Origin of the sequence: Pseudomonas sp. D2002 (genome assembly GCF_013385735.1) — a bacterium.
In the GTDB taxonomy this organism is placed as follows: domain Bacteria; phylum Pseudomonadota; class Gammaproteobacteria; order Pseudomonadales; family Pseudomonadaceae; genus Aquipseudomonas.
Genome location: NZ_JACAPL010000007.1, coordinates 1 through 57,671 on the forward strand (window position 1 = coordinate 1; position 57,671 = coordinate 57,671).

The 57,671-nt window shown below is 59.7% G+C and carries 44 protein-coding genes (1 of these 44 running past the window's edge); 32 read left to right on the top strand and 12 right to left on the bottom strand.

Features of this window, described 5'->3' with window-relative positions; translation table 11 throughout:
* Positions 1-147: 147 nt before the first annotated feature.
* Positions 148-13,782 (top strand): filamentous hemagglutinin N-terminal domain-containing protein, encoded by a 13,635-nt coding sequence (locus tag HX783_RS15760; protein WP_177017472.1) that lies wholly within the window; start codon positions 148-150, stop codon positions 13,780-13,782.
* Between the two features lie 41 nt (positions 13,783-13,823).
* Entirely contained in the window at positions 13,824-14,039 is a 216-nt protein-coding gene (locus HX783_RS15765) for a hypothetical protein (RefSeq protein ID WP_177017473.1), read from the top strand.
* A gap of 68 nt (positions 14,040-14,107) precedes the next feature.
* On the opposite strand, the gene HX783_RS15770 is transcribed toward HX783_RS15765, so the two are convergent.
* A complete protein-coding gene (locus tag HX783_RS15770) occupies positions 14,108-14,473 on the bottom strand; it encodes a hypothetical protein (protein WP_177017474.1) in 366 nt (121 codons plus the stop codon).
* A 122-nt stretch (positions 14,474-14,595) separates the two neighbouring features.
* Between HX783_RS15770 and HX783_RS29980 the strand changes: the two genes are divergently transcribed.
* From HX783_RS29980 to HX783_RS29990, 9 genes are all read left to right on the top strand, one after another.
* Positions 14,596-15,603, top strand: coding sequence for a hypothetical protein (locus HX783_RS29980; protein ID WP_256347184.1), 1,008 nt, complete (start codon positions 14,596-14,598; stop codon positions 15,601-15,603).
* 308 nt (positions 15,604-15,911) lie between these two features.
* Positions 15,912-16,586 (top strand): hypothetical protein, encoded by a 675-nt coding sequence (locus tag HX783_RS15780; protein WP_177017580.1) that lies wholly within the window; start codon positions 15,912-15,914, stop codon positions 16,584-16,586.
* 377 nt (positions 16,587-16,963) lie between these two features.
* The gene (locus HX783_RS15785) at positions 16,964-17,311 is read left to right on the top strand and encodes a DUF3969 family protein (RefSeq protein WP_177017475.1); all 348 of its coding nucleotides are present in this window, start codon (positions 16,964-16,966) and stop codon (positions 17,309-17,311) included.
* 590 nt (positions 17,312-17,901) lie between these two features.
* Positions 17,902-18,030: a hypothetical protein gene (locus HX783_RS29985; RefSeq protein ID WP_256347186.1), complete on the top strand. Its 129-nt coding sequence runs from the start codon at positions 17,902-17,904 to the stop codon at positions 18,028-18,030.
* Between the two features lie 611 nt (positions 18,031-18,641).
* On the top strand, positions 18,642-18,800 hold the full coding sequence (locus HX783_RS15795; RefSeq protein WP_177017476.1) for a hypothetical protein: 159 nt from the start codon (positions 18,642-18,644) through the stop codon (positions 18,798-18,800).
* An 8-nt stretch (positions 18,801-18,808) separates the two neighbouring features.
* The gene (locus tag HX783_RS15800; protein WP_177017477.1) at positions 18,809-19,252 is read left to right on the top strand and encodes a hypothetical protein; all 444 of its coding nucleotides are present in this window, start codon (positions 18,809-18,811) and stop codon (positions 19,250-19,252) included.
* A 546-nt stretch (positions 19,253-19,798) separates the two neighbouring features.
* Entirely contained in the window at positions 19,799-20,473 is a 675-nt protein-coding gene (locus HX783_RS15805; RefSeq protein ID WP_177017581.1) for a hypothetical protein, read from the top strand.
* Positions 20,474-20,694: 221 nt separating this feature from the next.
* Complete coding sequence (locus tag HX783_RS15810) at positions 20,695-20,907, top strand: hypothetical protein (RefSeq protein ID WP_177017478.1); 213 nt, start codon at positions 20,695-20,697, stop codon at positions 20,905-20,907.
* A 36-nt stretch (positions 20,908-20,943) separates the two neighbouring features.
* Complete coding sequence (locus HX783_RS29990; RefSeq protein ID WP_256347188.1) at positions 20,944-21,129, top strand: hypothetical protein; 186 nt, start codon at positions 20,944-20,946, stop codon at positions 21,127-21,129.
* A gap of 350 nt (positions 21,130-21,479) precedes the next feature.
* On the opposite strand, the gene HX783_RS15820 is transcribed toward HX783_RS29990, so the two are convergent.
* From HX783_RS15820 to HX783_RS15830, 3 genes are read right to left on the bottom strand one after another with little or no spacing between them, the layout of a single operon-like run.
* Positions 21,480-21,923: a type II 3-dehydroquinate dehydratase gene (locus HX783_RS15820; RefSeq protein ID WP_159958318.1), complete on the bottom strand. Its 444-nt coding sequence runs from the start codon at positions 21,921-21,923 to the stop codon at positions 21,480-21,482.
* A 15-nt stretch (positions 21,924-21,938) separates the two neighbouring features.
* Positions 21,939-22,919, bottom strand: coding sequence for an NAD(P)H-quinone oxidoreductase (locus tag HX783_RS15825; RefSeq protein ID WP_177017479.1), 981 nt, complete (start codon positions 22,917-22,919; stop codon positions 21,939-21,941).
* The gene (locus tag HX783_RS15830; RefSeq protein WP_159958314.1) at positions 22,916-23,338 is read right to left on the bottom strand and encodes a RidA family protein; all 423 of its coding nucleotides are present in this window, start codon (positions 23,336-23,338) and stop codon (positions 22,916-22,918) included. Before HX783_RS15830 ends, HX783_RS15825 begins: the two co-directional genes overlap by 4 nt.
* 183 nt (positions 23,339-23,521) lie before the next feature.
* On the opposite strand from HX783_RS15830, the gene HX783_RS15835 reads away from it, so the two are divergent.
* From HX783_RS15835 to argE, 7 genes are all read left to right on the top strand, one after another.
* Positions 23,522-24,496 carry a LysR family transcriptional regulator gene (locus HX783_RS15835; RefSeq protein ID WP_159958312.1) on the top strand — a complete coding sequence of 325 codons (975 nt, stop codon included), beginning with the start codon at positions 23,522-23,524 and terminating at the stop codon, positions 24,494-24,496.
* Between the two features lie 350 nt (positions 24,497-24,846).
* On the top strand, positions 24,847-26,364 hold the full coding sequence (locus HX783_RS15840) for an amino acid ABC transporter permease/ATP-binding protein (protein ID WP_177017480.1): 1,518 nt from the start codon (positions 24,847-24,849) through the stop codon (positions 26,362-26,364).
* Between the two features lie 27 nt (positions 26,365-26,391).
* Entirely contained in the window at positions 26,392-27,264 is an 873-nt protein-coding gene (locus tag HX783_RS15845; RefSeq protein ID WP_159958308.1) for a phytanoyl-CoA dioxygenase family protein, read from the top strand.
* 28 nt (positions 27,265-27,292) lie between these two features.
* Complete coding sequence (locus HX783_RS15850) at positions 27,293-28,123, top strand: ABC transporter substrate-binding protein (protein ID WP_159958306.1); 831 nt, start codon at positions 27,293-27,295, stop codon at positions 28,121-28,123.
* Between the two features lie 53 nt (positions 28,124-28,176).
* Complete coding sequence (locus tag HX783_RS15855; protein ID WP_159958304.1) at positions 28,177-28,908, top strand: class II aldolase and adducin N-terminal domain-containing protein; 732 nt, start codon at positions 28,177-28,179, stop codon at positions 28,906-28,908.
* Between the two features lie 9 nt (positions 28,909-28,917).
* Positions 28,918-29,595 carry a DUF1028 domain-containing protein gene (locus HX783_RS15860; RefSeq protein WP_177017481.1) on the top strand — a complete coding sequence of 226 codons (678 nt, stop codon included), beginning with the start codon at positions 28,918-28,920 and terminating at the stop codon, positions 29,593-29,595.
* Positions 29,592-30,743: an acetylornithine deacetylase gene (argE, locus tag HX783_RS15865; protein WP_177017482.1), complete on the top strand. Its 1,152-nt coding sequence runs from the start codon at positions 29,592-29,594 to the stop codon at positions 30,741-30,743. The genes HX783_RS15860 and argE overlap by 4 nt, the downstream gene beginning before the upstream one ends.
* Positions 30,744-30,885: 142 nt before the next feature.
* Here argE and HX783_RS15870 read toward each other — a convergent pair whose 3' ends face one another.
* Positions 30,886-32,124 (bottom strand): acyl-CoA dehydrogenase family protein, encoded by a 1,239-nt coding sequence (locus tag HX783_RS15870; RefSeq protein WP_159958298.1) that lies wholly within the window; start codon positions 32,122-32,124, stop codon positions 30,886-30,888.
* 272 nt (positions 32,125-32,396) lie between these two features.
* Here HX783_RS15870 and HX783_RS15875 point away from each other — a divergent pair, with 272 nt between their 5' ends.
* The 3 genes from HX783_RS15875 (at position 32,397) to HX783_RS15885 (ending at position 34,134) form a co-directional block, all read left to right on the top strand.
* Positions 32,397-33,320 carry an ABC transporter substrate-binding protein gene (locus HX783_RS15875; protein ID WP_177017483.1) on the top strand — a complete coding sequence of 308 codons (924 nt, stop codon included), beginning with the start codon at positions 32,397-32,399 and terminating at the stop codon, positions 33,318-33,320.
* A 138-nt stretch (positions 33,321-33,458) separates the two neighbouring features.
* Entirely contained in the window at positions 33,459-33,758 is a 300-nt protein-coding gene (locus HX783_RS15880; RefSeq protein WP_177017484.1) for a type II toxin-antitoxin system RelE/ParE family toxin, read from the top strand.
* Between the two features lie 4 nt (positions 33,759-33,762).
* Positions 33,763-34,134 (top strand): addiction module antidote protein, encoded by a 372-nt coding sequence (locus HX783_RS15885; protein WP_177017485.1) that lies wholly within the window; start codon positions 33,763-33,765, stop codon positions 34,132-34,134.
* A gap of 112 nt (positions 34,135-34,246) precedes the next feature.
* On the opposite strand, the gene gudD is transcribed toward HX783_RS15885, so the two are convergent.
* Positions 34,247-35,572, bottom strand: a complete 1,326-nt coding sequence (gene gudD, locus HX783_RS15890; protein ID WP_177017486.1) for a glucarate dehydratase — start codon at positions 35,570-35,572, stop codon at positions 34,247-34,249.
* Between the two features lie 19 nt (positions 35,573-35,591).
* Positions 35,592-36,953 (bottom strand): MFS transporter, encoded by a 1,362-nt coding sequence (locus tag HX783_RS15895; RefSeq protein ID WP_177017487.1) that lies wholly within the window; start codon positions 36,951-36,953, stop codon positions 35,592-35,594.
* 348 nt (positions 36,954-37,301) lie between these two features.
* On the opposite strand from HX783_RS15895, the gene HX783_RS15900 reads away from it, so the two are divergent.
* The 5 genes from HX783_RS15900 (at position 37,302) to HX783_RS15920 (ending at position 41,280) form a co-directional block, all read left to right on the top strand.
* Positions 37,302-38,012: a FadR/GntR family transcriptional regulator gene (locus HX783_RS15900; RefSeq protein WP_177017488.1), complete on the top strand. Its 711-nt coding sequence runs from the start codon at positions 37,302-37,304 to the stop codon at positions 38,010-38,012.
* A gap of 24 nt (positions 38,013-38,036) precedes the next feature.
* Positions 38,037-38,732 (top strand): tRNA (adenine(22)-N(1))-methyltransferase TrmK, encoded by a 696-nt coding sequence (locus tag HX783_RS15905; protein WP_177017489.1) that lies wholly within the window; start codon positions 38,037-38,039, stop codon positions 38,730-38,732.
* Between the two features lie 102 nt (positions 38,733-38,834).
* A complete protein-coding gene (locus tag HX783_RS15910; protein WP_177017490.1) occupies positions 38,835-40,058 on the top strand; it encodes a DUF1444 family protein in 1,224 nt (407 codons plus the stop codon).
* 299 nt (positions 40,059-40,357) lie between these two features.
* Entirely contained in the window at positions 40,358-40,897 is a 540-nt protein-coding gene (locus tag HX783_RS15915; protein WP_177017582.1) for an ATP phosphoribosyltransferase regulatory subunit, read from the top strand.
* Between the two features lie 92 nt (positions 40,898-40,989).
* Entirely contained in the window at positions 40,990-41,280 is a 291-nt protein-coding gene (locus tag HX783_RS15920; protein ID WP_159958280.1) for a DUF3144 domain-containing protein, read from the top strand.
* Here the strand turns inward: HX783_RS15920 and HX783_RS15925 are convergent.
* Both HX783_RS15925 and HX783_RS15930 read right to left on the bottom strand, forming a co-directional pair.
* A complete protein-coding gene (locus HX783_RS15925) occupies positions 41,259-41,810 on the bottom strand; it encodes an RNA 2'-phosphotransferase (protein WP_218175279.1) in 552 nt (183 codons plus the stop codon). The genes HX783_RS15920 and HX783_RS15925 overlap by 22 nt on opposite strands.
* A 64-nt stretch (positions 41,811-41,874) precedes the next feature.
* On the bottom strand, positions 41,875-43,290 hold the full coding sequence (locus HX783_RS15930) for a hypothetical protein (protein ID WP_177017492.1): 1,416 nt from the start codon (positions 43,288-43,290) through the stop codon (positions 41,875-41,877).
* 1,537 nt (positions 43,291-44,827) lie between these two features.
* Between HX783_RS15930 and HX783_RS30320 the strand changes: the two genes are divergently transcribed.
* The 3 genes from HX783_RS30320 to HX783_RS15945 all read left to right on the top strand — a co-directional run bounded on the left by HX783_RS30320 (position 44,828) and on the right by HX783_RS15945 (position 48,116).
* Positions 44,828-45,520 carry a methyl-accepting chemotaxis protein gene (locus HX783_RS30320; protein ID WP_371317691.1) on the top strand — a complete coding sequence of 231 codons (693 nt, stop codon included), beginning with the start codon at positions 44,828-44,830 and terminating at the stop codon, positions 45,518-45,520.
* Positions 45,521-45,681: 161 nt separating this feature from the next.
* Positions 45,682-47,421 carry an OPT family oligopeptide transporter gene (locus HX783_RS15940; protein WP_177017494.1) on the top strand — a complete coding sequence of 580 codons (1,740 nt, stop codon included), beginning with the start codon at positions 45,682-45,684 and terminating at the stop codon, positions 47,419-47,421.
* Between the two features lie 68 nt (positions 47,422-47,489).
* Complete coding sequence (locus HX783_RS15945; RefSeq protein ID WP_177017495.1) at positions 47,490-48,116, top strand: glutathione S-transferase family protein; 627 nt, start codon at positions 47,490-47,492, stop codon at positions 48,114-48,116.
* 120 nt (positions 48,117-48,236) lie between these two features.
* Here HX783_RS15945 and HX783_RS15950 read toward each other — a convergent pair whose 3' ends face one another.
* The 3 genes from HX783_RS15950 to HX783_RS15960 form a co-directional block, all read right to left on the bottom strand.
* Positions 48,237-49,487 carry a hypothetical protein gene (locus tag HX783_RS15950; RefSeq protein WP_177017496.1) on the bottom strand — a complete coding sequence of 417 codons (1,251 nt, stop codon included), beginning with the start codon at positions 49,485-49,487 and terminating at the stop codon, positions 48,237-48,239.
* Positions 49,488-49,602: 115 nt separating this feature from the next.
* Positions 49,603-49,953, bottom strand: coding sequence for a hypothetical protein (locus tag HX783_RS15955; RefSeq protein WP_159958268.1), 351 nt, complete (start codon positions 49,951-49,953; stop codon positions 49,603-49,605).
* 174 nt (positions 49,954-50,127) lie between these two features.
* Positions 50,128-50,754: a LysE family translocator gene (locus HX783_RS15960; RefSeq protein WP_177017497.1), complete on the bottom strand. Its 627-nt coding sequence runs from the start codon at positions 50,752-50,754 to the stop codon at positions 50,128-50,130.
* A gap of 152 nt (positions 50,755-50,906) precedes the next feature.
* Between HX783_RS15960 and HX783_RS15965 the strand changes: the two genes are divergently transcribed.
* From HX783_RS15965 to HX783_RS15975, 3 genes are all read left to right on the top strand, one after another.
* On the top strand, positions 50,907-56,618 hold the full coding sequence (locus HX783_RS15965) for a membrane-targeted effector domain-containing toxin (protein ID WP_177017498.1): 5,712 nt from the start codon (positions 50,907-50,909) through the stop codon (positions 56,616-56,618).
* A 146-nt stretch (positions 56,619-56,764) separates the two neighbouring features.
* A complete protein-coding gene (locus HX783_RS15970; RefSeq protein WP_177017499.1) occupies positions 56,765-57,505 on the top strand; it encodes a BPL-N domain-containing protein in 741 nt (246 codons plus the stop codon).
* 114 nt (positions 57,506-57,619) lie between these two features.
* Positions 57,620-57,671 carry the beginning of a hypothetical protein gene (locus tag HX783_RS15975; RefSeq protein ID WP_177017500.1) on the top strand. The gene runs 182 nt beyond the window's last position, so only the first 52 of its 234 coding nucleotides appear in the window; its start codon is at positions 57,620-57,622; the stop codon falls past the right edge of the window.

Genomic DNA, 57,671 nt, shown 5'->3' on the forward strand with positions numbered 1-57,671 from the left:
GCCCGCGGCCAGAACGTCGCCGCCACGGTGACCTTCGCCCACTCTTTGGAACGACCGGCTGCGATCACGGAACGTGAAGCGCCGATCTATTTCCGTCTGGATTTCTTTCTTTAAATTATTTGCCGCCTTCGGGCACCGGGACATGACATGGACGTTCGCCAGTTCGCCTTCCTCGCGCGACAGCCTTCTGCTGCCGTAAAAAGCCGTTCCCACTTCCTGGGGCTGCCTAAACGTGGGTTAGCGTTGATTCTGGCCAACGCCATGTTCTGGCAGCCATTGCTGGCCCAGGCCGACGGCATCGTGGTGAGCGCACCGGGCACGGGCCTGGCGCAAGCGGGCAATGGCGTGCCCATCGTCAACATCGCCGCGCCGAACGCCAACGGGCTGTCGCACAACCAATTCCATGACTACAACGTCGGTGCCAACGGCGTCATTCTCAACAACTCGACCAATCGGACCGAATCCACGCAACTGGGCGGGATTATTCTCGGCAACCCGAATTTTCGCGGCACCGCCGCCAATATCATCCTCAATGAAGTCAATGGCGGCAGCCCCAGCCAACTGCGCGGCTACACCGAAGTGGCGGGGCAGTCGGCGCATGTAATCGTCGCCAACCCGTACGGCATCAGCTGCAACGGCTGCGGCTTTATCAATACGCCGCAAGCCACGCTCACCACCGGTAAAGCGGTGATCGAAAACGGCCAGATCAGCCGCTATCAAGTCGATAAAGGCAGCGTCGCCATCGAAGGCGCTGGCCTGAACGCGAGCAACGTCGATCAGTTCGAAATCATCACCCGCGCCACCACCATCAACGCGCAGATCCAGGCGAAAAAACTCACCATCGTCGCCGGTCGCAACGACGTCGACGCCCGCACCTTGAACGCCACGGCACGCGCAGCGGACGGCAGCCAGGCGCCGGATTTGGCGATTGATTCGTCGGCGCTCGGCGGCATGTATGTGGGCGCGGTCAAGCTGGTGGGCACCGAGGCTGGTGTGGGTGTGCGGCTGTCGGGTGACATGGTCGCTGGCGGCGATATTCAGATTGATGCCGCTGGCAATGTGGTGATGGGCCAGACCTCGGCCGGTACGGCCGTTAACGTCAAGGCGCAGAGTGTCGAGGCCAAAGGCGCGGTCTATGCCGGTACGGATTTGGCGATCAAAACCCAAGGCGCACTGACCAACCAGCAAACCCTCGCCGCTAAAGACAGCATCACCCTGGACGCCGGTGGCCGGCTGACCAACAACGGCATCATCGAAGCCGGCGTCAACGCCGATAACAGCCGCAACACCCAAGGCGACGTACGCCTGACCGCGCAGTCCCTCGACAACACCGGCAAGACCGTGATCGCCAGCCGCGACCTCAGCGTCACCACCGGCGAACTCGCCAACCAAGGCGGTACGTTGAGCGCCCAACGCGCTGCACAACTGAACGCCACGCAGATCGACAACCAAAACCAAGGCCGCATCCTCAGCGCCGGTAGCCTCGGCATCAACGCCGACCAACTGCTCAACAGCCAAGGCGGCCTGGTCACCAGCACCGGCAACCTGACCGCAGGTATCGGCCAACTGATCAACCGCAACGGCGAGCTGTCGAGCCAGGCGCAGGTCACGCTGCAACTGGCGGCCTTGGATAACGTTGCCGGTCTAGTGTCGGCGGGACAGTCACTGACCCTCAATGCCACAGGCCAGGTGAATAACCAGCACGGCACTGTGCGCGGCGATGTGCGCCTGGACTTGAAAGCCGGCCACGTCGACAACAGCGAAGGCGGGCGCATCAGCGGCGGGCAGGTGCTCAATGCCAATGTCGCAAGCCTTGATCAGCACAATGACGGGCGCCTGTTCGGCCAAGGCGATGTCAGCCTCTACCTCAATCGCGGGCACCTGAATAACAGCGGCGGCGTGATCAATGCGCCAGGGCGCTTGCTACTGAGCAACCTCAACAGCGTCGATAACCAGGGCGGCGAAATCTCCAGCAGCCAGGCCTTTACCCTGGCTGCCGACACCCTGAACAACCGCAACGCCAAACTTCTGAGCGAGCAGGCGCTGACCCTGCGCATCGCCCAGGCGCTCGACAATACCCAAGGCCTGGTCTCGTCCAAAGCCCTGGATATGCATGCCGGCAGCCTGAACAACAATGGCGGCACACTCAGCGCCGGTGACGGCCTGCTCGCACAGGTCGACGCGGCGCTGGATAACCGCAACGGCAAAGTGTTGGCGCGCACGGCGTCGGTCAGCAGCGGTTCATTGGACAATCGCCAAGGCCTGCTGCAAGGCGACACCACCCTCAACCTCAACAGCCTGGGCCTGCTCGATAACCGCCAGGGCACACTGTTCGCCGGCCAAGCGTTTGACCTCACCGCCGGTAGCCTGGACAACAGCGGCGGCAAGCTGACCAGCGACGGCCGCCTGACTGCGCTGATCAGCGCGCAATTGCTCAACCAAACCGGCCTGTTAAGTGCGGTGGGCCAGCTGCAAATCAGCGCCGCCAGCCTCGACAACAGCGCCAAGGGCAACCTCTACAGCCAGGCGGGCGTGAGCCTCGACCTGAACCACGGCCACCTGAACAACCAGGGCGGCTTGATCCATGCGCCGGGTGCGTTGCTGCTGAGCAACCTCAACAGTGTGGATAACAGCGGTGGCGAAATCTCCAGCGCCCAGGCGCTGGCCTTCAACGCCGACAGCCTCGATAACCGCGGCGGCAAATTGCTCAGCGAGCAAGGGCTGTTGGTGCGCATCGCCAAGGCGTTGGATAACACCAAGGGCCTGGTCGCGGCCACAGGGTTGGACCTGCGCGCCAACAGCCTGGTCAACGCCGAAGGTTCGCTGAAAGTACGTGATGACCTGAAGGTATTCGTCGACACCGCGCTGGACAATCGCCAGGGCGAAATCATCGGCGCGACCACCACCCTGAGCAGCCTGACGCTGGACAACAGCCAGGGCCTGCTGCAAGGCGACACCTTGCTCAGCGTCACCAGCAACGGCATCGCGATCAACCATGGCGGGCGTTTCGTCAGCGGCCAACAGCTGAACCTGAGCATCGGCCAGTTTGATAACAGCGGCGGCAGCGTCGCGTCGGCGGGGGCGATGCAGGCCAATGCCGACCTGTTTGACAACAGCCACGGCGGGCGCCTGCTGGCCAACGGTGCGATGCAACTGACCCTGGGTCACCTGAACAATCAACAAGGCACCGTACGCGGCGATGGCAACCTCACATTGCAAGCCACCACGCTGAATAACGACGCCGGCCGTATCAGCAGCGGCGCGGCGCAGCACGTGACCACCACCGGTGCACTCAGCAACGTCAGCGGTGAACTGCTCAGCGCCATGGCGCTGACCCTCAACAGCGCCAGCCTCGACAACCGTGGCGGCAAACTCATCGGCGACGGCGCCGTGCAAGTCACTACCGGCTCGCTGAATAACCAGTACAGCGGGCGCCTGACCAGTGCCGAGCGCCTCGACCTCACGGCAGGGCAGGTGGATAACCGGTTCGACGGCCAAATCGCCAGCAACCAGGCCCTCACCGCCAGCGTCACCGGCCTTGACCAGCGCGGCGGCGGTAAGCTCTACAGCCTCAGCGACCTGAGCCTGAACATGAATCAGGGCCACCTCAATAACGCCGGTGGCCTGATCCATGCGCCGGGTCACTTGCTGCTTAACAACCTGTCGACGGTCGCCAACAGGAACGGCGAAATCTCCAGCGAAAACGCCTTCACGCTGGCCGCGACGAGCCTGGATAACAGCGACGGCAAACTGCTCAGCGATCAAGCGCTGACCCTCAAGCTCGACCAGGCGCTGACCAACGTCAAAGGCCTGATTACTGCCGCTGCGCTCAACGTTCAGGCGGCTCGGTTGAACAACCTCGACGGCCAAGTCATGGGCGACGACAGCCTTGATCTGACCACTTCAGGCGCCTTGTTCAACAGCGGCGGCACCTTGGGCAGCGGCCAGCGTTTGAATGTGACCTCGGCCAGCCTCGATAACAGCCAATCCGGCAGCCTGGTGAGTGACGGCAGCCTGACGGTGAGGGTCGACGGCCTGTTGGATAACCAAGCCAAAGGCGGCGTGCTCGCCAAAGGCGCCATGGATATCCAGGCCGGCAGCGTGGACAACCGTGCAGGCCGCCTCTCGGGGCAAAACCTGCTGACCCTGCGCAGCAACAGCCTGGACAACCGTGGCGGCGCGGTGCGTGCCAATCAGGACCTGAACCTGCACGTCGGCCAGTTGGATAACCGAGCCGGCGTGCTCAACAGCAAGCAGGCGCTGGGGCTCACCGGGCAATCCCTGAACAACCAGAACGGCGGCTTGGTCAGCGCCATCGGCCCGGTGCGCCTGAACGTCGAGAATGTTGAAAACGCCAAGGGGCGTATTGCCAGTCAGGATGATCTGGAGGCCACCGTCGGCGTTCTCAACCAGCAGGGCGGTCAACTGGTCGCCCAGGGCAACCTGACGCTCAACGCCGACAGCGTGGATAACCGCGACGGCGGCGTCCTCGGCGCGACAAAAGCGCTGAAACTCGCGATCAACCGTGTCGATAACCGCGCCGGGGAAATCTCCAGCCAGCAGAACATCGACCTCCACGGCCAGCGCCTCGATAACAGCGGCGGCAAGCTGTTGGCCGGGACGGCGCTGGAACTGGCGATGGATGAAGTGATCAACCAGGCCAAAGGCTTGGTCTTCGCCCAGGACGCGCGTTTGAGCGGCGCCCGTTTGGATAACACGGACGGCACCGTCGGTGCCAAGCGTTCGCTGACGCTGCAGTTGTCGGCGAGGCTGGACAACATGGGCGGCAAACTCAGCAGCGAAGGGTCGCTGGACCTGGCTGCCCAGCGCATCGATAACACTGGCGGCAGCCTCTCCAGCGCCGGCCCGCTGAGGATCGCCAGCGCGACAGAGTTGCTTAACCAAAACGGTACCGTGGAGAGCGCGCAAAACCTCACGCTGACCAGCGCCAGCCTGGATAACTCCGGCGGCCGGATCAAAAGCCAGGGCGCCGCAACCCTCACCACCGGCGCGTTTACAAACGGTGTCGAGGGCTACGTCACCAGTGCCGACAGCCTCGACCTGACGGCCGCCCAAGTCACCAACAGCGGGCATATCCGCAGCGTTGGCCGCTTGAACGCCAGCCTCACCGGCCTCACCCAGCTGGGCGGTGCCGAGCTGTTGAGCACCACCCAACTGAACCTCGACCTGCACAATGGCGAGCTGGTCAACGCGGGCGTGATTAACGCGCCGATCCTGGTGCTGAACAACCTCGCCAACATCGACAACCAGCACGGCGAAATCTCCAGCCAGAACGCCTTCACCCTGGCGGCAAAAAACCTCGACAACAGCAACGGCAAACTCATCAGCAACCAAGGGCTGACCTTGCGCGTTGAGCAACTGCTGGCCAACGTCAAAGGCCATATCAACGCCGTTGGCCTGGACGCCCGCAGCACCCGTTTGAACAATACCGACGGCATGCTCAGTGGCCGTGGCGATGTCGCGATCAGCGCCACCGAGCTTATGGATAACCAGCGCGGCAGCGTGGTTGCTGACGGTGACTTGCTGCTGACCGGCGCCGCCCTGGACAACCGCAGTGGCGAGATCGCCGGCAAGGCGCAGGTGACTGCCACCATCAACCAGCTCGACAACCAGAATGGCAAGCTGATCAGCACCGCAGGCCTGCACCTCAGCGGCGCCCACCTGGATAACCGCAACGGTCTGGTAGGCGCGACAAAAGCGCTGAAACTCGACGTGGGTAGCATCGACAACCGCACGGGCGCGTTGAGCGGCAACGCAGACGTCAGCATCACCGGCCAGCAGTTGAACAACAGTGACAAAGGCTCGGTGTTTGCTGACGGTAGCCTGACCCTGGCGGTGGACCAGGTGATCAACCGCGCCCTCGGTGAGTTGAACGGCCAGCGCCTGACCCTCACCGGCACGTCACTGGACAACACCGGCGGCAAGCTGCTCAGCCAACAACCGTTGATGCTGGAGCTGGCGGGCGACCTGGACAATAGCCAAGGCGCGTTGAGCAGCGAGGACGCGCTGAGCGTCAAGGCGCGCAGCCTCATCAACAACCAGGGCAGCCTTTCCAGCGCCCAAGGGTTGAGCGTCGCCGTCACCGGTGGCCTGGATAACCAGAACGGCAAGTTGGTCACCGATGGCAACCTGACGCTGCACAGCGCGAGCCTCGGCAACCAGCAAGGCGTCATCAGCGGCAAGGGCGCGGCGCTGGTCAGTACCGGCGTGCTGAACAACCAGGGCGGCCACCTCAACAGCAGCGACACCTTGACGTTGACCACCGCGCAGTTGAATAACGGTGGCAGCATCGGCGGCGAGAAGGGCGTGACCGCCAGCGTCACTGGCCTGGAACAGCAAGGCGGCAAGCTGTTCAGCAACGCCGGCTTGAGCCTGGACCTGAACAATGGCGCGCTGAACAACAGCGGCGGCTTCCTCAATGCCAAAGGCCCGCTGCAGCTCACTCACCTCAACACCGTCAGCAACCAGAACGGCGAAATCTCCAGCGGCCAGGCCTTCACTCTGGCTGCGCAAAGCCTGGATAACAGCAACGGCAAGCTGCTGAGCAACCAAGGCCTGACCCTGCGCATCAACCAAGCGCTGGCCAACCTCAACGGCATGATTGGCGCTGCCAGCCTAGACGCCCGCGCCGCCGCCCTGGATAACCGTGGCGGCACGGTAAACAGCCGCGGCGACCTGCTGCTGAGCAGCGACGGCCAGTTGAATAACCAGGACAAGGGCCTGATCAATAGCCTCGGCACCTTGAACCTCAACGCTGCCAGCCTGAACACCGGCAACGGTGGTGAAGTTTCGGCCAAAGGTGCGATGGCTGTTAGCGTCAATGCGCTGGCTGCGGCAGGCGGGCGGATCGTCGGCGAGCAGGGCGTGACCCTCGACCTGAACAACAATGATTTGGATAACCGCAACGGCCTGCTGCTCGCCAACGGCCCACTGACCCTTAAAAACCTGCGCGACCTCAACAACAGCGGCGGCGAAATCTCCAGCCTGCAAGGCTTCTCGGTGACGGCGCGCAGCCTCGATAACAGCGCGGGCAAGTTGATCAGCAGCCAGACGCTGAGCGTCAACGCGGACACGTTGGTGAATACCACCAAGGGTTTGTTGAGCGGCTGGCAAGGCCTGAGCGTCAGCGGCGGCAACCTCGACAACCGCGACCACGGCACACTCTCCAGCCGCAGCGGCGCGATTGATGTGCGCCTGAGCGGCGCGCTGCAAAACAACACGGCGGGCGCACTGGTCAGCCACGGGCGTTTGGACGTGAATGCGGCCAGCCTGGATAACCGTGACGAAGGCGTGCTGTCCAGCGGCACCGGGCAAAAGTTGGCAGTGACCGGCGCGTTGGTGAATGGCGCGGGTGGTTTGATCGAAAGCGGCGCCGAACTGGAGGTGCAAGCGGCCACCCTGGCCAACCAAGCCAAGATGACCGCCCAACAAGCGTTTACCTTCACCGGCACCGACTTGAGCAACAACGGCGGCAGCCTGATCACCAACGGGCGCATGACCCTCGACTTGCTCGGCAACCTCAACAACAGCGGCGGCAAGCTGGCCAGCGCCGGGCCGCTGCTGCTGAAGCGGGCGAACCAGGTCTACAACAACGCCGATGGCCAGATCATCAGCCAAAGCCTGCTGACCCTGCTCACCGGTGGTTTGGACAACAGCGAGCGCGGCACCCTCGCTGGTAAAGAGCGGGTGGTCATCACCAGCACCGGCAGCGTGCAAAACCAAACCGACGGCTTGATCTACAGCCAGGACGCCGACGTGCAGTTGAATGCTGCAGGCCTGAACAACGCCCAGGGCAAGGTGCAGGGCCAGACCGGCCTGGGCTTGAGCGTCGGCGGTGATATCAATAACCAGAGCGGCAAATTGGTCAGCGCCCAGGGCCTGAACCTGCTTGCCAACCGCATCGACAACCAGAACGGGCGCATCGCCGCGCAAACGGGCGATGCAGTGGTCAACGCCAACTATTTCGCCAACGCCAACGGCGGCTTGTACGCCAAGGGCCTGGTGCGGGTCGGCGGGCAAACGCTGGACAACAGCAGCGGCCAGATCGGTGCTGGCGTGATCGACCTGGGGCTCAGCGGCGCGTTGCGCAACCAGGCCGGGGTGATCGAAAGCGACACCACGCTGAACCTGTTGGCCGCTGATGTGGACAACGTCGGTGGCCAACTACGCGCCCTCGGCAGCAACGGCAAAACCACGGTTCAGGTGGCTGGGCAGATCGACAACCGCAATGGCCGGCTGGAGACCTCCAACAGCGACTTCACCCTGACCGGCAGCTTGCAAAACCAGGGCGGCAGTGTGTTGCATGGCGGCACCGGCACCTTTGATATCGCCACTGCCAACCTCACCCGTGCCGGTGGCAATGTGGTGACGCGCGGCGGCTTGACCCTGACGGCGGACACCTGGACCAACAGCAGTGTGATCCAGGCAGGCCGTTTGACGGTGAACGTCAACACCCTGAACCAGACCGCAGACGGGCAGCTGCTGGCGTCGCAGAGCCTGGTCGGCAGCGGCGGCAACTGGAACAACGATGGCTTGATTGCCAGTGACGGCAGCGTGGCCGTGCACTTGGCCGGCGGTTATGAAGGCAACGGTCGAATCACCAGTGTCGGTACGCTGGACCTTACCGCCGCGCAAATGACCCTCAAGGAAGCCGGCAGCCTGGCAGGCGGCGGCGCCACTCACGTGGGTGTCGGCGGCCAACTGACCAACCGCGGACGCCTCACCGCCGGCAGCGGCCTGCGAATCGATGCGGGGAGCGTCGTCAACACCGGGTCGCTGGGCGCGGCGCAAAACCTGGACCTGACGGCGCAAAGCCTGCTCAACGATCATGTGGCGGGCGATATCGGTGCGCGCGGCCTCGTGTTCAGTGGCCAGGACGCCACGTTCAATGTGGGCAGCCTGACCAACAACTATTCGGATTTCTACAGCCTGGGCAACCTGACGGTGGCCGGTGTTGCCGGCGGGACAGCCGCACAGAGCGTGCGCAACGTTTCTGCCAGCATCGAAAGCCGGGGCGACCTCAGGCTGTCGGCCAATGACGTGGTCAACGAGCGTGAGAAATTCCAGCTCAACCAGAAGCTGACGTCGGTGGGCGTCGGCATTCGCTGCACGCAACATTGCAGCGGCGGCTGGAGTGACAGAAGGCCTGCGGTGACCCTGAGTCGCACGGTTGAAAGTGTGGTCGAGGAAACCTCACCTTCGGCCACCCTCAGCGCCGGGCGCAACATGGTGATTACCGGCCAAAACTTCACCAACCGCTACAGCGTGGTGTCGGCGGCCAATGACCTGTCGATCACCAGCGAGAACATCCAGAACCTGGCAGCCATCGGTGGCTCCGGCACCCGCAGCAAGGAATACAGCGCCGTTACCAAAGTCTCCAAGGGCCAGTACAACCAGATGGTCGCGGCGGTGCAGGCGTATAACAACGCGCACCCTCAAGGCTCGCCGGTGGATGAGGCGGCGTTTGCCGCGTTGATGACTCGGTTCAGCCCGTCGCTGTTTTCGGGGATCAATGCGCCCATACCGGTCGAAGGCGGCACGCAAGTAGTCGCCCCGGCGATTATCCAGGCCGGCGGCAACGCTCAACTCACCGCCAGTAAAAACATCAACAACATCACCGTGCTCAAAACGGCGCTGGCGGTGGGTGACCGCTCGTTGAATACCGGTGTGGGCGCCAACAAAACCCAAGTGGTGGTGCTGAATGCACAGCTGCCGCCTGACCTTGCCCAACGCCAAGTCAACCCATTAACCCTGCCAGGCTTCGGCTTGCCAAGCGGGCAGAACGGCTTGTTCCGCTTGAGTGGCGACGGCGGCACCAGCGGCCAGGCTGCCGCTAACCCAGGCGGGCCTCAGGCGTGGGCGCTGGGCAGCGCCAGTATCGACCCGGCCAAGCGTGAACAGGCGCTGGCCGAAAACCAGGGGCGTACGATCCAGGTGGCGGGGGCTGCCCAAGTCATCGCCAGTACCCATCAAATCACCTTGACTGCGCGTGAGGCTGGCGCAATCAACGCCGTCGCCAGCGCGATCAAGATTGACGCTGTCGGCAACGCTGACGGGCAGCCCTTACAACCCGGCCGCACTGGTGGCGGCGACATCACCCGTGTAGCGGGCATAGATGCGCGCAACCCGGCGCAGGGTTCCGAGCCTGCGGTGGACCTGTCGGGTCTGTCGGCAGCCGACCGTGCCGCCCGGGCTGTGCATACCGCTGGCGATGACCTCGCTGCGGGCGGCGTTCGCCCCGACGTGAGTGATCGCGGCACCCACGTGGCTGCCATTGCGCCGCAAACGGCCGTGGGCCAACCCACGCCGTTGGCCAGCCAAACCTTCAGCCGGGTCCAGGGCCTGCCAGACAGCCGTGCGTCTTCGCAACCGCACAAGTACCTGATCGAGACCAACCCGGTACTCACCAACCTCACCCAATTCATGAGCTCGGACTACCTGCTGCAAGGCCTGGGCTACAACCCCGATGAGAGCTGGAAACGCCTGGGCGATGGCCTCTACGAACAGCGCCTGGTTCAGCAGGCGGTGCAAGCGCGTACCGGTCAACGCTTTATCGACGGCCAGAACACCGACGAAAAGCTGTTCAAGTACCTGATGGACAACGCGATCAGCAGCAAACAGCAGCTGAACCTGTCGATGGGCGTAAGCCTCACCTCGCAACAGGTTGCCGCCTTGACCCACGACATCGTGTGGTTGGAAGAGCACGAAGTGAACGGTGAAAAAGTCCTGGTGCCGGTGCTGTACCTGGCCCAGGCCGACAACCGCCTGGCTCCGAACGGTGCCTTGATCGCCGGTAATGACCTGAACCTGATCGCCGGCGAAAACCTGGTCAACGCCGGCACCCTGCGCGCCAACAACAACCTGTCGGCCAAGGCCGCCAACGACCTGACCAACAGCGGGCTGATTGAAGCGGGCAATCGCCTGGACCTGCTGGCCGGTAACAATATCGTCAACAAAGCCGGCGGCATCATTGCCGGGCGCGACGTGACGATGACCGCGATCAATGGCGATGTGATCAACGAACGCAGCGTGACCGGGTGGGACGACAGCGGGCGAGGGTATTCGCAGCATCGGGACTATGTGGACAGTGCGGCTCGGGTGGAGGCGGCTAATGACCTGAGTATCCAGGCTGGTCAAAACGTCACCAGCCAAGGCGGCTTTCTGCAAAGCGGTCGTGACACGACGATTGCGGCCGGGCGCGACGTGAACCTTGTCTCTGCCGAGGGCCGCAATGCCACCGATATGGGTAAGCGTCTGCAATCGAGCAACACCACGCAGTACGGCTCAAGCGTCGATGCAGGTCGCGATATCAACGTCTCGGCGGGGCGCGACCTCACCGCTATCGCCAGCCAGATCGATGCAAAGCGCGACATCAGCATGAGCGCTGGCGGCGACATGACGCTGGCATCGGCTGCGGATGAGGAGCACTCCTCCAGCAAATCCAAAAAGGAAAAGCGTCAGGAAGATCATGTCAGCCAGGTCTCGACGACGCTGAGTGCCGGTGGGGATGTCTCGCTCGGTGCGGGTAAGGACCTGGCGATGATTGCCAGCCGTATCAGTGCGGGTGATGAAGCGTATCTGGTGGCGGGCGGCAACCTGGGGTTGTTATCGGCGGAAGACAGCGATTATTCGCTGTATGACATGAAGAAGAAGGGCAGTTGGGGCAGTAAGAAAACCCAGCGCGATGAAGTGACCAAAGTCACCAACATCGGTAGCGAAATCAAAACCGGTGGTGACCTCACGCTTAAGAGTGGCGGTGACCAGGTGTACCAAGTCGCCAAACTTGAAAGCGGCCAGGACATTACGCTGGACAGTGGCGGTTCAATCGACTTTGAAGCGAAAAAGGATCTTCATCAGGAAAGTCACGAGAAGTCCAATAACAACGCGTTCTGGCTCTCCTCTAAAGGCAAGGGCAATACTGACGAGACGTTGCATCAAACCCAAATGGCTGCTGCTGGAAATATTGCGATCAAAGCAGTGGATGGGCTGAAGATTGACGTAACTCAGGTCAATCAGCAAACCGTCAGCCAGTCTATTGATGCGATGGTTAAGGCTGATCCGCAGTTGGCTTGGATCAAGGATGCAGAAAAACGTGGTGATGTGGATTGGCATCAGGTCAAAGAAATCCACGACAGCTTCAAGTACAGCAACTCTGGGCTTGGTCCTGCTTCGCAGATCATTATTGCGATTGTGATGGCTGCGGTTGTCGGGCCACTAGCGGCAGGCGCGATGGGGACCGCTACGGAAGGGGCGGTGATTGCAGGGACGATTACCTCAGAAACCGCCGCGGGTATATCGGCGGCCGCAGGGGCTGTTGCCGCCGGAGCTGCGACAAATGCGACGGTTAGCCTCATCAATAACAAAGGCAATCTTGGTGCAGTGCTCAAAGATGTCACTTCCTCGAATGCCATGAAGGGGTACGTTATTTCAGGTGTGACCGCGGGACTGACAGCAGGTCTTTTCGATGGTTGGACGGGGACACAGACCAATCCGGCGACGGGCGCTGTTATCACTTCACCTTCGCTCAGCACTTGGACGGGGGTAGGGCAGTTTGCGGCTAATCAGGCCTTGCAAAACACCACCTCGACTTTATTGAGTAAAGCGTTGGGACAAGGCGGAGATATTGGTGATGCGCTAAAAGGCGCGTTATTTAATACATTGGCCGCTGCGAGCTTTAATGCCGTTGGGGATTTTACCAAGGGCAAGCTAACGGACGGTTACCCGCCGAAAGTACTTGTTCATGCGATGGTGGGGGGGCTGCTGTCTCAAGCCACGGGCGGGGACTTTAAAACCGGTGCGTTGGCGGCGGGGATCAATGAAGCTGCAGTTGTTCACTTAGACTCCCTGGTTCGCGGGGATAAAAATCTGCTGTCTATGAGCTCTCAGATTGTGGGCGTACTTGCAGCTGCTTCGCAGAGAGATGCGGATGCGAAGTCGATAGAGAAGGGCGGCTGGGTGGCAAAAAATGCCACGCAATATAATTATCAAGGGCATATTGATGACTATCTTGAAAAGCACGCTTCGTGCGCAGACAACCCAGGTAGTGTAGGCTGCGCAACGATACTGAGTATGTCAGGAGGAAGTTCTATAAGAGATGGTAATGTTGTGACAAATCAGGACGCCACCGGGAAAGTTGTTAGTTATACCTTGTTGGACGGCGATACCGGCAAACCCTTTATGATCATGGAGCCTGCGGAATATCAGGTATATTCGAAGGCGCCAGTGTCCGTGCAGGAAGCATATAAAAATACACCTCAGTGGGGGCTGGATCTTGGGTCTGCAATGATTAATATTCATGAGGGTAATAACCTTAAAGCATTAGAAACGCTTCCCTCATTTGTGGGCAGTCCCGAGCAGTGGAGCTCTTTAGGCGCCGCGCTTGGTAAAGTAACCTATGATGTTAGTGGCGGCGGGCACGTTTGGTTTCCCATGTCGGCAGGTGCTGCCGGAGTCAACTTCAGCGGGTCTTTCAATCGTACCGGTGATTTTAATTTGAATCCCTACAATACTGAGTATGTAGTGGGCAGTGCCATCGACGCGGGTGTTAGTCTAGGTGTTAACTTGCACCGAGGTGACAGCGGTGATCCTACTGCTATTAATATTGGGCTGGGTAAGTACTACGGGATGCAGATCAACTTCCAGGATGGAAACTTTAATGGTTTGACTCTTGGTTTTGGTGGTGGGCTTTCTACTCCAGTAACGTATACAATGCCGCTAAAGGATTATTTGAAAAGTTTTGGTGGTCCGCCGGTTAAACATTAAGGTTTTAGGTGTGAATTGTGTTTTTTATTGGAGATTTTTCTATGATGGCGTTAATGGGATTGTTTGTTATGGTGCTGGGGGTGTCCGGCATGATCTGGGGGGATCGGGTTCTGTTCAGAAAGAGAACTGGCCTCATTGCGCTGTTTTCATTTCCCCAAAGTTGGGCGAGGATTTTGAAGTGGCCTATTGGCGCCGGGATCTTTTTTATGGGACTGATGACACTGGTGCTCGGGTTGTATGGTTGGGGGGTGTCGTAACAAGGGATCCGGCCACGACTGGTTATATGTGGGTCTGATTTTTAATAATGGTCTGAATCGAATGGCACTTACTTAAACTTCTTCGGGTGTCCATTTCTCTTGACCTCGGCCCTTGCCGCTGAACGCGTTTGCATCAGCATCGGGTAAGGCTTGGGGCTTTGTTTCATTGCGCAATACTCAATCCGTCTTGGCCGGTTTTCGAGACGTTTCCCGGTGATCAACGCGAGTAAATCCTGCACCCTATCGCCTTGTTCGTCAGCGCCGTACTGCCACATCGCAAGGAATAATTGAAGGGTATGTTTAAAGCTAAGCTCGCGTAGCGAAAAAACAGCTAATAGCATTGATTTGGCCATGATCATCCGAATCAAATTATGCGCCAGCAGATGCACCCATAGCTTTTTTACAGCTATGTCAGGCGCCTTGTAGCTCATCATTTCAAGCCTCAACGATGTCTTGAGATTACGCAGATCCAGCTCAAGATACTAACGGTCTTTGTACAGTGAGTTGAGCCCCGCTTTGGATACTTGGCAATGCGAGCCGCGCGATTCTGGGGGCAATGGGTGCTGCAGGCGGATTCGGCGGCGCAATTCTAACGGCACCTGCCTGCGTGACCGCCGTGGGTTGTGCTGCACCTGCACTTTCTGGTTTGGGCGGCGCGCTCTCTTTCCACGATGGTATGCAGGCAACGGGCGCACTGCTAACGCGTTATGAATACACGCAGGGGAGCAAAGTACTCGCCTCGTTCAGTATGAATACCTATCCAGGCGACGTTAATCCCCTCCGTGATTATGGGACGGCGGCAGCGCGGGCGGCGATAGAAATTGCGCTGTTCAAGGGTGCCGCCAAGTTGGCTGAAGGTAAATCTCTTCTGCTGGTGGGGGAAAAGGCGGGCGCGAAAGAGGCAGGGGAAGCCGTTGCTACAAAGGATCCAAGGACCACTTACAGTGGTAATCTCCCGGCAGGCTACGATAAGGGCCCAATTTCCGTTGATGGTAAGGTTGTAGAGGGTGCTACGGATTTTAATGTCGGTCCAAAAGGACCAGGGCAGGTTATCCCTGATGCAATCAGCCCACCCAAGTTCAGCCGGGTTGAAGACCTGTTTGGGCAGACATTTGAAAGTATCCCGCTGTCGCACCTTCCCAATTGGAAAACCGGTTCGCTTGTAAATGATGGGGTGTTGGGCGAGCAACTGGCCCTTCAAACCCTCAACGGAAAAACCGGCCTCAATTTCAAGCCATTGCAGAACGGTAGCAACCACGGCTGTGATGGCTGCGCGGTGGCGATCAATGGCGATACGATTACCGTGGTGGTGATGGATGCGAAGTCTTCGGTGAATGGCGTGAATAAGGCCGGTACGCCGCATGGGGACCCGAGGACGCGGTTGGAGGGGTGGCTGGGTAATAAATCAATTGCCGACTCTGATCCTGCTTTACGCGATGCTTTGCAAGCGGCGTTGGATTCAGGAAAAGCCAAGGTTCAAGGTGTCACAGTCAAAGTCGGTGTTCCCGCCCCCGGTAAAACAGGTGTAGCAGAATTTAAGGTGGAACCATGGACCAAGAAGTAATTCAGTGCGAGCGCTCGGGCGTAAACCCGAAATGGCCCTCCTACAAAAGTGTGCTGGGGCGCATAGCCAAGGGGCCACACGTCTCAGATGAATACGAGTTGAATGGCATCCGTGAATATGTTGAGCGCGGCGATGCATTTGCGAAGCCATCAATGCCTGTACCGAATAGTGACAACGTTACGCGTAGTAGCTCCGAATGGATGGCCGTCACACGAGCCCACAAGGTATTGGCAACCGCACCAGATAATCCGCAATGGCTTCTGGAATTAGCCCATTGGCTGCGCTATTACCAAGTAGGAATTTGGCAGTTGTTCTTCTGGGCGGGCCAGTTCGACATTATTGCCAAAGCGGCAGGCAATGATCGCCGCCGCCAAAACTACAGCATCCAAACCGCCACCAATATGATGGCCGCCATGGCGATCCTAGGCTGGAAGGATGCCGTCATACATCAGGGCTATCTCACCCATGCGGCTCTCAACCGTGGGCATCAATTAGTGATTGAGTACGAAGAGCAACACCGCCGCGCCCAAGCCTTTATGCTGCGTGTGTTTGCCGATTGGGTGGGCGATGTCTCGCATCAATGGCCTACTTATGCTTACGACGAACCCATCTACGAAGCCTTGTTCGCCAAGTGGCGCACTCCCAGCCCCGACGACCTGATGCCCTGCCTGTTGGCCGCGTGTGACCGCCACACTTGGCAAACCGGCAAAGAGAGCCAGAAGAATGCCTATGACTTCAATCAGGACTGGCACTTGGAGCGCGTGCCGGTGGAAATTCTCTATATCCTGCGCCTGCGCCAGTGGGAAGGTTTAGCCAATCCGCAGAAGATTGATCATCCGCTGCTGGCCGCGCCCTTTGATCAATTGCCGCCCGAGCAGCCAGTGCCTGAGTTGGACGAGTTGATGCAAGGTGTGCTCAAACGCGCGAGGGAAGACTGGCCACAGTACGATGAAGTGTTGTCGTTGCCAGCATTGAGGAGTTGAATGGTGCAAAAGCAACAGTTAGCGGGCTTGGTACGAATACGACTGCTGTTGATATATTTGCTGTAGTAAAGCGGGGTCAGACCACCATTTTAAGATGAAGAGGTGAGGGGCATAGTTGAGGCTTGATTGAATTTTGTTCATAAGGGTGGTCTGACCGCTATTTTTACGAGCGGAAGGCAAGTATCGCATGGCGGTACGGCTGATGGGTCGAGTGCATTTGATTCTCAACGATGACCCAAACATGATCTATGAAACTTTTGTATAAGTGAATGAAAAGCTCAATCCGATCTTCTGGCTGGTCTGATCCCTATTTTTCCTTAGAGTGAAAGTGGGAAGGTTTTCAATATGAAAGCCAGAACAAATGGGAGTAACTATTGATGCACAGTCCAGCGCTGGTGGTAGAGTTGTATGAGCCTGAAGAAGCCTGTCGGTTCTTGGCCGTTGTCGCTATAGGCTTGCTGACGGCAGTGGGTAATGAGGTGAAGACGCTTGCTGAGGCTGAGCGCTTGTTGTTCACTCCTAGAACCGTCAGGATCCTGAGCGATAAAGGTCTCTCCCCAGCGTTGTGTGAGCTCATAATGGAGTGCTGCGAGTTGGACGATATTCTAGATTTGTTGCCCTTAAAGTTTGATGCTGAATTGAGAAAAATGATAAATCGCTTTTCTGAATATTTAAAATTTTCGGTTGCGCAAGATCCCTATTCGACGCACTCACGATTGAAATGATGTGGCGCTAGCAGGGGAGTGGGCCGCGCCACGGTTTTCTATTTCTTAGTTTTTAATAGTGGTTTCCCGCCCCCCGTTTCGCTGGGTATTAGGTTGTATAGGCGTTTTCGAGCCCCGACGTTGAAGCGTAGAAACTGTGCAGCGTGGGCGCTCCAAGAAAAGTAAGGTCAGCCCATGATTATCGTAGTTGGCCAAGGATGCAAAGTCATATCTTACGGACATCCAGAATTTGACCGGCAGGCAGTTCACGCCTAAATAGTTAGAACTTTTGAAAGCTGATCTGCGAGAGAATAATTATTCACGTTTATCTAAAGAAGAGGTGAAACTGAACAGGGCGGAGTTTGATAGTAAGTTGCCAAGTCTGCGAGTAGAGTGGGAAAAAATACGGGCGCGAGCTGGCCAAAAGAAACGTACATTGATAAATATGGAAATCAGGCTACTAGAAATTACGATGCTCATCATGTTATAGAGAATAAATTTGGTGGTAAGGCAGAGTGGTGGAATATTACACCTGCGATGAGAGGCGTGGAGCACCAAGGTGGTATTCAGAGGGCTCAAGGGCCAGCGGAAAAAATATTTGGTAAGTGATTATGAAAAATAAAGAAGAGTTAAAAGCGTTGGTTGAAGCTGTAACGTCCTCAACAGAATACGAGGGCAATTACGGCTATCGCATAACAGGCACGAGTGCGACGTTAAGCAATGTTGATGAATCAGATTGACAGCACGCCCCGGCTGACTATCTGGAGTTTATTGCTGAGTTTGGTTTCGGGGAATTAGATACGGCATTTCATCTCGATGATGGCCCGGAGAAGTACTCAACTGTATGTGGTCGAGAAGTTGAGGGCTATGAGGGCTTTTATGTGTTCGGTGGGAATTCGAGTGATGTGCTATATGCTTTCGACGCAAAAAATAATTGGCAGATCGTAGAGATTAGCTCTGAGTTGGATGGGGTTGATGTTTTAGCGTCAAGTTTTTCTGATTTTATCTTGGAGCGGTTGAAACACGTCAAGTCGTTAGTTGAAAGGCGTGCGGCGGGCTGATTGTTAGCGTTGCATTTATAGGGTGGTAAAAGCAAATACTAACGCTCGAAATACACCCAGGTTCATTACCGATTCTGCCGGTAATACTATTGATTTGGATTATATCAAGGGACTCAGGGAAACGAATGCGACGTCACTGTAACTCGTGGTGGTGGTTTATTACTGCCTTTCCTGATGATGCTCCGTCTCATAGAAGCCAAAAAAATGTGGTGGTATAAATTGCAGCTCAAATCTTCAGGTTCTATCTAGACAAGTAAATAGAACTAAGTCTGACGAGTAGGTGAGCCTAAATGAATAATTCCATTCGAAACATTGATGAATTGCCTTCAGTTGAGCGTGTTAAACATGTGGCTCAGGGGTTGGCTTTGTTGGACGCCATCATCATGCCCGAGTGGGAGTATAGATATTTCTCATTCAACTGTAATTGGGACGGTGAAGGGAAGAAATGATGGGCTCCATGAGAGACGGTTCGGGGGCTGAGTATTTTTTGCACTTTACCAGTGCAGGTGTTGCAGGGAAGGTGATATGTGGTTCTCCTCTATCTGATGTGTCTGAGTGTTTGAACACCATGCCTGCGGTGTTTCAGCGATTTAAAGTTGAGCCAGCGTTCTCTACGGATAATGCAAGTTTGTTTTTTTGGCGAGATATCAATCAATCATCCTGGTGCGCTTCGCCGGATGGGCTGAAAGAGTATCCGTTGCTAGGTTTTTTTGTGGGAGGCATTGCAGCTTATAAAAGTTTAGTTGAGGGATATCACGGGAAAACTGTTGATTCAGTCGTACTTGAAGAGGTGTTTGCATCGCTCAATGTTGCCGCGAGCCAGTTAATGATGCTTAATCCTGATATAGAGCTGAGTGACTTGACCGATGACTTCCAAGAAATTTTAGGCCGTGCACTCTAATCTTGTATTGTCTGTGGGTTGTTTTAGTAATAAACAGAGTTAGAGCAAAAGGAATTAAATGGGATCATACCATCGTTTTAAGATGAAGAGGTGGGGTGTAGTTGAGGCTTGATTGAACTTTGCTCATAAGAGAGGTTTGACCCATATTTACACAAGGCGTGACCGTCAAAGTCGGTGTTTCTGCCCCCGGTAAACAGGTGTAGCAGAATTTAAGGTGGAACCATGGTCCAAGAAATAATTCAGTGCGAGCGCTGGGGCGTAAACCCGAAATGGCCTTCTTACAAAAGTGTGCTGGGGCGCATAGCCAAGGGGCCACATGTCTCGGATGAATATGAGATAGCCGGTATTCGCGAGTACGTTACTCGCGAGGATGCTTCGCCGAAGCGTTCAATGATGGTTCCAAACAGAAACAATGCAACAGATGCTCGTGCAGAATGGATGTCGGTGACAAGGGCTCACAAAGTACTTGCCACTGCAACGGGAAACCCGCGATGGCTTTCCGAATTGGCACACTGGATGCGTTACTACCAAGTAGGCATTTGGCAGTTGTTTTTTTGGGCGGGGCAGTTTGACGTTTTGGCTAAAGCTGTAGGTAATGACAGACGCCAACAAAACTACAGCATCCAAACCGCTTCCAACATGATGGCCGCCATGGCGATTCTGGGCTGGAAGGAAGCTGTCATCCACCAAGGCTATTTGACCCATGCGGCGCTCAACCGTGGTCATCAACTGGTCATCGAGTATGAAGAGGAGCACCGCCGCGCCCAAGCCTTTATGCTGCGTGTGTTTGCCGATTGGGTGGGCGATGTCTCGCATCAATGGCCTGCTTATGCTTACGACGAACCCATCTACGAAGCCTTGTTCGCCAAGTGGCGCACTCCCAGTCCCGACGACTTGATGCCCTGCCTGTTGGCCGCGTGTGACCGACACACTTGGCAAACCGGCAAAGAGAGCCAGAAGAACTCCTACGACTTCAATCAGGACTGGCACTTGGAGCGTGTGCCGGTGGAAATTCTCTATATCCTGCGCCTGCGCCAGTGGGAAGGTTTAGCCAATCCGCAGAAGATTGATCATCCGCTGCTGGCCGCGCCCTTTGACCAATTGCCGCCCGAGCAACCAGTGCCTGAGTTGGACGAGTTGATGCAAGGTGTGCTCAAACGCGCGAGGGAAGACTGGCCAAAGTACGATGAAGTGTTGTCGTTGCCAGCATTGAGGAGTTGAATGGTGCAAAAGCAACAGCTAGCGGGCTTGGTACGAATACGACTGCTGTTGATATATTTGCTGTAGTAAAGCGGGGTCAGACCACCATTTTAAGATGAAGAGGTGAGGGGCATAGTTGAGGCTTGATTGAACTTTGCTCATAAGAATGATCTGGCCCCATTTATTTTTATATGCGATTGAGAACAGTGACCTAACCCCTATTTAATAATGGATAGTTTTCGATGATGGCGTTCATGGGATTGTTTGTAATGGTGCTGGGGGTGTTGGGCATGATTTGGGGCGAGCGGGTCCTGTTCAAAAAGAGAGATGGCCTCAGTGCTTTATTTTCGTTTCCCCAAAATTGGGCAAGGTTTTTGAAGTGGCCGATTGGCGCTGGAATTTTTTGTATGGGATTAATGACCATGGTGCTGGGGCTGCGTGGACGTGTCGTGTAGAGACGGGTTGCAATAGAAAGAGACAAGGAACAATGCATGTTTGAAAGGTATGAAACATTGCTGGCAGCTATTTCCTCTGAAGACTATTGGTCAGATGAAGGCATTGATATTGCCGCCACTCACGTCTCTCAATTTGACAGTTCAGACTGGCACGCGCTTGAGTCTGTACTTTTACAGAAGTCTGAAGTGTGGGGGAGGCCGGTGTGCCGAATCTTTGAGTGATTCGAATGGTGATCGAGCCTTGTGTATTTTATTGAAGCTGCTCAAAGCAGAAGAGGAATCGGTCGTTATTCATGCGATTGAGTCGATCGAATCGCTTATTTTGGCAGGCTATGTTTTTGACCCGCAGCCGATAGTGATTGCTTTAAGTGAAAGGGTTGGGGCCTCTACACGAACGTTGGAATTAATGGCGACGACATTAGTCAGGAAGTGCGGGCATCCAGGAGGCGCACGTTGAATCGGTCAGCCAGTTTGCGATGCGGGTGCTGGGGGCTTGCAGATGCACCGCGGTGATCCCTTCGCAGCCTCGCTGAAGCTCGACAGCTCCCACAGTTGATCTGCGGTGAGGCGGCTCATTGGGTTTTCAACAGCGTGGCCACCGCCGTGAGTGCCAGCTCATAACCCAGCGCCCCCAGCCCCGCGATAACTCCCGTTGCCGCCTTGGACACGTAGGAGTGATGCCGAAAACTCTCGCGCTTCCAGATGTTGCTCATGTGCGCCTCGATGATCGGGCCGTCGAAGGCCAGCAGCGCGTCGAGGATCGGCACTGAGCTGTAGGTGAGCCCGGCGGCGTTGATCACGACAGCGTCGGCGTTCAAACGGGCCTCTTGAATCCAGTCCACCAGCACGCCTTCGTGGTTGCTCTGGCGAAAGTCCAGGCTCAGGCCCAGCTCGGCGGCGTGACGTTGGCAGCGTGCTTCGATGCTGGCGAAGCTTTCGCTGCCGTAGGTGCCGTTTTTGTCGAGGCCGTAAAGGTTGGCGTTGGGGCCATTGAGGAAAAAAACGCGGTGGGACATGGCTTGCGCTCCAGGTTATTGCGCGACGGTCAGCACGACTTTGCCGACGTTGGCGTTGGCCTCCAGCAGCCGGTGGGCCTCGGCGGCTTGAAGCAGGGGCAACTGCGTGTGGATCTGCGGGCGCACCAGGCCAGACGCCAGCCAGGGTAAAAACCGTGAGCGAATACACACCGCCAAACGGGCTTTTTCGGCGTGGCTTTTGGGACGCAAGGTGGAGGAGGTGAGGCTGAGGTTTTTGCGCATCAAGACCTGTAAATCCAGTTCGATTTTTGCGCCTTGAAGGAAGGACAAACTCACATGCCGCCCACCCATCGCCATCGCCGCAAGGTTGCGCGCGACATAAGGGCCGCCGACGTTATCCAGCACCACGTCCACGCCGCGCCCTTCGGTGCAGTCGTTCACCACCTCGGCGAAATCTTCAGTGTGTCTATCCACCGCGCGCCACACGCCAAGCGCTTGCAGCATCGCGACTTTCTGCGGGCCGCCGGCGGTGGCGATCACCCGTGCTCCGGCGGCATGCGCACACTGCACGGCGAAGCTGCCGACGCCACTGGCGGCGCCGTGGATCAGCACGCTGTCGCCGCTGCGCAGGCGGCCCAGTTCAAACAGGTTGTGCCACACGGTAAACGCTGCTTCCGGCACGCCTGCAGCATCGTGAAGGGATAACCCCACCGGCACCGGCAAGCAATGCGCCGCCTGTGCCACGCAGTATTCGGCGTAGCCGCCGCCGTTGAGCAGCGCCATCACGCGGTCGCCAGGGGCAAACTCGTCCACGCCACGGCCTACCGCGACGACGATGCCCGCTGCTTCCAGGCCGAGTACATCGGTGACGCCAGGCGGAATCGGGGCGCCGCTGCGTTGCATCAGGTCCGGGCGATTGACGCCAGCAGCCGCCACGCGGATCAACACTTCGCCGGCTTCGGGTTTCGGCACCGGGCGCTCTACGCAGTGCAGCACCTCAGGCCCGCCCGGCTCACGGGCAATCACCGCCTTCATGCGGTCCAGTCATCCGGCACAACGGCGATCACGTCGATTTCCATCAGCCATTCCGGCTGGCCGAGGCCGGAAATCACCAGCCCGGTGGAGATCGGGAACACGCCTTTAAGCCACTTGCCCACCTCCTGGTACACCGGCTCGCGGTAGCGCGGGTCGATCAGGTAAGTGGTGGTTTTCACAATGTGCGAAAGGTCAGAGCCCGCTTCCTCAAGCAGTTGCTTGACGTTTTTCATCGCCTGTTCGGCCTGGGCGCGCGGGTCGCCGAGGCCGACCAGGTTGCCGTCGAAGTCGGTGCCGATCTGGCCGCGCACATAAATGGTGTTGCCGGCGCGCACGGCCTGGCACAGGTCGTTGTCCAGCGCCTGGTTGGGGTAGGTCTGCTTGGTGTTGAACATGCGGATGCGGGTGTGGGTGGGCATGGCGGGCAACTCATCGGAAGCGGGATAAAACAAGCTTCACATCGCCCCCGACCGCGCGAAACCAGCATTTGCGCGCGGTAGTGCTTAGGAAAAACCGAAGCCCGTGCAGGTCATCGGCTGGCGCGCGACCCGGCACGAACCCTGCAACACCGCCTGTACGGTCATTGTTGAGGGGCAGGCGAAATGCTCAGTCGTATTACTCAGCGTCAACTGGAGTATTTCGTTGCGTCGGGAGAGGCGGGCAGCATCAGTGCTGCGGCCGAACGCATCCATGTGTCGTCGCCATCCATCTCGGCGGCCATCACCCATATGGAGGCGGAGCTGGGCATTCAGCTGTTTATCCGGCACCACGCCCAGGGCATTTCGCTCACGGCGGTGGGGCGCCAGGTGATGCAAGAGGCCAAGCTGATTCTGGAGCAGATGACCAACCTCTACACCATCGCCTCCGAGTCGTTGAACACGGTGCGCGGGCCGCTGCGAGTGGGTTGCCTGGAGTCGTTGGCGCCGATGATCACGCCGGAATTGGTGTTTGGTTTTGGCCGCGCATTCCCCGGTGTGCGCCTGACCCAGGCCGAAGGCAACCACGAAGAACTGCTGGAAAAACTGCGCAGCGGCGAGCTGGATATCGCCCTGACTTACGACCTGGTAACCAGCCCCGACATCGACTTCCAACCCCTGGCGCACCTGCCGCCGTATGTGATGGTCGGCGAGTATCACCCGCTGGCGAGCTTGCCGGCGGTGAGCATGCAAGACCTTGAGGCCTACCCGGTGGTGCTGCTCGACACGCCGTGGAGCCGCGACTATTTCCTCAGCCTGTTCATGCAGGCGGGCACTACGCCGAACATCATCATGCGCTCCACCAACCTCGAAACGGTGCGCGCAATGGTCGGCAATGGCATTGGCTATTCCTTTGCGAATGCGCGGCCCAAATCGAATATGTCCCAGGATGGCAAACGGGTAATCCGCCTGCGCCTGGCCGGCTCGCACCGGCCGATGCGGCTGGGGTATGCCACGGCGAGCAACACCCAGTTGTCGCGCGTGGTGTCGGCGTTTGCCGAGCGTTGCCGCTTGTTTGTGTCCGACCAGTACATCCCCGGCATGGCCCCGCCGAGCTTTTTTGACCCGCATGCGGTGCGGGTCTTGAGTGGGGTGAGCTGAGGTTGCACCAAAAGGTGGCGTGGGCTGCGCCGCTCGCTCAGCTGTGCACCCTTTTGGCCGGAACAAGCAATCTCAGAAACACTAGAGGCCCCATGTGGGAGCGGGCTTGCTCGCGAATGCAGTGTGTCAGCTACACATTGGTTGACTGACACACTGCATTCGCGAGCAAGTCGAATCGTCGCACCGCCGCTCCCACATTTGATCTTCATTGTTTCCACTGGTCGGTTATCACTGCATAGGTTCTACCTACCCAGTGAGCCGGGTTTTACGAATTGACCCTAAGCCCCCGTCCCCACGACTCTCATCCCATCGATGCAGATCAACTTCTTTTTCAGCAAGGCACCGCGACGATGACATTCGACTGGCACTACATGTTTGGTTTGCTCAGCGACCCCGAGTTCTGGCGTGCGACGTGGACGGTGATCAAGCTCAGCACCCTGACCTGGATCCTGAGCATCGCCCTGGGCTTTCTGCTGGCGCTGGCCAAACAATCCAGGCACGTGCTGCTCAGCGTTCCGGCCCGTGGCTATATCTGGTTGTTCCGCAGCCTGCCGCTGCTGGTGCTGCTGATCTTTATCTACAACTTGCCCCAGGCATTGCCCGGCACCTCCGCCGTGCTGGCCGACCCGTTCTGGTCCGGCTTGCTGGCGCTGGTGATCTGCGAGACGGCCTACGTGGCTGAAATTCATCGCGGTGGTTTGCTCTCGATTCCCAAAGGGCAGGGCGAAGCGGCGCGGGCGCTGGGCTTGAAGTTCTTCGGCACCCAGTGGCGCGTGGTCATCCCCCAGGCGTTGCGCGTGGCCTTGCCGTCGCTGGCCAACGAATACATCTCCATCGTCAAGCTGACCTCGCTGGTGTCGGTGATCTCGCTGACCGAGATATTGATGGTCGGCCAGCGCCTGTATTCGCAGAACTTCCTGGTGATCGAAACCATGGCGGCGGTGGCGTTCTTCTACGTGTTTATCGTCACCGTGTTCGACTTCCTGCTCAAACGCCTGGAGCGCTTTCTCGACGTCAACCAGCGCAACGTGTCCCGCGTGCCGGACGCGGCGGTGCTGGCCCTGGCCACGCAACAGCGCACGGCGTTGCAGCGCCCGGCGAGCACCGGCGCCTCGGCGCTGGACGCCACGCGGTTGCACAAGGCTTATAACAATATCGAGGTGCTGGGCTCGGTCAATTTGCAGATCCAGCCGGGTGAGGTGGTGTCGGTGATCGGCCCGTCCGGCTCCGGCAAGACCACGCTGATTCGCCTGCTCAACGGCCTTGAGCAACTGGACAACGGCGAGATCAAGATCAACGGCCAGCCGTTCATTCATCTCAATAAAGTCGGCGCGCAGAAACCCCAGTACGTCGAGCACGCCGAGCACCGCCTGAACATCGGCATGGTGTTCCAGAGCTTCAACCTGTTCCCGCATTTGAGCGTGCTCGACAACCTGTTGATGGCGCCGAAATACCATCGGCTGGGGCGCACCGATGCGCTCAAGCAACAGGCCTACGCGCTGCTGCACAAGGTTGGCATGCTCGACCACGCCTGGAAGTACCCGCACCAGTTGTCGGGCGGCCAGCAACAACGCGTGGCCATCGCCCGCGCCTTGATGATGCGCCCGCAAATCATGCTGTTCGACGAGCCGACCTCGGCCCTCGACCCGGAAAAAGTCAACGAAGTGCTGCAGGTCATCGAAGCCCTGGCCGGGGAGGGCATCACCATGGTGATCGTCACCCACGAGATGAACTTCGCCTTCAAGGTCTCCGACCGCATCGTGTTCATGGAGAAGGGCCGCGTGGTTTGCGATGACACGCCCCAGGCCCTGCGCAGCGGCCACAACCCACGCGTGGAGGCGTTCCTCAAGGACGTCTCGCTGGCGTGACCTCGTTAACGTTCAGGACACCCTAAAATGATCGAGCAAGCTCAAATCGAACAATTCCAGCGCGACGGCTTTCTGGTGGTGGAAGGCGTGCTGTCGCCGGACGACGTGGCCGCGCTGCAACACGACTTCGACCAATGGGTGGAAGAGAGCCGCAGCCACGACCAAGGCTGGGGCGCCACCGTGGATGGCCGCGCGCGCTTCGACCTGGAAGGCGACCACCGCGCTGATCACCCATCGTTGCGCCGGGTGAGTTCGCCCACCGAGATTTCCCCGGTGTATGAGCGCGTGGCGTTGCACTCGCGGATGGCGGCGATTTCCGCGCAGTTGGTGGGCGCTGGCGGCGCGCGTTTTCATCACAGCAAGATCAACTCGAAACTGCCGCACACCGCGACCCAAGTGAAGTGGCACCAGGACTTTTTGTTCACGCCCCACAGCAACGACGACATCGTCACCGCTTTGCTGATGGTCAGCGAAGTGACACCGCAGAACGGCCCGCTGAATGTGATCCCCGGCAGCCATAAAGGCCCGTTGTGGTCGCACTGGCAGAACCAGCGTTTCACCGGTTCGGTGGACGACGCCGTGGTCGAAGAACACTGCCAGCAACCGGTCGCTTGCTACGGCCCGGCCGGTTCCGTGTGCTTTATGCACACGCGTTTGCTGCACGCTTCCAGCCCTAACGAGACCGAACTGCCGCGCACGTTGTTCATCAGCGTCTACGCCGCTGAAGACGCGCTGCCATTCGGCGAAAACCCGCTGCCCAGTGCACACGCCGGCCTGTTGGTGGCCGGTGAAGAAAGTGGCTTGGTGCGCTCCACCGACAACCAGCTGCGCTTGCCGCAGAAGCCCCGTGGCGCGTCGTTCTTTGTGCAACAGGCCGGCCAAGATTCCGTGACTGCCTAACCCCCTAAAACCCTTGCAGGTAATGACCATGACAGCGTCTCAAAAAAGTCTTCGCCCTTTCGCCGTGTGCCTGCTGGGCGCCGCGGTTGCACTGACCTCGTTGGCGGCTTCGGCGTTCCAGCAGGAAGGCAAGATCATTGCCGGTTCCGACGTGACCTTCTTCCCGTATGAGTACATGGATAACAACAAGCCGGCAGGTTTTGATATCGAGTTCATGGACGGCCTGGGCAAGGTCATGGGGCGCAAGGTCGAGACCCTCGACACGCGCTTTCCCAACCTGATCACCGGCCTGCAAGCCGGGCGCTTCGATGTGACCAACTCGTCGATGTACATCACCGCCGAGCGGGTCAAAGTCATCGACATGATCCCCTACCTGAAAAGCGGCGAGTCGATCCTGACCCTCAAGGACAGCGCCTTCCAGCCCAAGAAGCCGGAAGAGTTCTGCGGCCACAAGATCGGCTCCATGGGCGCCACGTCCTGGCTGGCGCAGATGAACAAGCTGTCGACCGAATACTGTGTGGCCAAGGGCTTGAAGCCGATCCAGATCAGCGAATACAGCACCGACCCGCAAACCACCCAGGCCTTGCTGGCTCACGCCGTCGAAGCGCAGATCACCGACGCCGCCGTGGCCCGAGGTGTGATCGACAAGCTCGGCAGCCGCGTGGTGATTTCTTCCGACAGCTTGATCTACCCGGTGCTGAACGGCTTCGGCGTGAAGAAGGGCAACGACGACGTGAAGAAAGCCTTGCTCGACGGGCTGGAAAAGTACCGCGCCACCCCGGAATACGCCGCGTTGCTCAAGAAGTACAACTTTGAAGCGCCGACCGCAGCCGACATCGACGCGCTGATGCCCAAGTAAGCCTACCGCGCGTGCCGCAGCCTGCTGCGGCCGCGCCCTGTGGAGACAGATTCATGGCGTTATCCCTTGAAGAACAGGCGCGCATCGACCTGGCGGCGACCTTTCGTATCATCGCCCATGTCGGCATGCACGAGGCGGTGGCCAACCACCTCAGCGCCGCCGTGTCGGCAGATGGCAAACAGTTTTTGCTTAACCCGAAGTGGAAGCATTTTTCGCGCATTCGGGCCAGTGACCTTTTACTGTTGAACGCCGATGACCCTGGCTGCGCCGACCACCCGAATGTGGATGCCACCGCCTGGTCGATCCACGGGCAGATCCACCGGTTACTGCCGCAAACCCGCGCTGTGTTGCACCTGCATCCGATCTACACCACGGCCGTGGCGTGCCTGGCCAAGCCGCATATCCCGCCTATCGATCAGAACACTGCGCGCTATTTCAACCGCGTTGCCGTCGATGAGCTGTACGGCGGCATGGCCGACACCGAGGCCGAAGGCGCGCGCCTGGCCGGTTTGCTCGACGGCAAAAGCCGCCTGTTGATGGGCAACCACGGTGTGATGGTAACGGCCACGTCGATCGGCGAAGCCTATGACGATATCTGGACCCTGGAGCGCGCCTGCCAGATCCTGGTGACGGCGTGGTCCACCGGGCAGCCGCTGCGGGTGTTGTCGGATGAAGTGGCGGAAAAGACCGCGCGCGGCTGGGAAGGCATTGCGGATTTTTCGCGGCAGCACTTTGAAGAAATGAAGCAATTGATGATCGACGCCGACCCTTCGGTGCTCGACTGAGGGCTTTTTATGACGTTTTCCGTTGTCGCTCGCTGCGCCGAGACCGGCCAGCTGGGTATTGCGATCAGCTCTTCAAGCATTGCTGTTGGCGCACGTTGCCCGTGGTTGCGCCCGGGTGTGGGGGCGGTGGCTTCGCAGAACATCACGTTGCCGAGTTTGGGGCCGCAGATGCTGGATAGGCTGGAGCAGGGCGTGGCGCCGAGCGAAGCACTGGAGGCTGTTCTGGCCGGTCAGGACCATAGCCAATATCGGCAAGTGACGGTGATTGATAGCCAAGGTCGAACCGCACATTTCAGCGGCGCGCAAACCCTTGGTATTCATGCGGCGGTGAGTGGCGAGCAGTGCGTGGCGGCGGGGAACATGCTCGCTAATCCTGAGGTGATCGAGGCCATGGTGCGTGCGTTCGAAAATGCGTCCGGGCACCTGGCAGACCGTCTGCTGGCGGCGATGCACAGCGGCCAGGCCCAGGGCGGCGAGGCAGGCCCGGTGCATTCGGCGGCGTTGATCGTGGTCGACGACCTGTTGTGGCCCATCGTCAACCTGCGGGTGGACTGGGCCGATGAACACCCGATCGTCGCCCTCGACCAGCTCTGGCAGGCTTATCGCAGCCAACTGCAGGACTACATCGACCGCGCCATCAACCCGCAACACGCGCCGGGTTACGCCGTGCCGGGAGATGATCGATGAGCAGCAGCCGTGAATTGCTCGCACAACTGGTGCGCTTTGACACCACCAGCCGCGAATCCAACCTGGCCTTGATCGACTTTGTGCGCACGTACCTGCAAGGCCATGGCGTGGCGTGCGAACTGGTGTTCAACGCGCAAAAGAGCAAGGCCAACTTGCTGGCGACTATCGGCCCGGCGCAGGTGCCGGGCATCGTGTTGTCCGGCCACACCGATGTGGTACCGGTGGACGGCCAGCGCTGGACGGTAGCGCCGTTCGAGCTGACCGAAAAGGACGGCAAGTTGTACGGGCGTGGCACGGCGGATATGAAGGGCTACATCGCCTGTGTGCTGGCCTGCGTGCCGGCGCTGGTGCAAGCGCCGTTGCGCATGCCGGTGCATATCGCGCTGTCCTACGACGAAGAGGTCGGCTGCCTGGGCGTGCGCTCGCTGATCGAAAGGTTTCACGCGCAACCGGTCAAGCCGCTGCTGTGTGTGATCGGCGAGCCCACCGAGCTCAAGCCGGTGCTGGGCCATAAAGGCAAGTTGGCGATGCGCTGCGAAGTGCAGGGCGCGGCGTGCCATTCGGCCTATGCGCCGTCGGGGGTGAATGCCATCGAATACGCCGCGCGGTTGATCAGTGAACTGGTGCGGCTCGGTGAAAGCCTCAAGGTGCCGGATCAGCTTGACGAGCGCTTTGACCCGCCGTTTTCCACTGTGCAAACCGGCGTGATAAACGGTGGCAAAGCGCTGAACATCGTTCCGCAAAATTGCACGTTTGATTTTGAAGTGCGCTCGCTGCCGGCGCAGGATCCATGGCGGGTGGCGCAGCAGTTGCGCGGGTATGCCGAACAAACCCTGTTGCCGGCGATGCAGGCGGTGAGCGAGCAGTGCGCGATCAGTTTCAGTGAGTTGTCGAGCTACCCGGGCCTGGCAACTTCGGTGGAAAGCCAGGCGGCAGAGTGGGTCGCGCAGTTCTGCGGCTCGCGGGACTACGGCACGGTGGCTTTTGGCAGTGAAGGCGGGTTGTTTGATCAGGCGGGCATCCCGACCGTGGTGTGCGGGCCGGGAAGCATGGGGCAGGGGCATAAGCCGGATGAGTTCATCAGCGTGGAGCAGTTGGCGGCGTGTGATCGGATGCTGGAGCAGGTAGTGGCGTTTGTGAGCCAGTAAGACCACCCCACTATCCAATGTGGGAGCGGGCTTGCTCGCGAAAGCGGTGTATCAGTGAAAAATATTGACCTGACACACCGCCTTCGCGAGCAAGCCCGCTCCCACATTTGTTCTGTGTTGTTTCTTTAACGGGGGGTAACTTTTAGCCCTTCGCCACACCCACCCGCCACTGCGCCGGCGGCAGCAAACCATTCACCAGGTAATTGCCCACAATCCGCGACTTGTACACGCGCGGGTTGTGGTTCGCCAGCGTCCGCGCATTGCGCCACAGCCGGTCCAGCGCCTTGTTGCTGGCCGTGGCACTGGCGCCCAGCGCGTCAAACAGCGCAGTGGTTGCCGCGAGTGTGGCATCCACCACCGGGTTCACCGCCAGGCACACTTCCAACTCCGCCAATGCCACCTGCGGGTCATCGTCGTGCAGCGGCTCGGCATGGGCGATCACAGACTGCGCGGTCTGGTCCAGGCGCTGCGCCGCTTGCTGGGTGATGGCGTGCGCGGCGTAGGCCTGGCTGGCCACTTCGCCGATGACTTGCAGCAACTGCACATCGTGCGCGGCGCTATCGGCGTTGCCGGTGGTGAAGGTCCTGGCGCGCTGGCTGAGCTCTTGCGCACCGCTTAACGCCGCGCGACGGGCGATGCCGGCGAGGGTCGCGAGGTGGTAGATCTGGTAGAACGACTGGCCGTAGCCGAAGCGTTGGTGAGTGGGGCGCAGGTCGTCTTCCACCGGGGCGTTGTCGAAAATGCAGGTGCCGCTGGCGGTTAGGCGTTGGCCGAAGCCGTTCCAGTCATCCACGATGTTCACGCCGGGCGCCTTGAGATCGACGACAACGCTGTACACCGTGCCGTCTTCACCGGTGGCCACGGTGTTGATCAGGTCACTGTAGAGCGCGCCGGTGGTGTAGAACTTTTTGCCGCTGATGCGCAGGCTGCCGTCGGCATCGCGGTGCAGGCGGGTGCCGAAGTCGCCTCGTGCCTGGTTGCCAACCTCGGTGCTGCCGGGCGAGAGCAGGGCGCCCTGGCCGAGTCGGTCGAGCCACTTGGCGCGCCAGTCGAGGTCTTTGGCGCAGAGCACGTCTTCGCAAAAGCCGAAATGCCCACGCAGGGCTTGGGTGATGTTGGAATCGGCCGCCGACAGTTCGGTGAGCAGCGCAAGCAGTTCGGCAAAGCTCGCGTCCTGGCCGCCGTAACTGGCGGGCAAGCGCCAGCGCGGCAAGCCGAGGGCGTTCAGTTGCTGGATCACCGTCGCCAGGCTGGCGCGGGTCTGATCGGCCTCGGCGGCGTGGGCAAGGATCTGCGCAAAGAGTGGGCGAAACGGTGCAGCCAGTTGTTCGTAACGGGCGGAGGGCGCGGCGCCCCAAATATTCAACGCGGGAATCGACATGCAATGGACCTTGCAGAAAGTGGCTCAGGTGCTGGGGTCCAGTGGTCTGGTGACGTCACCCTAACTCAGGGGTGGCAAAGTTTTTAATACGAAAAATAGCTAGGGTGCTGCGCAGTGGTTCTATCGATAGTGCGCAACAGTATTAAACCCAGCGCTTTTATTGCGTTAGCTTCTACGGGCGCCACGCTCGGCGACCTCCAAACCCTTGCTCTCATCACCAGACTGCACGCCCACAGATGGTTGAGTCAGCCCTCAACTGTGTGGACTCTTTTATGATCAATCGTCGAAACCTGCTTGCCCTGCTGGGCCTGGCCTCTCTCTCGTTGCATGGCTCATCGGTAGGGGCGGCAGAACCGCTGACGCTGACGGTGGGCGACCAGTTCTTCTCCAATCGCATCGTGCTGGAGCTGTCAGGCGAGTTGAAGGATTTGCCGTATAAAATCGATTTCAAACGCTTTAACACCGGCTCCCCCGTGGCTTCGGCGGTTGCCAGCGGCGCGCTGGACGTGGGCATTGTCGGCGACACGCCGGTGATCAGCCTGGCGGCCAACGGCGCGCCGGTGAAGGTGGTCGCCAGCACCCAGACCAGCCTCGACGGCGTGGGCATCGTGGCGCGCAAAGGCATTCAGTCGGTGGCCGACCTCAAAGGCAAAACCGTCGCAATCTGGAACGGCTCCTGGAGCCAGCAACTGGCGTACAAAGCCCTCGACGAAGCCGGCGTGCCGCGCAGCAGCGTGACCTTCAAATACCTGCTGCCGGCCGAAGCCAGCCTGGCGCTGACCCAGGGCGACATCGACGCGTTCGGCACCTGGGAACCCTATGTGTCGCTGCAGGAGAAAGAGGGCAGCACCCTGATCCGCAACGCCAAGGGCCTGATGAGCGCACCGACCTACATCGTCGCCTATGAACCGGCGCTAGCGCAGAAAGGCGCGATCATCAAGGATTTCGTCGCCCGCCTGACCCGCGCTCGGGTGTGGAGCAACAGCCATATCGACGCGTACGCCGAGGCCTGGTCGAAGGCCAACCAAACTGCGCCGGAGATTGCCAAGGTGTGGTTCAAGCGCGATGCGATCAAGGTGCTGCCGATCTCGCCGACGATTGTCAGCGAAGCCCAGGCCACGGCAGATTTTTTGGTGGATGCTCAGATGCTCAAGCAGCGCTATGACGTGACCCCGCTGTTTGATCGGGCGCTTTAAACGTAAGGGAAATAAGTGCTCACAGTATCGACACGCTGATTATGCGTGGGCTGGGCTAGGTTTTTTACTCCGGTATGCACCGGGCCAAAAAATTAACTAGCATCGGCAAGGAGTAGCCAGTAGGCTACATGTGAATCTGTGACCAACGTAATCGGCAGGACGCCGGAGTTCGATACATGGCTCGACGGTATGAAGGATATCTGGGGCAAAACCGCCATTCTGACGCGCCTGGACCGCGCCGAAGAAAACAATTTTGGTGACTGCGAGCCCGTCGGCGAAGGCCTGAGCGAAATGCGTGTTTTCGTCGGGCCTGGTTACAGGATTTACTTTGTACGCACTGGGATCAGCGCTTACCTGATGTTATGGGGCAGCGATAAAACCGACCAGAAGCGGGGAATCAAACGGGCAAAAGAGATCCTCGATGCCCTGAGAGGTTAATGAAATGAGCGAATCGAAATTCAAACCCGAGGACATGCCGATCCTCGACCTTGATACATCCGGCACCAGCGTTTACGAGGCGTCGCGCTTTCTCGACAGCCCGGAGGTTATCAGTGCCTATCTCGCGCAAAGCATGAAGGCGCAAGACCCGCAGATCTTCATGAAGGCGCTGGCCGAGGTTGCCAAAGCCCAGGGCGTGAACAAGGTGGCTGAGGCGGCGGGGGTCAATCGGGAGAGTTTGTATAAAACCCTGAAAGGCGGCTCCAAGACCCGCTATGAGACGATCCACAAGCTGATGCTGGCGTTGGGCGTTGAGCTGACGGTGCAGCCGATTGCTATCAATCAGGCGACAAAGGCGGTAGCCGGTAAGCCTTGATGTCGATATCGATAAGCGATGGCAGCGCAGATCAAATGTGGTAGCTGTCGAGCTTTCGCAGCCTCGCTGCAGCTCGACAGCTCCCACATTGACTGGGGCTATTCTGAAGTTTTTACCGCACCAGGCACGGCTGCTTGTTATTGAAGCGCCAGCCCGGAATCAGGAACTGCATCGCCACGCTGTCATCCCGCGCCCCAAGGCCCATGCCTTTGTACACTTCGTGCGCCTTGGCGACCGCGTCCATATCGATGTCCACACCCAAGCCAGGCTTGGTCGGCACCTTCACGTAGCCACCTTCGATTTTCAACGGTTGCTTGGTCAGGTGCTGGCCGTCCTGCCAGATCCAGTGGGTGTCGATGGCGGTGATGTCTCCCGGTGCGGCGGCGGCGACCTGGGTGAACATCGCCAGGGAAATATCGAAGTGGTTGTTGGAGTGCGAGCCCCAGGTCAGGCCCCATTCATTGCACATCTGCGCCACGCGCACCGAGCCTTGCATGGTCCAGAAGTGCGGGTCGGCCAGCGGAATATCCACTGATTGCATCTGGATCGCGTGGCCCATTTCGCGCCAGTCGGTGGCGATCATGTTGGTCGCGGTTTTCAGCCCGGTGGCACGGCGGAATTCGGCCATGACTTCACGGCCCGAGTAGCCATTTTCTGCGCCGCACGGGTCTTCGGCGTAGGCGAGTACGTGGTGCTGGTCGCGGCACAGGCGGATGGCTTCTTTGAGTGACCACGCACCGTTCGGGTCGAGGGTGATGCGCGCATCCGGGAAGCGTTCGGCCAGGGCGGTGACCGCTTCGATTTCCTCGTCGCCACTCAAGACGCCGCCCTTGAGCTTGAAGTCGTTGAAACCGTATTTGGCTTTGGCGGCTTCGGCCAGGCGCACCACGGATTCGGCGGTCATGGCCTTCTCGTGACGCAGGCGGAACCACGCGTCATCGGCGTCGGCCTCGTTGCGGTAGGCCAGGTCAGTGGCTGTGCGGTCGCCGACGTAGAACAGGTAACCGAGCATTTTTACTGCATCGCGTTGCTGCCCTTCGCCGAGCAGGGCCGCCACCGGCACTTCGAGAAATTGCCCCAGCAGGTCGAGCAGCGCGGCTTCCATGGCGGTGACGGCATGGATGGTGATGCGCAGGTCAAAGGTTTGCAGGCCACGCCCGGCGGCGTCGCGAGAGGCAAAGGTGCTGCGCATCTGGTTGAGGATGCGCTGGTACTGGCCGATAGGTTGGCCGACCACCAGGCTGCGTGCGTCTTCGAGGGTTTCGCGGATGCGTTCGCCACCGGGTACTTCGCCGACGCCGGTGTTGCCGCTGCTGTCCTTGAGAATCACGATATTGCGCGTAAAGAACGGCCCGTGAGCGCCGCTCAAATTGAGCAGCATGCTGTCGTGGCCCGCCACCGGGATGACTTGGAAATGGGTGACTACAGGGGTATTCATGGCGATTTCCTAAGTAAGCTCAAAGAGGTTTGCTGATGGCGGTGCCCGTGGGCACAACGCTGGGAGAGGTCAACACGGCAGCCGGCGACGTCTTGGCAAAGAACACCAGGATCGCGGCGAGCACCGAAGTGCCGGCCAAGCCGTAGAGGCCGCCCTGGATCGAGCCGGTGTTCTGTTCCAGGAAGCCGAAGGTGGTTGGCGCCACGAAGCCGCCCAGGTTGCCGATGGAGTTGATCAGCGCGATCACGGCGGCGGCGATGCGCACGTCCAGGTAGCCTTGGGGAATCGGCCAGAACAGCGATGAGGCGGACTTGAAGCCGATGGCCGCAAAGCAGATCGCCACGAAGGCGAAGATCGGTCCGCCGGTGGTGGACATGAACATGCCCGCGGCCGCAATCAACAGCGCGGCGGCGACCCAGGCTTGCTGGAACTTGAACTTGCCCGACAGCGAAGCGAAGGCGTACATGGCGATGATCGAGATCAGCCACGGGATCGAGTTGAAGAACCCGACCTGCACGTCGCTCAGGTCGCCCATCTTTTTGATGATGCTCGGCAGCCAGAAAGTGGCGGCGTAAATCGTCAGCTGAATGCAGAAGTACAACACACAGAACAGCAGGATCTGGCGGTCTTTGAGCAGCTTGCCGATCGTCGGTTTGACCGTGGTCAGCGCTTCACGCTCGCGCTGTTCCTGGTCGATGGCGCCGACCAGCGTGTCCTGTTCTTCACGGGTCAGCCATTTGGCGTCGTGAGGTTTGGAATCCAGCCAGAACCACACAAAGAACCCCAGCGCCACGGAGGCCAGGCCTTCGATGGCGAACATCCATTGCCAACCGTGGAAGCCGAAACCTTCGATCTGCAGCAGTGCGCCCGATAGCGGGCCGGAAATCAGCGAGGCAACCGCCGAGCCGCTGAGGAAAATCGCAATGGCTTTGCCGCGCTCTACGCCGGGCAGCCAGCGGGTGAAGTAGTAGATCACCCCAGGGAAGAACCCGGCTTCGGCCACGCCCAGCAAAAAGCGCAGGATGTAGAACTGGGTTTCGTTCTGGATGAACGCCATCAAGGTCGCGACGATGCCCCAGGTGAACATGATGCGGGTCAGCCAGATACGTGCGCCGACCTTTTGCAGCAGCATGTTGGAGGGCACTTCAAACAGCGCGTAGCCAATAAAGAACAACCCGGCACCCAGGCCGTAGGCGGCCGCGCCGATGCCCAGGTCATGCTCCATGTGCGTGCGCACGAAGCCGATATTGACCCGGTCAATGTAGTTGAGGATGAACATGATCACGAACAGTGGGAGCACATGGCCCTTCACTTTGCTCACGGCGCGCGCGAGGACTGAGTCGCTGGGTGAAGCGGCAGATGCATGGTTTGAATTGTTCACAATTCAAAACTCCCCTGATTTATTTTTATGCGGGTTTGTGTGTTTTGTTGATAGACATCATATAAGTGGATTTCTTGAGTTCGCAATCCAGCGCCACGTGTATTTGTTCTCATAAGCGCAACGGCTGGATGAGTGTTTTGGTTATTTACCTTGTTTTTGTTGGTTTTTATGTTGTTTTTAACGGTTCTCCAAGGTTCGATATTGATCGGAGAAGCGACGGCGCCGGGATCTGGGGTCGAGGGAATTAAGATTAGTTGTCATACAAGCTGGGTGTTTTTCGAATCAACCCAGCGTCACCACCAAACAGGGTGTTAAGCTCGTCCCAGCCCAACCCCGTGGACCCCACCAATGCCCATTGAAAACGGAACCCTCGTGCGCAGACGCTCCACCAACCTGGCCCAGGGTGTGGTCGAGGCGCTGACCCAGCGCATCCTGCTGGGGCAACTCAAGCCCGGTGAAAAACTGCCGTCGGAATCCACCATCGTGCTTGAGCATGGCGTGAGCCGAACGGTGGTCCGCGAGGCCATTTCCAAGCTGCAGGCATCCGGGCTGGTGGAGACGCGTCACGGCATCGGCACCTTTGTGCTGGCGCAACATGCCCAGCAAGGCTTGCGCTTGCACGTGGACACGGTCGCCAGCGTGCGCAACATGCTGGAGCTGCGCCTTGGCCTTGAAGTACAAGCCGTGGCGCTGGCCGCGGTGCGCAGGAGTGATGAGCAACTGGTGCGCATGCGCGAAGCGCTGGACGACTACCAGGCTTCCCTGGCGAACAACGACAGTTGCGTGGAGGAGGACAAGCGCTTTCATCAACTGATCGCCGAGGCCACCGGCAATACCTTTTTTACCGAGATCATGTCGCACCTGGGCAATGCGATGATCCCGCGCACCCAGGTCAAGGGCGCCGAACGCGGCGGTGCCGACTTCGCCAAGCTGGGGCAACTGGCGAACCTGGAGCACGAGGCGATCTTCAATGCGATCAAGCGCCAGGACCCGGACGCCGCACGGGCCGCCATGGTGTTGCACCTGACCAACAGCCGGGATCGGTTTTCGGGTGAGTAATTTTGTTGTGATAAGGAACACGCGTTGAACGAACACACATTGTCCATGCGCCTGGAGCGCGTGGCGGCGCACGTACCCGCCGGCGCGCGCCTGGCCGATATCGGCTCGGACCACGGCTACCTGCCGGTGGCCTTGATGCGCCGTGGCGTAATCGCGGCGGCGGTGGCGGGTGAAGTGGCAGCCACGCCGTTCCACGCCGCCCAGCGCACCGTGCGCGACAACGGCCTGGAACAACACATTACCGTGCGCCTGGCGGACGGCCTGGCGGCGCTCAAGCCCAGCGATCAGATCACCGCGATCAGCCTCTGCGGCATGGGCGGCGAGACCATCCTTGACATCCTCGACAGCGGCAAGGCGCACCTCAGCGGCCAGGAGCGCCTGATTCTGCAACCCAACGGCGGCGAGCAACCCTTGCGCCAATGGTTGATGGACAACGGTTACTGCATCCTGCTTGAAGAGTTGCTGCAGGAAAATCGCTTCTATTACGAGATTATCGTCGCCGAGCGCGCCGAACCGGTGGTCTACACCGCCGAACAGCTGTACTTCGGCCCGCTGCAAATGCAGGCCCGCAGCCCGGTGTTCCTGGCCAAGTGGCAGCGCATGCTGCGCCAAAAGCACAAGACCCTGGCCAGCTTCGAACAGGCGCGCCAGGCAGTCCCGCAGGCGAAGTTGCAGGAAATCGAGCAGCAGGCGCGGTGGATTACGCAATTGCTGGGGTGAACTGCCCGCCGTGATATGGGTCACACAAGCCGGGCAGGTGCTTTACGCGCTCTCTTGCACCGCCCATGATGGACCGCCCGCACTTCATGGAGGACTCTGCGCATGTTCGGCTCCCTGCTCGACAAACTCTTCAACCGCCCCCTGACCGAAGACGCCTTCGCTGAGAAGGTCATCAAGGCCGCGCGTGCAGCCGGTTTCAGCGAGCCTCTTGAGTACGTGCCCAAAGAGTTTCGTCTCAAGCATGGCGGTGGCGGCTATTTCAACCTGCATAACGCTTTCAACGATTATCAGAGCGCCGACAAGGCGCACAAAGCTGAGGTGTTGAACGGTTATGTATCGACGCTGCTCAGCTACAGAAAGGAAACGCCGCAAACCTTCGAAGACGTCAGGCCGTTGTTACGGCCGGTGATCCGTAACCTGGCGATGCTCGAAGAAGTGCGCCTGCACCAGGTGCGCACCGAAGGCTGGGACGCGCCGTACGCCGCCGTCCACCAGGCCCTGGGCAAAGACTGCGTGACCTTGCTGGCGGTGGACTACCCCGAGACCACGTCCACGCTCACCGAAGGGCCAAAGGAAAACTGGGGTGTGAGCCTCGACGAGGCGCTGGCGGTGGCGGTGAGCAACCTGCGCGAAGCCACCTCGGATGCGTTTGATGAAATTGTGCCTGGGCTCTATGTCGGCCGTTGGAACGACGGCTATGACACCAGCCGCGTGCTGTTGCCGGATGTCTTGCAACGCGCCTCGATCAAAGGCCGGCCAGTGTTCATGATCCCGACCCGCGACATTCTGATGGTGACCGGTGACAAGGATGAAGAGGGCATTCGGCATATGGTCGAGGTCAGCTTCAAGGCCATGGAAGCCGGGCGTGTGGTTTCCAGCCAGGTCTATACCTACGACGATCAACGGATCGTGCCCTTCGTCACTCAGGATGAAGCGCTCAAGGCGCGCATGGCGAGCCTCGAACACATGCTGCTGCAAGGCAATTACCACGTGCAGAAAGAGCAACTCGACACGATCCATGACGAGCAGAAAATCGACGTGTTTGTCGCGTCTTACACGCTGTTTGAGTTGAAAGACAGCAACGGCAAGACCTTCTCGATGTGCAGCTGGACAGAAACCGTCGACACCTTGTTGCCCAAGACCGACCGCGTCGCGCTGGTTCAACTGCAGCCCGATGGCAGCGCCCAGACCCAGGTGGTTGAATGGGATGAGCTCGAGGCCAAATTGGGTGACCTGCTGGCGCCGGAGAGCCTTTACCCGGCACGCTATCGCACGCTGGGTTTTCCGACGCCTGAGCAACTGAGTCAGTTGACGCCGTTGGTTTAACGACGGCTTGTCACGCGTCGCCCAACTGTGCAAGGATCGGCCCATGACTGAATTTTCGCCAAGCAACCGCCATCATCATCACGGACCTTGCCCCAGGTGCCGCGGTTGCTTGCGCTCATGGATTGACCAGACGTTCTGATCACTCAATGAACCACCCCCAAGGCGCCCTCGGCGCCTTTTTTATTGCCTGTAAAAAATGGAGATACACCTTATGACCATGCTACGTGGTACCCGAATTGTGACGGGCAAAGAAGCAGCAATAATGCGTGAGATAGAGGGGCGTTTTCGGAGCTGCCTTCATCGAAGCTGGCGCTGAAGAAGTTATCGTCCCTGCGCTGTGGGGCCAGGACACTTTCATTGAAAAAGCCGGTGGCAGTGAAATCATCGGGCAGATGTGGGCCTTCGATGACAAGGCGGGCCGCCCGTGTTGCCTGATTCCTGAAGCCACCGCGCTGTTTCAGGAACGCAGCACGCAGTTGCTCGGCGGGCGCGGGGAGGCGATGTTTTTCTACGTGGCGCGGTGTTACCGGTATGAGCGGCCGCAAGCCGGTCGCTACCGTGAGTTCACCCAGTTGGGGCTGGAGATTCTCAGCCCTGAACCGGCGTTGGCGTTGCAGCGCAGCCAGGCGCTGTGCAGCGCTTTTTTGGACACGCTGGGGCTCGACTATGAGCTCAACCTGGCGGTGAAACGCGGGCTGAGTTACTACCTTGAGGGCAATGGCTTCGAGGTGCGTTGCCCCGCGCTTGGCGCGCAGCAGCAAGTGGTCGGCGGTGGCGCCTACCGCGAAGGCGCCGGGTTCGGCATCGGGCTGGAGCGCTTGGTGCTGGCATTGGGCTGATGTTCAAGACGCCTCCACCCGGAGGCGTCTCCTCTGCGGCGGCCGGATATGCTCCAATAGCCGCCATTATTTGCTTACCCAGGAACTCCACCATGGCCGACACCACCGACCAAGCTTTCTACGACCGTGCAGACGCACATATCGAACTGTCGAACGAGCAGCTCAAGACCTGCGAAAACCTCGGTGAGGTCAGCGCTTCAATGATGTTCGGTACCACGCGCTTCAATGCCTGGGCCAGTGCGCGCAACTTCAAGTCCGGCGCGGAAATGGCCGCAGCGCGGGAAGCGATGCTGAAGTATTTCTGTGACCAGTACCGGATGATGCTTGAGGACAACCTGGACGATCACATCAATAATTTCAGTCAGTACATGCTGGTCAAATAGGTCGCCGGCACCGTCTCCACCAGCCACACGCCATTGTCCGCCTGGTAAAACTTGACTCCCGCCTGGCTCAGGCCTAGTGCATCAACCGTCAGCAGCACCGGCTGCCCATAGCGTTTGCCGACGGCCAGCGCGGTTTCGGGGTTGTCCGTCAGGTGCACATGGTGCCGACTGCCGGGGATCAAACCCTGCGCTTCGATGGCAGCCATAAAGCGGCTGGCCGTGCCATGGTAGAGCTGAGCGGGCGGCGTTTTCTCGACGTGCTGCACCTGAACCTGCCCGGTGCTGTGCCCTTGTGCGGCACGGATGCGCTGGCCGTCGTCGGAGAGCGTGAAGCGTTTTTTGTCGTTGGTCTCGACGACGTCGAGCAAGGCTTGGCGATCGAAGGCATGGCCGTGTTGGTTGGCGTTGTGGATCAAGCCGTCAACGTCGGTCCAGCCATCGCTGTCCAGCACGACACCTATGGATTCGGGCGCGTGGCGCAGTATGTAGCTGAGAAGTTTACTGATGGCGTCGCGTTGTTTCTTGTTCAAGGGATGTCCTTTTCCAGCCGTTATCATTGGGTTATCCGGGCGCAAGGTATTACAGCGCCATGCCTCATGTCAGCCTTGCAATGGCCCCCGCCGGCATTGCTCCGCCTGCCTCCAGCACGGTCAATTGTTCAATGACCCGGTCACGCTCACTTTTCGGCGTTTCTCGATCGGTAATCGCATAGAGCTGAGCATCGGCCCAGGCGCTGATTTGCTCTAATGAAGCGGGATCTTCCGGGGTGCGTTGAAGCTGACTCAGCAGGAATCCGGCCTGAGTCCATTTGGGCATCAGCTCGAGCAGGGCCAGGCGTCGAGTCGCAGACAACGTTGCCCAGAGCGCGTCAAGTTGGCGGGTAAACGCCGAGGCTATAACGCTCCAAGGCTGGGGACGCAGCCCCGCAACGCCTGCCTCAAAAACCTGCCGGGACGGATCCGCAATCGCGGCGATAAGCCGTGCGGGCCGGTCTGCGCCTTCAATACTCAACACCAGCGAACGAACAGCGCCGCTGTTTTGTTCCAGTGCAGCTGACAGCCACTGTTCAGGCGCCGGTACGCTCAGGTCTTGCGCCAGCCCGAGAACACCCAGCCACTGGGCTTTCGTTTCAGGTTTTTTGCCGGTCAGGTGCCTGTGAAGGAGAGGCGCCGGGTCGACGCCATACTTTTTCGCGGCCCACAGTGCTGTGGACCTGGTCGCCGGTGATGGATCGGTCAGAAAGTCTTCGATCAGTTGAGTACGGCCTGTTTGCAGCTGAACAGCCTCCAGGAACGACAGCCGCCTGAGAATGCTGCTGTTGCTGCTGAGGCCGAAGGCGATGGCGCGATGGGCCGCCGCTTCCGGCAGTTCCATCGCCTTGCCCAGTGCCAGCCGGCGCACGCTGAAGTCAGGGTGATGCAAGCTGGTGATCAGAAACGGTTCCAGTTCATCGTCCGTCATGGAATGAGCCAGCACCCCAAACAGCAATCGCGCACTGGGGCCTCGCTGAGTGTGCAGCGCTGGCATGCACAGTGGCAGGCATTCAGGCGTCTTCAGCAGCGCATGGAGCTTGCTGAGGGTGACGCGATGGTCGTCGCGCTTGCGATCTTCAAGCGCGAGTATCGCGGGAAGCTGTGCGATCAGCGACGCGGCGTAGGTGGGGTTCAGGTAGTCATCAAAAGCCTGTCTGGCCGCTTCGCGAACCTGAGGTACCCAGTCATTGAGTCGCACGATAATTGCGGACAGCCGCTCGCTCGAGTGTTCCAGCCGAACTGCGTGCAGGCCCGCTTCGCGGTCGAATCCATCCCAGCTGCTCAGAAGCAATCGCCAATCACCGGTGGGGGCGGGCGCTTGTGCAGCGGATGTTGGTTCAGCGCGTTGCAGCCAGGTTTTCCACATGAATCTGCCTGTCCTTGAAGTTCGATAGGTGCGTGGGCGATAGGATGCCTGTAATTGCAGGTGTTTTGGAATGCGATCGATCTCGTCCCCGACGGTTACAGCCTTCTTCATCCTGCTGAGTGCTTTCGCCCCATTTTCGCGCACTCCACGCTATGGCCCGGTTGCCAAACCGCCTATTTCGCGGCCTGCTACCAACGGCCCGTATCTTGCTAGTGCCTTCCCAATCAATGACATGGCATTTTGCTTCTAGTCAGTTCTAGGTTGTTTTGGGGAGTGGTCGGCGATGCACAGTCTTTTATCACCGGGTATCCGCCTGCTGGGCCGTTTCGGTTTCGCGCGCAAGTTCCAGATTCTGTTTTTCCTGTTCATGCTGCCCCTGGCCGGAAGCCTGTGGATGATCGGCCAGGACTATCGCGACAAATTGGCGGTGATTTCCAGCGAGCAGTCCGGCGTTCACCAGCTATTGGCCCTGGACACGCTGGATGGCCAGCTCACCGCGCAACGCAACCAGGCGGCGCGCTGGAAGGCGCTGGATATCCTGCACACGCCAACGGCTGCGGCCAAAGCGGCGATGGACAAGGTCGATGCCGGCAGCCCAATCATTCTGCAAAGCCTGCAAGCCTTGGGTGAGTCGCTCAAAGCCCAGAACGCCAGTGCCGACACCCTGGCGCGTTTCGAAGCCTTGCAGGCCACGGTCAAGGGCATGGACACCCAATCCCTGCGCGCCGTGGGCTGGTGGCCGGACGGCTATGACCGCTTCACCACCGCCCTGACCGCGTTGCAAACCCTGCGCGAGCAGATCACCCAGGACGCCGGGCTGATCCTTGACCCATGGCTGGAAACGTACCTGCTGATGCAGATTTCCACCCAGCATACGCCGGACCTGATCGAGCGCATTGGCCGCACGGCCAGTGTCGGGCAGTCGTCGATTGCCTCGGGGCAGTTCACCTTGCAAAGCCGCTTGCAGATGCGCGACCTGCGTGGCCGTATCGGCGATGCGCGAGATCAGTTGGCCAAGGCCGCCACGTCGCTCAAAGCCAAGCTGTACCCAGGAATCGAGCCGTGGACGGCGCAATATGACGCCAGCCTGCAATTGCTCGATAACGAACTCAAAGCGCTGGACGACGGCGTGTTTGGCGGCACCATCAAACTCGACACCACAGGCTTCGACCGCAGTGTCGACAGCATGCTCGGTGCGTTGGGCGCGTTGCGCAGCCAGTCGTTGCACTCGCTGGATGAGCGCTTGAGTTATTACCGTGACCGCTCGCTCAAGCAGTTTATTCCGGTGGCGGCGACGTTCAGCCTGCTGGCCCTGGCGGCCTTGTACTTGTTTATCTGCCTGCAAGCCTCGATCCGGCGCAGCGCCAGTGGCATCACTACGCTGGCCGAGTCCCTGCGCGACGGCAACCTGTGTGTCGAGGTGGCGGTGGAAGGGCGTGACGAACTGGCGGCGATCAGCACCGCGCTCAACGTCGCGGTGGTGCAGTTACGCTCCAGCCTGCTCGGCGTCAATCACGAAACCCAGCAACTGGGCTCCGCCGTGCTCACCCTCAATTCGCAGTCGGGCAGCACCCTCACCGAAGTCGAAGACCAGCAACACCAGATCAGCCAGATCGCCGCTGCGGCCACGCAATTGGCGGCCACCTCGATGGGCGTCGCCAAAAGTTGCGAACAGGCTTCAGGCAGCGCGCAGCAGACCCGCCGTATTGCTGAGGACAGCAGCCGCGACAGCCAGCGCACCACGGCAAGCATTCAGCAACTCAACCAGCGCCTGACCGACACCGCCAACGCGCTGGAACAGGTGAGCCAGCAAGGGCAGCAGATTCAGTCAGTGGTCGATACCATTCGCGGCATCGCCGAACAGACCAACCTGCTGGCACTCAACGCCGCCATCGAAGCCGCCCGCGCCGGCGAGCAGGGCCGTGGTTTTGCCGTGGTCGCGGATGAAGTGCGCAGCCTGTCGCAACGCACTCAAGCCTCCACGGCGCAAATCGCCGGCACGGTGGACAGCCTGCGCGCGACGGTCAGCCAAGCCGTCACGCTGATGGGCGCCGCCTGCGACCAGGCGCTGACCGATGCCGAATCCGTGACCGGCCTGGGCACGCGCCTGGGCGAAATTGCCGGCGCCGTGCAAAACGTCACCGACACCCTGGCGCAGATTGCGGCGGCGGTGGAAGAGCAGGCGACGACGGCGGATGAGGTCAGCGGCAATATCCAGCAGGTCGATCAGGCGGCTGGGCGCTTGCTGGACGGCGCGCGGGCGGTAAACCAGGCGGCGGATACCTTGAGCAAAGGCAGCCGGGCGTTGAGTGAAAACACCGCGCGGTTTCGCTTGAGCTGAAATGCCTACTGTGGTGAGCGGGCTTCCTGTGGCAAGTGGGCTTCCTGTGGCGAGCCCGCTCCCACAGGCGGCTGTGCAACCACCGCGCGGATAGATGAACCTTCGGCGCCAACAGGGCTCACTTATTAGGTCGCCCTGTTCACTTGCCGAAAGGAATCCGCATGCCTTCGACCCCGCCAACGCCCGCCCTGAACGCCCCGGTTGAACGCGAACTGAGCCTGCGCGCGGTGAGCACCGGGATCGTGTTGGGCATCCTGCTGACACCCTCAAATGTGTACGCCGGGCTCAAGATCGGCTGGTCGTTCAACATGTCGATCATCGCCCTGCTGGTCGGCTATGCCATCTGGCAAGGCCTGGCCAGGCATAACCCCGGGCAACTGCCGTGGACGCTGCACGAAAGCAACATCAACCAGACCGTCGCCTCGGCCGCCGCCTCGATTATCTCCGGTGGGCTGGTGGCGCCGATCCCGGCCTACACCTTGCTCACAGGCAACACGCTGGAAGCGTTGCCGATGATCGCCTGGGTGTTCTCGGTGAGCTTTCTCGGGATCTGGATCGCCTGGTACCTGCGCCCGTCACTGCTCAATGACAAAGCGCTGAAATTCCCCGAAGGCATGGCCACCCTGGAAACCCTGCTGCATATCTACAACCACGGCCGCGAAGCCGCGACACGCTTGAAGGTGCTGCTCAGCGCCGCCTTGCTGTCGGGGCTGGTCAAGTGGGTGGACACCTTCCTGTGGGCCTTCCCGCGCTGGTCGCCCAGCGCCGCGATGGAACGCCTGACCTTCACCGCCGACCCGTCGCTGCTGTTGCTCGGCTTTGGCGGCATCATCGGCATTCGCGTGGGGCTGACCCTGCTGCTCGGTGCCTTGCTCGCCTGGGGCGGCCTGGCCCCGTGGTTGCTGGCGCAAGGCCTGGTGACCCTGCCGGCCGGCAGCAGCGGCCCGCAGTTCGCCGCGCTGGTTGAGTGGTTGTTGTGGCCCGGCGTGAGCCTGATGGTGTGCTCGACCCTGGCTTCGCTGGCGATCCGCCTGTTGGCGTTGCATAAGTCCACCAAGGATGCTGGCGGCACCCCGTGGGCGATCCCCAAGGCCGGGCCCGCCGCCGGTTTTGCCCTGGCGATTGTGTTGGTGGTGAGCCTGCAGGCGCTGTTGTTCGGGATCAACCTGTGGATGGCCTTGCTGACCATTCCCCTGGCGATCTGCCTGGCTGCCGTGGCCGCGCGGGTGGTGGGCGCCACCGGCATTCCGCCGATTGGGGCGATCGGGCAACTGTCGCAACTGAGCTTTGGCATCGTCGCGCCGGGGCAGGTGCCGATCAACCTGATGAGTGCCAATACGGCCGGCGGGTCGGCGGGGCAATGCACGGATTTGATGAACGACTTCAAGGTTGGCAAAGCGATTGGCGCCACGCCGCGCAAGCAAGTGATCGCGCAAATCCTGGGGATTTTCGTCGGCAGCATCGTCGGCGTGTTGGCCTACCTGGCGTTGATTCCCGACCCGCAAAGCATGTTGCTCACCGAAGAATGGCCGGCGCCTGCGGTCGCCACCTGGAAAGCCGTGGCGCAAACCCTGACCCATGGGCTGGATTCATTGTCGGTGAGCATTCGTTGGGCCATTGGCCTTGCGGGGGCTGTGGGCGTGCTGCTGGGGATTGCCGACAGCACCTTGCCCGCCCATCGTGCTCGCTACTTGCCCAGCGCCGCCGCATTAGGCCTGGCCTTCGTGTTGCCGGCTTCGGTGTCGTTGATGATGGCCCTCGGCGCGGTGCTGACGTGGCTGGTGAGCTGCCGTTGGCCGAGCGTGACCGAACGCTTCGCCATTACCGCAGCGGCGGGGTTGATTGCCGGGGAAAGCATCACTGGCGTCGGCGCGTCGTTGTGGGCCATGGTTGCGAATTAATCCATGGCACTCCACCACAACGGCGTAGTCTCTTACCTGGATACCCACTCTTGTTCAGCGGAGCTTTTATGATCACCGTCCACCACCTCAACAACTCGCGCTCGCAACGCATCCTCTGGCTGCTTGAAGAACTCGGCCTGCCTTATGAGATCAAGCGCTACCAGCGTGATCCGAAAACCAACCTCGCGCCACCTGAACTCAAGGCCATCAACCCGCTGGGCAAATCCCCGGTGATCGAAGACGGTTCCCTCGTGTTGATCGAGTCCGCTGCGATCATCGACTACCTGATCCGCCGCCACGGCCAAGGCCGCCTGCAACCCGATCCGGCCACGGCTACCTACGACAAATACGTGCAGTGGCTGCACTTCGCCGAAGGCTCGGCCATGCTGCCGCTGATGCTCAACCTCTACGTCGGCCGCTTGGGTGAGGCGGGTGCGCCGTTGCATCCGCGCATCGAATCGGAGTTGGCCAACTACTTGGGCTACTTGAACGATGTGCTGGCGGATACGCCGTATTTGGTCGGTGACGAGCTGAGCGGCGCGGATATCCAGATGAGTTTTATCGGCGAAATCGCCATGGCCCAGGGCAAGTTGCAGGCCTATCCGAGCCTGGCGGCATGGGTAAAACGCTTCCAGGCTCGGCCGGCTTACCGCAAGGCGGTGGAGCAGGGCGGCGAGTACGCGTTTGCCAAATAAACAGTAGGCGTTATCCCTGTGGCGAGCGGACCTCCTGTGGCAAGCCCGCCCGCCACACCAGGCGCTGCGCGCTGCTTTTTAGATGTTCGCAAAGTGCTTAAGCGAAAACGCCGACAGGTCCTAGCGCACCACCTCCAGCGCCGTAATTTCATTCACATAATGGGTTTCGCTCGACGTCGACTCCAGCGTCAGCGCCACGCCCAGGTCCTCGATAAACACGCGTGAGGTTTTGTAGTCGCCCTGGTCGCACGCCAGTTTGATGGCGTCGCCGGTCAAGGAGGCAAACACCTGGCGTGCCGGGATGCGTTCACCGACCTTGCAGTTCAGGGTGGTTTCGTAGGGTTTGTCGGTTGGCCGGGCCGGCACGTTCACCATGTGCAGGCGGGTGCTCAGGGTCTGGCCGGGTGTCCAGCTGGTCGGCAGGTTCAGTTCGACGTCGCGGGTTTGCAGGACGCGCCCGTCGCCCACGCCATTCATTTTCGATTTCAACTGAATCAGGTCGGCTTGGGTCAGGCGATCAACGTCGAAGGTATTGCCATAGGCTTCGTTTTTCACCAGCAAGCCACCCTCGGCCTTGAAGGTGACCGAGGTCGGAAGGTCTTTGCTGCCATCGCCTTTCTTGGACAGGTAGCTGTAGTTCAACGTTTTGAACTTCGGTTGCAGCAAGGGTGAGTCGAGGCGCTGGCGTACGTTGGCCGGTACCTCGACCTCGGTGAAGCTGGTTTCGATCTGGGTGCGTGGGTAGTCGACCGGCGCGATGTCCGGACGCAACTGCGCCAGCAGCCCGGCATTCACGCCGCCCTGTACCGAACAGCTGACGCGCGATTGCGTGCCTGACTTGCCTTCCGGCTCCACAATCAACACGCGTTCAACCTGGCGGGTGCCCGGCGCCTTGCCCGGTTGGGGTTTGATCGACTGCCAGCCGTTACCGACCTTGAGCTCGCTGCGGGTGTATTCCTTGTCGCCTTTTTGCAGCGCGCCGCGTTGTTCCAGCAGCGGCGCGAGGCGCTGGGCAACCTCGTCGACGCCGCCGTCCACCACGAAGCCCCAGTAATAGTAGAGCCCCAGTGGGCCGAGGTCGGTGACTTCATCGGCATACGACAACAGCTTCAACCCCGCGATGGGCGGCGCGCTGACCGGCACCTGGCTGGCCTTGCGGTCTGTGCGGTTTCTGACCGCGATCCAGGTGAAGTTCTTTTCTTGCTGGAGCGGCGCATAGGCCTGCCAGGCATCGCGGTGAGTGTTCAGACTGCTGAAGAAGCTCGCGTCGCAGCGGGTGAAGGCTTTGAGTGTGTCGGTCAGCGCAGCATCGTCAGCATGGGCCAGGGTCGGCAGCACGGCAGCAGCCAGGAGGAGGGCGGGCAACTTCATTACGGGGGATGTCCTTATCGAAGAAAGGCGAGGCGGCATTATTCAGTAGTTACGCGGTGGCTTCCAGGCAAACACTGCACATCCACGGTGGGAGCTGGCTGGACTTGAAGTGGCATCAGCCTAATCGCCGTCGCCAATCGCCGCCATGCTGGGCGGTGCAGTCTTGCTCAGAGTCGAAGCGCACGCAGCGATCCATATTTACCGGCGCCACTTCGGCGTCCTGCAACGCAGCGGCAGTCAGCTCACGCATACGCTGGTCGGCGCCGGTTGCCAGGGCGTGGTCCTTGTTGGCACGGGTATCAAACACCCAGGTCACCCGCAGGCTTTGAGGAAAGGCGGCGTAGTCGACGGTGTGGGTCAGCCAATCGAAGCCTGGGATTTCTGCCTTAGCGGTTTCGCAAGCGTTGGTGAGGGCTGTGACCAGGCGACGCTCGAGTCGGGCGCTGTCGCGTTTGGTGAATGACATTGGAGGTTCCCTGGCGTGTAAACGCCGCAGATTAACAGGCTGCACCCACGTATTCGAACCTTTCTACCCCACCAAGCCCATCGACCAAACCCTTTGCGGTGGACGTGTTGGGCGGGCGGGTCAGGGAGTTACTCCGTAGTGAGAATCGGGACCCTGGCCCTGTCATCGCGCTGCCTAACGCTGCTGGAAGGCGGCTTTCACGCCCAGCCCCATAAACAGCGTGCCGATGATTTTGCCTTCCCACCTACGCAATCTCGAAAGCCCTTTGAGCCCTCGGCTCAACGGCCTTATAGCGATGGCCAGCAAACTGGTATACACCGCACTCAACCCCGAAAAGATCAAGCCCAGCACCGCGAACTGAACCAGCGATGAGCCGGATTGCGGGTGGACGAATTGCGGCAGGAAGGCCAGGAAAAAGATCGCGGTTTTCGGGTTCAGCACCTCAGCCCCCACTGCCTGGAAAAACGCCTGGCGCGGTGTGACGGCGGGCAACGCAAGCCGTGTGTGGGTGCCGGTTTTAGCCATGAACGCCCGCACGCCCAGGTAAATCAGATACGCCGCGCCCACCCACTTCACAGCGTTAAACGCCGCTGCCGAGGTCATCAGGATCGCCGACAAACCCAATGCCGCGCACAGCGTGTGGATCAGATCGCCGGTCGCCACGCCCAGGCCGGTGGCGATGCCGACCTTGCGCCCGCCTTGCACGGTGCGGGTCAGCACCAGCAACACCGAGGGGCCTGGGATCAGGAACAGACCGATCACCACAGCGACGTAGGTGAAGAGGGCGGAGAGTTCAAACATGGCGGGCGGTCTCGAAACAGGGCTCGGCGTACAGTAATCCCCATGTGCGGTTTGAATGCAATGCCATTGCGGTGGCTTGAATAATTACCGCCGACACACCCGGGCCGCGCCTCAAGCTGAGGGTTCATTTCATCAGCATGAGGACAGTGCCAATGAGCACGCCGAGTACCCTTCAAGACTTACCGACGCTTCAGGACATTCGCACACATTTACTGGAAATCGCCCCTGATCTGCGTGCCCAAACCCAGCTTCCCGTGGAGTTGCCAGCCGAACTTGTCACGCTGGAAACGCTGAACAGCACCCTGATCGAGGCCAACCAGCGGTTTGTGAACCAGTCACGGGCGTTGTTCAGCGCCTTGACTCAGGCAGACCTCACCCAGGATTCCGGCAAGGCGCTGCTGGCCACGCTCAAGGACGACCTGAATACCCAGCTGCAAAACCTGGACGACACCAGCACGGTGGGCGGCCAGGGTCGCAAAAGCTTTATCACCTTGGCGGCCGGCGTTGGCGCGCTGGAGCAACAGGCCAGGCTGGATGTGCGTGATTACCTGCTGTCTGCCGACGAACAACGCATGATTGAAGACTGCGCCAAAGGCCCGACCTTCAGGCCGGGCATGTACTCGCTCAATTTCAGTTACCAGGGCCAGACCGTGGAGTTTGCGGGGGCCTTCGTGCTCACGCGCAAAGCCACGCCCCGCGTGGATAATCTGACGTCGGGTGAGGATCTGGGCCAGGTGCTGTTGTTTACCCCCAACCGAGGCCTGGAAGCCTTTGATTCGTTGGCCGAGCTCGATCAGGGCCTCAAGACACTGCTGGCGCTGCCTGCGGGTCGCGAAGAGTTCTGCGGCCATTTGCCGGTGCGTTACCAGGCGCTGGAGGTCGCCGGTATCTGGCCCCTGCAATTGCTGCCGATTGAAGGCAAACCCCTGTTCGAGCACACCTACAACGCGCTGCTCGACAAGCGCCGCCAGGACATCGACCACGCCTTGAGCCTGGTCGACAACCCGCTGCACGATGCACGGTTGCTGCAGTCGGCACTCGAAAACGCGGTGAAGGCGGCGCTCCCGGACTTGTCCTTGCGCCTGGCTTTCAGGCAGCAACAGTTGCTGGAACGCAGCCTGTACAACAGCTTGCCGGATTGGTATCGCAACGCTGACTCGACCCGTCAGGCCACCCTGAGTGGTTTGATCCACACCTACAACCAGGCCCGCGAGACCTTTGTCGATCTGTTGGGGCCGGCCGCTTCGCCCCAAGCCTTGGCGAGTTACCAGGTGACCGAGTACCTGGACGAAGTGCTGGAGCTGTACGACCTGGATCCGCAACTGCTGGACATCGTCACCCAAAACCACGTGCCCAACGTCGGCACCTATACGCGCAAGCGCAACCTGACGCAGTTGACCTATTCGGGCTTGCACACCGGCGATGAGCTGCCCGGCTCGTACTTTCTGACCCGCACCACCGTGCGCTATGCCGGCGAGGCGCTGCGAGGTCGGCATGCCGAGCTGAATGCGCAGGGCCTGGTGGATATGCTTCACACGTCGGGCCTGCAACCGCGCCTGGATTTTGCCGCGTTGCAAAAAGAAGTGCAGGGCTGGCCTGAACTCAAGCAGGCTGCCCGTGACCTGTTCGATCATCGCCTGGTGTTGCTCGCCTATGTTGCCAGGTTGCGAGGTGACTTGACCGAGACCGGCTATCAGCGGTTCGAAGACCTGCGCGCGGGCACAAACCAGCACCTGCACGCGCAGACCGTGATGCTGCATGGCGCGCAACTCAAAGACCTGTGGTTATTACGTGAGAACGATGCAGCCGGCCACACCCTGCGCTTGCTGCTGTGCACCCCCGAGAGCCCGCGCGAGCAGCCGTTTATTACATTCACCAGCGAGCGCGAATGCCAGGCGCACATTGTGGGCTGGGCGGATGACAACACCCGGTACAGTGGCCGGAGCATGAGCGACTACCTGCTGGAGCAATGCCCGCTGCGTTTTCGTCCAAAAATGCGCGCGTTCCTTACCGGGCTCAGCCTCAGGCCCGATGCACTGGAACATGAGGAGGTGACGTTCGGCCCTTTGTGCTCCCACGCGGCGTGCCTGGACGCCATGGTGGCGCATTCGCAAAGCGTGGCGGTGGACGACTACGAATACACCACGCCATTGTGGTATCGCTCTGCCTCGGCGGCGGATCGCACTCGGCTGGCCAGCCTTGTCGATGACGCGGCGGGCGCCCTGCGCACGTATAAATTCGATCGGGATTTGCATTCAGCCATCACGCCTTTCAACGACTTTGTGCACCAGAAGGCCAAGCTCAGCCTGAACACACTGCTGGGCCGTAGCCAGAATGATATCGACCCGGACACGGTGTATGTGTCGGCGCCTTGGCCACTGTTGGGCGGCATGCCGGCGCCCATCACCTACACCCAGCTGTACCGAGACGGCTACCAGGATAACGTCGGTTTTATCGACCCCAAGTTCTCCACCTCAGCGACCTTCAGCGGGCCGAGCGGGGTTGACCTGAGCCGCCTGACGCCGCAGAACGTTGCGCGCTCGGTGACCGGTGTGTGGGTCGGCCAGGCCTACATCGATGAAGTTCGCGCCAAGCTGCAGAGCGCAACCAGCCCCGGTTACTCCAAACGGCGCGACGTCACCTTGGTGATCAACCAGTTGCAGATGAAACACGCGGCGTTGGAATGCTGCCTGCGCGGGCATATCGCCCAGGTCGATCTGGCGTGGCTGGAGCGTGCTATCGACAGCCTTGGTGATACGACGGTGGCGACCCGTAACACCTACAAGGTCCATCGGCTGATGCTGGATGGCGAATGGGTCATCGGCAATTACCTGTTCAGCCATGCGGACAACCCGGTGCTGCTGTACAGCCCCGATGCGCCCGATGGCATCGCCATGCGTGAGGCGAAGCTGTTCAACCACTGGCTGAAAAAAGTCGATGGTGTGTCGGAGTATCTGCTTGCCAGGGTGGCGGTCAAAGCCAAGACCCGGATCGCGAGTTTCCTGGAGGCTGCCCGTAAGGGCTTGCCCGAGACGATTGATCGTACAACCCCAAGCCCCGCACGCCATGACCCGATCGCCCATGTTCCGCCCGTGGCCGACCTGCGCCATGAGCTCTACAACATGGTATTGCAGCGCAAAATAGATGACGTGGCGGCCACCACGGTCAACCGAACCGACATGATCATAGGCATTGTCTGGACCTGCGTTGAACTGCTCACCGCCATCGCCACCATTCCTTTTCCAGTGTTGAGCCTGGGCCTGGGCGGCCTGCTCGCCTTCAAGGACGCCATGCTTGCCATTAATGCCTACCATCAGGGCGACACCGGTGGGGCCTTGCAACACTTCATCGGCTACATGGCCAATGTGGGCGGTGCTGCAGTGTTCGACTTCCGCCCCGCGCTTAAAGGCCCGCTTAACACGCTGTCGATCAGAACGGTGACTAAAACGGCAAAACAGGCTCAGTTGCTCAAAGCACCGGCCTTGAATATTCCTGGCGATATGCAACCCGTGCTGTTCGACGGCAGTGAGTTCTGGGTAAAGACCACGGCGGATGCCATGGGCCGTAACGTGTTGTATCGCTATGACGCGCTGACCGGGCAAATGCGTTCAACCTCGCGCCTGGTCAATCAACAGGTCGACGGCCGCTGGGTACGTTCAGGCGTCGTGGGTGGAGGGCGCAAGCAGTACCAGGTACTTCAGGAAGAGGTTGAACAGACCCTGGTCGGCTACGAGATACCCGCCGAGCAAGGCAGAAACTTCAGAGCGGCACTCGATACGGGTTTCTGGCGCAAGAGCCCGGACGAAGTGATTGCCCAGGCATCACAAAGTGCGGCCTATGATCAGTTGGGTACGCTACGTAAAAGCTATGCCAACCAGGTCAAACAGCTGGTCGAGGATACCGAGGCGTTCTTCAAATCGCCGCCCGCACGCCCGGACCGTTCAGGTTTGCCGGCGTTGGCGGCGGACTCAAGCGGCGCCACCGTGCTCGCCAGTCTGTTTGCACTCAAAAAGGGGCTGATCATCGGTGCACCCAACGCCAGCGTCGCCAGCAAGCAGTTGCTTATCGAGAATATGCAGGCGTTGGCTGCGCAAGGGCTCAAGCGTGTGTACATCGAAAACCTGCCGGCGGATGTGTTTCGCACCAAGCTTAAAATTATCAACAAGCAAGCCAAGGGCAATACCGAGCACGCCTTGAAACGTGTCGAAGAACACTTGGCACGGGTCGACAGGGCCCTGGGCTGGGAGGCGGACGCCCCGTTTACCTACCGCAGGCTGATGCTTGAGGCGCACAAACACAATGTTGCGATCGAAGGCGTGGACGCTTCAAGTTCCTACCATATGGAACACGTGCTGGAACTCTCCGAAGCGGAGCGGTTTGTGCCGCGCAGCAGTAAGCTGCGAAACTTCTACTCGCACAAAAAGCTCGCGACAAAAGACCCCGATGAAGGCTGGATTGCCCTGGTTGATCACAACCGTATCGGCAGTGCTGATGAGGTGCCGGGCCTGGCTGATTTGCAGAATGTCATCGCGCTGCGCGTGGATGAGGTGACGGCGGGCCAGGCAGCGAGTGTGCTCCCCGATACTTCTGCCGCCGCAATGGCCCGAGGGGATTACAGGCTGACACTGGCCTCGACGGCACAAGCGTTACCGACGGCCGGCCCTTCAACGGCGGTGCAGGTGCCTGCTTCAGTGTCTCATTACAGTGCGTTTGACCTGCCCGCGACGTTTAAGCGTGAACTGGAAGAGATGCTGTATAGCAAGCGCGCCTTTGATACGAGCTATGGCCCTGGCGCTGGAAGCCCGTTCACCGCAGCGTTCGGTGCTTTCCGCAACACGCGTGATCGACTGGAGAAGGCTGCCAGCGATGTGTTTGCCGCTTACACGCCAGCGGCACGACCCGACTTCACCGACCTTGCAACGGCCGCCGATGAACAGGCGTTTATCAAGCAAGTGTATGAGCATAAGTGGGGATTTATCGTTGCCGAAGCTCATGAACATCAGTCCAGCAAAGCATTTCTGATCAAGTACATGGCGTATTTGAAGGAGCAGGGCGTCAAGACGCTGTATGTGGAACACCTGCTCACCGATCTGCATCAGGCAGAGCTTGAGCAGTTTTATAAATCGGCGAATATGCCCGCAAACCTCAAGCGTTATCTGAACGCGCAAGACCGCGGCCATATGCCGGGTTATTCAGGCGTCAACACTTACACCCATGTGATCAATGCCGCGAATAAATACGGGATACGGGTCCGAGCGCTCGATTGCACTGCCAGTTATCACGCCAAAGGGATGTCTGCGTTGAACGGCCGCGAGACCTTGTTCAGCTATTTCGCCAATGAGGTGATCAAGGCCGACCAGGCGGCAGTGGGGCCGCATAAATGGGTAGCGCTGATGGGTAATGCCCACGCTGATATGTTCAACGGTGTTCCGGGCGTCGCGCAATTGCAGGATGCAGTCAGCCTGACGGTGCGCGATGTCGCCCCCGGCAACGCACGCGCCCTGCACCGCAGTACATGGGAAATCATCGATCAGGGCATAGGCGCACGAGGCGATATGGCGGTGCGCACTGATTTCAAAGTGGAAGTCGGCACTGTCGGCTTACGTCAACCCGGCCCTGCCGCGCTGCCGGATCGCACACGGCTTAGAAAAATCGGCGACTTCCTGATCGAGCACCCTTCAACGACCCAGGCCAACCTGGTTCACCACTCCCGTGACAGCGAAATTATTACCACGCCAATTCAAATTGACGACAAAGGGCAGTTTTTTATTGAGCGTTGGCCGCAGTTGAAAGACAAGCGTTACTTAATGTTGAACCACTTGATTGAGGCGCTCAAAAAAGAAGTGCACTTGACCGCCGTTTAAGCCACGTTGGCCCTGCACCTTGTGGGTGCAGGGCTTTCGAGCAGGCGGCTGTAGACGATTTACAACTGTTAACGGTTTCAGCGCGGCTTTCGATATAGGCTTCGGATGGCAAGTCTGTATCAGCCCTGTTTGATGAGCCAACCACTATGAACCTGTCCGTTATCGCCCCCGTGTTTCTTGCGTTTGCCATGCTGCAAGCATCATTCGCGCACGCCGCCACGCCCATCACCCATGTGGCGATCTACCGAGGCCCGGCCGGCTGTGATGACTGTTCCGAGAACGTGAAAAAGGCCTTGCAGCGCCTGAGCCCGGCTTATCAGATCGACTTTGTCGGTGCGGATGAACCGGTCGACATCACTCCGCAAAACCTCGCGCGCTATGACCTCTATGTGCAACCGGGCGGCGGCCAGGATATTCCTGCTGCACTCGCAAGCCTTGGGGATGCGCGCGCTGAGGCCATTCGTGAGTATGTCGCCAAGGGCGGGCGCTATTTGGGCCTGTGCATGGGGGCGTATCTTGCCGATGACAGCAACCTTGGCTTAATCCCGCAGGATTTGGACTCTGAAGCAGGCCGGCCGGGCTTTGAGGTGTCAGGCATTGACGATGCTGCGGTGCGGGTGGTGTGGGATGGGCAGCCGGACAGCGTGTTTTACCAGGATGGCCCTTACTTTCCCAAGGCTGACGGGGCGTCGCCTTATACCGCCATCGCCACCTACCGAAACGGTGATGTGGCAGCCGCGCGCTACACCTATGAGAAAGGCGTGGTGGTGCTGAGCGGGCCGCATCCGGAGGCGGGGCGGGAGTGGTTTGAGAATGCGGGGATTGCGCTGAGCGAAATGCCGCGAGGGGAGCTTTTTGGGGTGTTGGTGCGCAGTGTGGAGCAGTAGGGCGATTTGTAAGCATCTGGCCGAAAGCAGCGCCTTTCTTGGCTAACCGGTCTACCATGCCAACCCCGGCAGTGGTTCCACGCGCTACCGACTTCCATTCTTAAAGGTATCGCCATGTCCATCGACCAAATCTCCCTGCCCAAAGGCGTAGGCCCGCACGCCGCCA

Bases quoted from the DNA above. Each gene is read 5' to 3' on its own strand.
- HX783_RS15760 (WP_177017472.1), top strand. From the start codon at position 148: ATGGACGTTCGCCAGTTCGCCTTCCTCGCGCGACAGCCTTCTGCTGCC.
- HX783_RS15765 (WP_177017473.1), top strand. From the start codon at position 13,824: ATGATGGCGTTAATGGGATTGTTTGTTATGGTGCTGGGGGTGTCCGGC.
- HX783_RS15770 (WP_177017474.1), bottom strand. From the start codon at position 14,473: ATGATGAGCTACAAGGCGCCTGACATAGCTGTAAAAAAGCTATGGGTG.
- HX783_RS29980 (WP_256347184.1), top strand. From the start codon at position 14,596: ATGGGTGCTGCAGGCGGATTCGGCGGCGCAATTCTAACGGCACCTGCC.
- HX783_RS15785 (WP_177017475.1), top strand. From the start codon at position 16,964: ATGCACAGTCCAGCGCTGGTGGTAGAGTTGTATGAGCCTGAAGAAGCC.
- HX783_RS29985 (WP_256347186.1), top strand. From the start codon at position 17,902: ATGAAAAATAAAGAAGAGTTAAAAGCGTTGGTTGAAGCTGTAACGTCC.
- HX783_RS15795 (WP_177017476.1), top strand. From the start codon at position 18,642: ATGAATAATTCCATTCGAAACATTGATGAATTGCCTTCAGTTGAGCGT.
- HX783_RS15800 (WP_177017477.1), top strand. From the start codon at position 18,809: ATGAGAGACGGTTCGGGGGCTGAGTATTTTTTGCACTTTACCAGTGCA.
- HX783_RS15810 (WP_177017478.1), top strand. From the start codon at position 20,695: ATGATGGCGTTCATGGGATTGTTTGTAATGGTGCTGGGGGTGTTGGGC.
- HX783_RS29990 (WP_256347188.1), top strand. From the start codon at position 20,944: ATGTTTGAAAGGTATGAAACATTGCTGGCAGCTATTTCCTCTGAAGAC.
- HX783_RS15820 (WP_159958318.1), bottom strand. From the start codon at position 21,923: ATGTCCCACCGCGTTTTTTTCCTCAATGGCCCCAACGCCAACCTTTAC.
- HX783_RS15825 (WP_177017479.1), bottom strand. From the start codon at position 22,919: ATGAAGGCGGTGATTGCCCGTGAGCCGGGCGGGCCTGAGGTGCTGCAC.
- HX783_RS15830 (WP_159958314.1), bottom strand. From the start codon at position 23,338: ATGCCCACCCACACCCGCATCCGCATGTTCAACACCAAGCAGACCTAC.
- HX783_RS15835 (WP_159958312.1), top strand. From the start codon at position 23,522: ATGCTCAGTCGTATTACTCAGCGTCAACTGGAGTATTTCGTTGCGTCG.
- HX783_RS15840 (WP_177017480.1), top strand. From the start codon at position 24,847: ATGACATTCGACTGGCACTACATGTTTGGTTTGCTCAGCGACCCCGAG.
- HX783_RS15845 (WP_159958308.1), top strand. From the start codon at position 26,392: ATGATCGAGCAAGCTCAAATCGAACAATTCCAGCGCGACGGCTTTCTG.
- HX783_RS15850 (WP_159958306.1), top strand. From the start codon at position 27,293: ATGACAGCGTCTCAAAAAAGTCTTCGCCCTTTCGCCGTGTGCCTGCTG.
- HX783_RS15855 (WP_159958304.1), top strand. From the start codon at position 28,177: ATGGCGTTATCCCTTGAAGAACAGGCGCGCATCGACCTGGCGGCGACC.
- HX783_RS15860 (WP_177017481.1), top strand. From the start codon at position 28,918: ATGACGTTTTCCGTTGTCGCTCGCTGCGCCGAGACCGGCCAGCTGGGT.
- argE (WP_177017482.1), top strand. From the start codon at position 29,592: ATGAGCAGCAGCCGTGAATTGCTCGCACAACTGGTGCGCTTTGACACC.
- HX783_RS15870 (WP_159958298.1), bottom strand. From the start codon at position 32,124: ATGTCGATTCCCGCGTTGAATATTTGGGGCGCCGCGCCCTCCGCCCGT.
- HX783_RS15875 (WP_177017483.1), top strand. From the start codon at position 32,397: ATGATCAATCGTCGAAACCTGCTTGCCCTGCTGGGCCTGGCCTCTCTC.
- HX783_RS15885 (WP_177017485.1), top strand. From the start codon at position 33,763: ATGAGCGAATCGAAATTCAAACCCGAGGACATGCCGATCCTCGACCTT.
- gudD (WP_177017486.1), bottom strand. From the start codon at position 35,572: ATGAATACCCCTGTAGTCACCCATTTCCAAGTCATCCCGGTGGCGGGC.
- HX783_RS15900 (WP_177017488.1), top strand. From the start codon at position 37,302: ATGCCCATTGAAAACGGAACCCTCGTGCGCAGACGCTCCACCAACCTG.
- HX783_RS15910 (WP_177017490.1), top strand. From the start codon at position 38,835: ATGTTCGGCTCCCTGCTCGACAAACTCTTCAACCGCCCCCTGACCGAA.
- HX783_RS15920 (WP_159958280.1), top strand. From the start codon at position 40,990: ATGGCCGACACCACCGACCAAGCTTTCTACGACCGTGCAGACGCACAT.
- HX783_RS15930 (WP_177017492.1), bottom strand. From the start codon at position 43,290: ATGAAGAAGGCTGTAACCGTCGGGGACGAGATCGATCGCATTCCAAAA.
- HX783_RS30320 (WP_371317691.1), top strand. From the start codon at position 44,828: ATGGGCGTCGCCAAAAGTTGCGAACAGGCTTCAGGCAGCGCGCAGCAG.
- HX783_RS15940 (WP_177017494.1), top strand. From the start codon at position 45,682: ATGCCTTCGACCCCGCCAACGCCCGCCCTGAACGCCCCGGTTGAACGC.
- HX783_RS15945 (WP_177017495.1), top strand. From the start codon at position 47,490: ATGATCACCGTCCACCACCTCAACAACTCGCGCTCGCAACGCATCCTC.
- HX783_RS15950 (WP_177017496.1), bottom strand. From the start codon at position 49,487: ATGAAGTTGCCCGCCCTCCTCCTGGCTGCTGCCGTGCTGCCGACCCTG.
- HX783_RS15955 (WP_159958268.1), bottom strand. From the start codon at position 49,953: ATGTCATTCACCAAACGCGACAGCGCCCGACTCGAGCGTCGCCTGGTC.
- HX783_RS15960 (WP_177017497.1), bottom strand. From the start codon at position 50,754: ATGTTTGAACTCTCCGCCCTCTTCACCTACGTCGCTGTGGTGATCGGT.
- HX783_RS15965 (WP_177017498.1), top strand. From the start codon at position 50,907: ATGAGCACGCCGAGTACCCTTCAAGACTTACCGACGCTTCAGGACATT.
- HX783_RS15970 (WP_177017499.1), top strand. From the start codon at position 56,765: ATGAACCTGTCCGTTATCGCCCCCGTGTTTCTTGCGTTTGCCATGCTG.